This window comes from Pseudoalteromonas sp. M8 (genome assembly GCF_018141365.1).
Taxonomy (GTDB): Bacteria; Pseudomonadota; Gammaproteobacteria; order Enterobacterales; family Alteromonadaceae; genus Pseudoalteromonas.
Genome location: NZ_CP047240.1, coordinates 3,501,399 through 3,559,069, shown reverse-complemented (window position 1 = coordinate 3,559,069; position 57,671 = coordinate 3,501,399). Strand labels below are relative to the sequence as shown.

Here is a 57,671-nt window from a genome sequence, read left to right as displayed (position 1 = left end):
AATGAGCAAAGATATCCACGATTCCCGAATTTTGATCTTAGACTTTGGTTCGCAATACACTCAGCTAATTGCACGTCGTGTACGTGAAATTGGTGTTTACTGTGAACTTTGGGCTTGGGATGTGACAGAAGAGCAAATCCGTGAGTTCAACCCTCAAGGTATCATTCTATCAGGTGGCCCAGAGTCAACGACGCTTGAAGGTAGCCCAAAAGCACCAGATTATGTATTCGAAGCAGGCGTGCCTGTACTGGGTATCTGTTATGGTATGCAGACGATGGCAATGCAGCTTGGTGGTCAGGTACATAGCTCAGATAAAAAAGAATTCGGCTACGCAAAAGTAGAGAAAGTAGGCGACTGTAAGCTATTTGAAGCGATTGAAGATCACATCGAAGATGGTGCTGGTTACCTAGACGTGTGGATGAGCCATGGCGATAAAGTTGCTAAAATTCCAGATACATTCAAAACTTCAGCGAGAACGGATACTTGTCCTCATGCGGCAATGTCTTGGGAAGAAAAGCGCTTCTACGGTGTACAGTTTCACCCAGAAGTAACGCATACTCAGCAAGGTTTGCGTTTACTAGAGCGTTTTGCAATTGATATCTGTGGTTGTGAAAAACTATGGACGCCTGAGCAAATCATTGAAGATGCAATTGAGCGTATCAAAGAGAAAGTAGGGGATGATGAAGTTATCCTTGGGTTATCTGGTGGTGTTGATTCATCAGTGGTTGCAATGCTTATTCACCGTGCGATTGGCGATAAGCTAACCTGTGTATTTGTTGATAATGGCCTACTACGCTTGAATGAAGGCCAGCAAGTAATGGATATGTTCGGTGATAAGTTTGGTCTGAACATCATCAAGGTAGAAGCTGAAGAGCGTTTCCTTAATGCGCTTAACGGCTTAAACGACCCAGAAGACAAACGTAAAGCAATCGGTCACACCTTTATTGATGTATTTGATGAGCAAGCAAGCCAACGTGTGAATGCAAAATGGTTAGCACAAGGTACAATTTACCCTGATGTTATCGAATCGGCAGCATCAAAAACCGGTAAAGCGCACGTGATCAAATCTCACCACAACGTGGGTGGATTACCTGAAGATATGGAGCTTGGTCTGGTTGAGCCACTACGTGAACTATTTAAAGACGAAGTTCGCAAGATTGGTCTAGAGCTTGGCCTACCATATGACATGCTTTATCGTCACCCGTTCCCAGGTCCAGGTCTTGGTGTTCGTGTACTTGGTGAAATCAAGAAAGAATACTGTGACTTACTGCGCCGTGCTGACGCTATCTTCATTGAAGAGCTACATAAAGCGGATCTATACCACAAAGTGTCTCAGGCATTCGCCGTGTTCCTACCAGTACGCTCTGTTGGCGTGATGGGCGATGCACGTAAATACGATTGGGTGATCTCACTACGTTGTGTTGAAACTATCGACTTTATGACAGCACGTTGGTCGCATTTACCATACGAGCTACTAGGCCACGTTTCAAACCGTATCATCAACGAAATTGATGGTATTTCTCGCGTGGTTTACGATGTATCAGGTAAGCCGCCAGCGACAATCGAGTGGGAATAAACTTGGTTGTAAAAACCTAACCTAGCTTTCGTTAGATTAATAAAAGGCCAGCCAGTATTTCTGACTGGCCTTTTTTATGAATTTTTACTTTCCTAAAAAACCTTGCGGAGGTATTTGGTTTCTTCGCAGTGATGTTTATAGTGATGCTGGCCTGCTATTTTTTGGGCTGTGACTAAATAGCACCAGACCGCATTTTCATATACATCAAACCGGTTATGTTGAGGCTGTAACTTGTTTTTGGGCAGAAACAATTAATTAAGAGCCGAAGGATATCTCTGTGTCAGAAGCGGACGGTGGTAACGTCCCGTAGCTTTATTGGCTTGTTATACGTTTAATATATTTGGCTTCCATCCCGATACCTCACTAAATGAAATACCATTAATGTTTTCCTTTTCAACAAAGATTTCATCAGTATTAAAATCATTAATCAGAATTGCGCCATTACCGTTTATATAAATCCGATGCCCAATCAAAGGAATATACAACCCTTTCTCTCCATATTCTTGCACCGTTTTTTCGGTGACTTCTGAGATGACCATTTTCTTTTTATCAGTTGGAGCATGTTTGTCTTCGATACTTTTAAGTAACTCAGACATCAAATCTCTCGCCCCTTTAGCTGTAGATTCTCCCTCACTCTCTTGTAGTTTGATTCTAAATAATTCTAGCCTTTCACTCTTTCCCATAATGAGTCCTCTCTATACGTATAACGCCACCGCTCACAGGCAGAATTGCGAGCGGTAGCGATTAATTATGTCCTTGTGTAGCGGATTGTTAGCAATGGACTTGCCAAATTACTTATTGGTTTTTCCTGAAAACATTTTGCTGATTTCACCAAGTGTTTTTATAGCAATGGTATCTGACGCCTTTCCTGATTTGTCTTCTTCGCTAGCAAAAGCATTATAGATTGTGACACTGTTTTTTGAAGTGTCGTCCGTGGAGCTATTAGCGATAACCTGACTTAAATTGATTATCGTAAGCTTTCTAATAAACAGCAAATCTGTACCGAGTGCTTTTAGAAAATATAAACCAATCGATACTATTAGCATGGTTATCATAACTTTTTGAAGAACCACAGACGCATAAATATATTCATCACTGCGAAGTCTTTTGACAATTTTCAATATTCTATTGTTTAGGTCATTTAACTGCGCATCAAATGAGATGACAGTCTTATCGATTTCAACTAAATCCATGTCCAGCAAGTTGAGATATTTCTTTTCGATTAATGTGCTTATTTCTTTATCTGATTTAACAAATTTTACAATTTCAGATACCACATCCTCATCATCACTAATTAGGTAGAACTCGCCTTTGTTGCGAGCTATTTTTTCAATGACATCGGGTGAAAATACTATATCGCCGGAATATACCAAGGTGTCGGTATCGCGAATATTACTTGAACGGCCAAATCCGTTATATGAGAAGGATATGGGTATACTTTTAAGACCCCCAATCACTTCAAATTCATTTAATCTCCTTGACAGTCTTCTCTCTGACATAATGAGTGAAATATTGTCTGTGCTATCTTTTAGAAGGGAATTTTTGAAATCTTTTGCTCGATTTAGATCGCTCGTTGCCTGTGCTTTATCCGACTTTAGCTGGGCTATTTGGTTGCTAAAATTAACAAGCTCTTTTACGCCTTCATCATCTTCGATGGTCTTGAAACTAAGAGCGCTATGTAAAAAATCTGGATTCGTAATTATCAAATATACAGATCCAATAGTAAGTATGAGAATTATTGCATATGCATATACTCGCTTTGTTGCTAACCGAGAAGCACTGCGAATTGTTTCAAGAATATCAGTGCCACGACTTTGGTTTTCATCAACTGACTTTTTTGTTTCCTCGTCACCAGCCATTATTATCTTCCTCTAAAATATTCTTGCGTTCTTTGTTATTGCTAACGCTCGGCTCAGGCGCAACCAGCCAGAGTGGGATTTATGCTAAAATTGGCGCTTGCGCCATTGGCACAAATGATGCAGCGGTTGGTTGTCGCTTGGAGCCGTTTGTGTACGCCCGACATGGGCATTGACTTATGAGGTGAAAGTCCTCTGTAGGAAGAACACCGTTTAAATAACATACTGTTATTTAACGATTGATGCAAATCGCGCACCCACTGATGCAAATCGTGCAAATCGTGCAAATCGCACAAATCGCAGACGCACAAATCGCAGACGCACAAATCGCAGACGCACAAATCGCAGACGCACAAATCGCAGACGCACAAATCGCAGACGCACAAATCGCAGACGCACAAATCGCAGACGCACAAATCGCAGACGCACAAATCGCAGACGCACAAATCGCAGACGCACAAATCGCAGACACCCATCACTAATTTGCACCTTCCTAAGATACCGCCTACGCTTTAATTCTGCACTCAAAGGATTTGAGGAAACCAAACTATGGCTACTGCTCGTAAAAAACAAATTAGTTTAACCGACACCAAATATTATCACTGTATCTCCCGCTGCGTAAGGCGCGCCTTTCTGTGCGGTGAAGATAAATTTACTGGAAAATCATACGAACACCGCCGGGATTGGGTTGAAGAAAAGCTCCTGATCTTAGGGTCTGTGTTTTGTATTGATGTCTGTGCTTATGCCGTGATGAGTAATCACACCCACATTGTTTTATATGTTGATGATAAAAAGGCTAAGCGCCTGTCTGATGAAGCGATTGTTATTCGATGGCACAAGTTGTTTAAAGGCAATTGGGTAAGCCAAAAATTTACTGAAGGTGAGCCACTCAATGAGTCGGAGCAATTGATACTCGATGAGCATGTCGCCAAATACAGAGAAAGGCTCGCAGATATTAGCTGGTTCATGCGAGTACTCAACGAAGACATCGCCCGCCGAGCAAATAAAGAAGATAATTGTACAGGCCGATTTTGGGAAGGACGATTCAAATCCCAAGCATTACTGGATGAGGCAGCACTGGCTGCTTGTCTAGCCTACGTAGACCTAAACCCCATTAGAGCCAAAATCGCCGTAACGCCTGAAACCTCAGACTACACCAGCATCAAAAAGCGCATCGACCACGCTAAGCTGGGCAAACAACCAAAAAGCCTACTACGCTTTGCTGGTAGCCCGCGAAAACATATGCCCAAAGGCCTACCTTTTGAACTCAAGTCCTATATTGAATTAGTTGAACTCACAGGCCAATGTATTCGCGCCGACAAGCGAGGCTATATTAACGAAGCACAACCCATTCTCACTCGATTAAATATAGAACCAGAGAACTGGATAAAACTCACCACGCAATTTTCACAGGTATTCCACGGTGCAGTTGGTCGAGAGCGAACAATAACCGCTTACTGCGAAACACTGCAAAAACGACGACGGACAAACCTAACAAACTGCGAGCGCTTGTTGGCTTAGCAAAACTCGCATTCTCAATTCTAGAATTTCTTACTGTTGTATTTGCAGCGCATTGTCATGCGCGATATCCCTGTTTTGGTGAAGAGATACGCCTGAGCGCTAAAAATTAGTCTATCGATGAACGTTTTTAACCAAAGTGATTGAAGTAATTTTATACTTCACTTCCTCCGCTTGGAGGTTAATAGTGATGGGGGTCACTTATTTTTACTTCCTTATTTTGTGCTTATTTTGTGTCACTTATTTTTGTGCTCGAATCAAATGCTAGGACTTTGTCAACCATTTGAAATAGGTGGTAGCAGTGACTCAATATCAACTTCTCTGAAGCGTTCAAACAACACTTTTTCTGCTTCTTGCATGGAGTCTGCTAGCGCAGTATTTACAGCTTTTTCAATCAAGCAATTTTGGTATTCATCGGACAAGGCAATAGTAAATAATGTCTTTTCACCTAATAAGTTATAGATATCAAATAGTGTAATCTCGGATAGCTCAGTTGATAACCTCCACCCTCCATGGTGGCCTTTTTCTGAGTTAACATAACCAACTCTCTTCAATAGAGCCATAATTCGCCTTACGACAACGGGATTGGCTCCCAAAACCAGCCCCAACTCTTCAGATGTTATTGCTCGATTAATCAGTTTCATATGTATTAATGCATGAAGAATCCTAGATAACCTGCTGTCCTTTCTCATAATGTGACCATCATTCTTAAAATTTAATTATATTATCATGAAACGATAAAAGTTGCATGAGTTGATTAGCCCCACTCACTCATGTAACATTTATTGTTACTTATGTTGATATCAAATATTATTGGAAATTTTATGCACCAAAATGAAGTGAAAGAGTTATTTGACAAGCAAGCAGAAACTTATGATCAGCAATGGTCTAATACCGCACCAATACGTCATTGCATGCACTTACTGCTTAGATCTGTGTTTGCTGATTTACCTGTAAATGCCAACATTCTCTGTATCGGTGTAGGCACTGGAGATGAGCTACTTTATTTAGCGTCAAATTTCCCTAACTGGCAGTTCACCGCAGTTGAACCCTCAGGACCTATGTTGGATATATGTAAGAAAAGAGCTAAGGAGAGTGGCGTCGACACTCGCTGTATTTTTCATGAGGGGTATCTTCATTCAATGCCATTTGAGCGGGATTATCACGCTGCTACTTGCTTCCTTGTTTCTCAATTTATCTTGCAGGAAGAAAGGCGTTCAGCGTTCTTTGGAGAGATAGCAGAAAGGCTAAAGCCCGAAGGACTAATGGCAAGCGCGGACTTGTCTTCAGATATTGACTCGCCAGACTACGACAAATTACTTGATGCTTGGGTTAAAATGATGTCTATGGCCGATGTTTCGCAAGGTACACTAGAACGTATGCGCGATGCTTATGCAAACGACGTTGGGATACTTTCTCCACCCAAGGTATGTTCAATTATTCAAGCTGGTGGGTTCGAACTCCCGATTCAATTTTTTCAAGCAGGTCTGATTCATGCGTGGATAACTAAACGTGCTTGACCTAATCTGAAACAGCTATCAACTAAAATGATATCCCAAAGCACTTTGGGCATAAATGAGTGAGGTGGATTTCTGTTATTTAGAAATTAAGAAATAACAACAATAATAGCGACCGTCAGTATCGCTCCATGCCGCCCTTAGAGCATTTACGTTAACTCATTTTGGGGCAGAAGCGGGTTTTAGCAACAAGAGTCAGTACCGCTTACACTGACCCGATATTGAGGTAGAGTTACTTGCTCGAGGATTTACTCGGCTTTAGGCCTGGCGTGTTTCCTGGAGTTTTTTTGTTGTCACGTCGACGTTGATCTGGCTTGCCTGTTGATTTGGCTTTTGGTTTTGGTCCTGGTTTCAAACCCATGATTTGATCCTTTTATTTTACGAGGTTATTCCTCGTTGTGTGATCTTTGAGCAGTATTGATGGTTTTCAAGGTGTGTATGAAAAACAATCAAAAAAATATCCTCTAAGTTCTCTGCTGGTAACTCACGTTTTGACGAACCACTTAAAGTGTATGGTGACCGGTTGGAGGCACAAGATGGATAGAATTGCCTCGGGTCCGCGACGGCTGAGTGTTGAAGAGATACAAGAGCTTCGTCGTGATATACAAGAATCTTTGGCCTAGGTTAAAGCTGAACTAAAGCCTCGACGATCAGTAAAAAATCAAAAAAGTTCTGCGCATGGTATAGGTGATGGTATCGAGAACAGCTAGCTTTCTAACTAGCTGCTATGTAGATATATTTTCTTCTGTTGATCTTCAAGTGGGAATAATGACTCTAAAATGAGTTAGCATCCGCTTAAGAAAATGGCGAATATGATAAATATTCGCCATTTTGCTTGTTTTAGAAGCAGTTGAATCAAAAAAGTGATTTTTCACTTTACCTTTCAAAAAAGCGCTTTATAATGCGTCGACATTGCAGGGGCGTAGTTCCAATTGGTAGAACAGCGGTCTCCAAAACCGATGGTTGCGGGTTCGAGTCCTGCCGCCCCTGCCACTTCTTATTTTGCACTTCGCATTTTTTCAAAGTAAACTTCCTTAAAAAATTAAACTGCTTAGCCATGAATCCGATTTACGCAGATATTCTTGATATTGTACCGCTAAAGCTAAATTCTACATTTGCACATCTTGATCCCAACGCTGTCGTTGCTACTGATGTGAATGAGCTTCAGCAAATAGCTTTACCGACTGTTTTGTTGCAGGACTTTGAATTGGTAATGGGTAGAAAGGTTGAGGTTGTCACGGGTAACACGATTGCACTTCAGGATAACCAATTGAGTTTGCCAAGTGCACAACTAAGTACGGCTCAAAAGCGTGAGTTGTGGCAATTAATCTGGAGTCAACAAGATGCAAGTTAAGCAAGGTGGCTTACTACAATTTCCACTTAATGAGATTATGCAAGTAGAACAAGCCTGTCATGCTTTTCCTTGGAGTGAGAAAACCATGCAGTCTTGCCTTCATGGTCGTTACTTTAATACAGCTATTGTTGATGGTAATACGCTAGTGGGTTTCTACGTTGCAGAGCGTGCGGGCCCAGACTTAACCTTGATGGATATTTGTATTCGTCCTAATTACCAAGGTAAGGGCTACGCGAAGCCATTAATGGAAGATTTGTTAGCGCAAGCAGAGACCTTGCAGGCAGAAAATATCTTCCTTGAAGTAAGAGCGTCAAACGCTTCAGCAATCGCGTTATATCATCGCTATGATTTTGTCGAAATGGGCTTGAGAAAAAACTACTACCCGAGCACTCATGGTCGTGAAGACGCAATGCTCATGGCCTTACCATTAGCCTAAGTGACTATTATCCGTGGGCTGGTCTATCGATAGGGTGTAGCGCATAGCCTCAGTGAGCTTAAGCAAATAGTAATGGCGATTACTGTTTTGTGTTTTTTGCAAACTGGTTTCTAGTTCCCCTGCGGCTTCATGAATATTCATAAAGCCAAAGCAACCCGCGCTGCCTTTGATACTATGTGCTAGTGCCCTTAAAGATTCCCATTCCTGTGTATCATAAAGCTTTTGCAGCTCAACTAGCTGTGACGGTAGCTTTTCAACGTAATTTCGGCTTATTTGTAAGAACTTTTCGGTTTGTAACAAGGCATCCCATGAAGAGGACTTGCCATTTTGAAGTTCAAGGTACTCTAGTAGTAATTTACCTAGCAATTCTTTATCTATCGGCTTGCCAAGAGTGGCATCACATCCTGCTTTAATATGGTTGTCTATGTCGTGTTTCATTACGTTGGCAGTAAGTGCGATGATTGGTCCATCATAGGCGGCATGTCTGAGCATTTGCGTTGCTTCTTCACCACCCATGACTGGCATTTGCATATCCATTAAGATCAGTTGATAGTCTTCAACCAGCGCCATTTCAACCGCTTCAGCACCGTTATTAGCAATATCAGGAACTATGCCCCAGTTAGACAGTAGCAGCGTAATAAGCTCTTGGTTATCGGGATTGTCTTCCGCAACAAGCACTTTGGCATCAAGCTCTTTTACTGCTGCAATATGGGTTTTACTGTTATCCGGTTGTCTTGGTCGCTCAAGTGCGTTTAGCCAAGAGTAAGAGCGCTCTTTGAAATTACCCGAGACTTCAACAGAAAATAGACTACCTGCGCCTTGTTGGCTTTGAACATTTACATCACCGCCAAGCAGTTGTGCTAGATTCTTTGATATACAAAGACCTAGCCCTGTGCCACCGAAGCGCCGAGTTGTTGTTGTATCAGCTTGCTCAAAAGGCTTAAATGCGCGCTCTAGCTCATTTTGCGACATGCCAATTCCGGTGTCTTTGATACTAAAAATAAACTTTTCAGATTCCGGTCTAAACTCCACCTTTAAATGAACGCCACCGTACTCAGTAAATTTCACCGCGTTTGTTGCGATGTTAAGCAAGATTTGTTTTAAGCGAGTAATGTCGGTGTAAAGCTTGTCAGGCAACGGTAGAATAAATTCTGTGGAAAAGTTCAGTAGTTTTTCATTCGTCATCGGCTCAATGATGGATTCAATATCATTGATGAGTGGCATTACCAAGACCTCTGATTCCTCCACATCTAGTTTTTCAGCCTCAATTTTAGAGAGGTCTAAGATATTATTGATAAGTTCTAAAAGGTGTTTAGAGTTTCTTAAAATTGTGTCTAGGTGCTGTTTTGAGGCAGGTGAATTAGGATTCTGTATAAGCTGCTCGGTAAACCCCATAATAGCGGTAAGCGGGGTACGTATCTCATGACTCATGTTAGCTAAAAAGCGACTTTTAAGCTGGTTTGCCTGCTCGGCTTCTACAATAGCAACTTCTAGCTTGCTATTAGTTTCTTCTAATTCTTTGGTTCTGTCTTCAACTTTCTCTTCCAAGTGCTCTTTGTAATCCTCAAGCTCTCGCTGAAAGGTCCGAATTTGGCCGATCATATGGTTGAAATCTCTGAAAAGAATGCCAACTTCGTCACTATTATGCTCTGGTAGCGCCACCATTAGATCACCATCTCCGACCCGGTGGCTCGCTTCGCCTAATAACTCTATTGGATTTAACAACAGGTTACGAACCACGATAAAAATCAAGATCGGTAGTGTAATCACAGATAAGATAACGATCAGTGCTGTGATCAGACTAATAGTTTTACCTGAGCGATAGAGTAGTGATTTGGGAATTGTCGAAATATAAAAGTAACCACCGCTTAGTTGCGCGCTGTAGGTCATCCTTTCTACATTATCAATGCTATGAATAACGGTAGAGTCTAATTGCCCAAGATCAGCAATATAGCCTATTTTTTCTATTTCACTGGCGCTTAAATAGTGGCCAATGAGATTTGTATCTGAGCTGAATAATACCTCACCATCAATGCTCACCAAGAGGTTTAGCGTATTATCATACGGAGCTTCAAGTATGCTAGTACTTAAGAGAGAGGGAGAAACTTGTACGACGATATAGCCTTGTTGTCTAGGCTGCTTAAGTTCGTAATCTACACTGTAGATCTGCTGGACAAAATACAGTTGCGTACCTGCACTTGAGGCAACCATAAATTGATGTTGGCGTAAGTTACTTTGCATGATTTGTTTGGCAAAGGGATAAAGGTTCGGTGCTCCCCCTAAGTTACTAGAGTAAAATGCGGAGCTTCTGCCATTGGGAGATAAAAGATTGATACTAATGATATCAGGGTAGGCTTCACTATAACTGGCAAAAACATCCATTAGCGCACCTAAACGCTTAGTCTTTTCCATTCTTTCAAGATGGGCCGAATTAAGAAAGTCACTAAGTACTGGAGAGGTTGAAAGCAGTTTTGTCGTGGACTGGTAGATCTCAATATAATTGAACATCTTCTGCTGTTGTTGTTCAACGAAACGACTAACAATGAGCTTGGCTTGTTTTTGCGTTGAGCTAGTTACATTCGTGAGTGTAAATCCGCCAAGAAACAGCAAGGGTAATATCACAAGCGGGGTGATATACCAAAGGAGTCGAATACTTAACTTGCTTGTTTTCATGGATAACTAGCTGCCTTGCTACACGAAATCTTAATGACAAAAAAATTAACATGAGTATTAAATCATAAGCTGGGGAGGTGAATACTCAAGTTTGCTCAATCGCGGCGAAAATAAGATAAAAGGTGGGGATAACGTAAAAAAGCCTCCAAAAGGAGGCTTATTTTGAATCAAATTCTAAAGAAGATTAGAAGTTATACTTCATACCTACTGAGAATCTACGACCATTAACATCATAGAACTCGCCTGAGTCGAATGTTGCTGGTGTACGAGGAGGTTCTTTATCAAATAGGTTACTTACACCTAGACGAAGTTGTAAATCCTCTAACACGTATGACTTATACATGAAATCCACAGTTGTATATGATGAAACTTCGTTGAAGTTATTAGCTTCAATAGTCCAATCTTTGTCATCAACCGTACTATGGCGGTAATTAACCGTTAACGCGTAAACTGATTCATCTTGCGAGTACACCGCTGTAAAACGGCCTTTCCAGCGTGGTGAATCGTCAGTTAGTCCAGTAAAGCTACGTAAGTCGTCAGCACGGCCTGTTGAGTTTTGAGTGTCTTTTTGAATGTAAGTCGCGGCTAATTTTAAAGCAACCTCACCACTCATGGCATCAAATCGATATGCCGACTCTAGATCGTAACCTTTCTTTACTATTTGTGCAGAGTTAATTGGGCGTTGATAGAAGTGTTCAATATCGCCATTTTCACCGCGAACTAAGTTTTTACAAAATAAGTTGTCAATTGATTCACTTTCATAACAGTATTTGATTATGTCTGCACGACCAAAGTATTGAATTGCGCCGTCAATTTCGAATGACCAATAATCAACAGTAAAATCTAGACCTTCGATAAATTCAGGTGTATAGATAAGACCTACAGTTAAGTCATTAGACACTTCGTTCTTAAGTTCGGTGTTACCAACGATTGAACCTTCAAGACTGCCGCCCGCAAGCCATTCTGAAGAAGGCATCCAACCTTCTGGTAAGCCGTCAGCTTGGCAGTTTCTAATAATGTTTTGTTTGTACTTGTAATCGTCACTTAGCTTTTTAATGCTGTCAGCACGACAGATGTCAGCGCGGCCAGAGCTGTATTGTGTTGATGACGGTGCAAATAGATCACCTAAGCTCGGTGCTCTGACTGATTTTGAACGGTTAACGCGTAGTCTTAACTCTTCAGTTATACCCCAATTAAGTGCTAGCTTCCAAGCATCGTCTCCACCAGTCACTGAATAATCCATATAACGATATGCACCTTCAAATGTTAAGTCTAATGCAAGAAATTCGTCCACGAGTAATGGTACAGATAGCTCCATTGAAAGCTCGTCAACTTCAATTTCACCATGCATTGGTAAGCTAGAGTTACCGAAGATTAAGCCTTTTTCCATATTTTCAGATGGTGTCTTTTCAGCAACTTCGCGACGGTGCTCGGCGGTAAATGCAGCACTCACATAACCAGCAGGAAGCTCAAATAGAATACCATCGACGGTGGCTGCAAAAACAGCTTGATCATGTCTTGCAAAACGGGTCGCTACAGTCGAAATATAACCCATTTGCTCTGCAGTTGCTGATGTTGCACCCATAGGATTAAATGGTACACAGCCTGCGATTTGGCCAATGATCTTACCTTTACTATCACGGTCTACACATACAGTTTGACCATCGATAACGGCTGAGTTAACTGCGTTTAGTAAGTTTTGTTCAAGAACTTCACCTGTCCAAGTTGTATCTTGCTCTACGCGGCCAAATTGGAAATAGGCACTGTAACTCCAATCATCATTGATAATCCCTTCGGCACCAATAGATGAACGGAAGACTTCACGCTCTTGTTCGTAGTTACGGTCACCCCAAAGGTTTGAGTTCGCTTGATATAAAGTTACGCTATCAATACCTTTGACTAAATTACCATCTTTATCTTTGTATTCTACGCTATCCATGATATTGCCCATTTCATCGCTCACAAAGGCATTATCACGATAGATCTTATAGGCGAAGAATGTTGGACCGCTTTCAGTTGTCGAGTCTGTTTTTGACCAAGTTGCGTCAAATGTCAGAGCATGCTCATCATTCAGTTCGTAAGTACCATACGCAGAAGCGATTACTCGCTCTAGAGGTGTTCTAAAATAACTTTTTGATCCTTGAGTAAATACACCATCACCTTTGTTGTATTCATCGTGGAAGTAGCGGCCAGCAGCTAAGTTTGAAATAGCTGAATTTGGATCTGGGATCAAACCTAACCCATAGTTAAATGGTTGTAATGAACCATCTTCTTGAAATGCAAAGTGGTTATTTAAATATACATCACGAGTTTTATCTGCACCCGGAGCGATAGCAAAGAAATCACCTTTTTCAGAATATCTAGCGAGGGCCGTTTGACCGTTTAGTACGATATTCCCAGGAATGCCATCTTTGCTTCCTGTGTCAGAAGGGTTGGCTATCGATCGCATTGAATTTCTGTAGAAATCGCGGTCAAGCTTTGCATAGCTTTCGTTTTTCGTATAATTCAACGAGGTAATGAATGAAAGCTTGTCTAGCTCTTGTCCGCCAGTAATTGAGAAAGAGTAATCTTCACCTCCACTTTGTTCAGGCTTCACGGTGGAGATATCAACTTCTACGCCATCAAATGACTTCTTGGTAATGATGTTTACAACACCAGCGACAGCGTCCGCACCATAGACTGCTGCTGCGCCGCCTGTTGCGATTTCTACACGCTCAATAATAGAAGTAGGGATGTTGTTTAAATCTACCGCAGTGTCACCAACAGATCCTGGTACAAAGCGACGGCCATTAACTAATACCAGTGTACGTTCTGAGCCTAAACCACGCAGATCAGTAGTATTTAAACCTGATGCATAGATGTAGCTGGTGGTATTTTCAGGAGATAGGCCAACACTAGCTTGAGGCATTTCAGCTAAAAGGTCATTTACGTTGGTGATGCCTTGGTTTTCAAGCTCTACACCACCAATTACAGTAACTGGTGTAGGTGAAGTTAGGTTCACACGTTTGATTCGTGAACCGGTAACTTGAATACGCTCTACTGATTTAGCTTCTGTTTGTTCGTTTGCAACAGCTACTGAACTGCTTACGGCACCAGCGACTAAAGCAACTTGGATTCCAGCGGTAACTAGATTTAACTTCTTCAACATTTTGACCCTTATTTACTTTGTTTATAACGATGGCCGACCCTTTCCATACTTTGGAAGGCGGCGTATCGCAATATAGGTGCTGCGTTTTTACCATAAACAATTGTTAAATATGGGTTTTGTCTAAATGTGTATGATGTTTAAAAAAGGTGTAATGTGTGATTTTGTTGTTCCTTATTTGGTTTTCTTTATTATAATCAGTTAGTTATGGTGGCTCTTTGTGTCATCTTTTATTTACGGTTAGTAAGTGTTTACAAATGCTGTTATTGTTTTGAGAACAATAAATTTAAATTTGATAGAAATGATATAAGTTTCAGTTTGAAATTTAAGCTTTTTTGTAGCTGGAATTGTAATTTTTATGTGGGTTTTGCTGTGCTAAAAGTGAGCACTTGATGTTTTGAGGGGAATTCGACAGGGAACTTTTTTAGATAGGCCGAAAATCAACCTATCTCTTTATGGAAAATAGCTAATTTTGCATAGCTTTTAAGCGTCTGAGTTTGAGCTGCTCTTGAATAGCCTTTCCTTGGTAGCCGTCTGCAATGATCTCTTGTACATCGATGTTGCGAGTTGCTAAAAAGTTCTGTGTAAGTTTGTCACAAAGAGCACGTAAATTATCACTTACCTTGCTACAAATATAACAAAAGCGCTCTAGTTTCTCAGGTCTGCGCCATGCGTCTATATTTTGTAAGATAATAAGCCATTCATCAGGGGTTTTACTTTCTTTGCTCAATAAATCGAGATTTGCGATAAGCTCTTTGCTGCTTTCTAAGTAAATATTAGGCACTTTAAATCGTTTTGCTTGCTCTAACTGAATCAAGCAAGTACCCGAAAAGTAACAGGCAAGGCTGAATTGTGCTAATCCATCCAACTCATCATTCTTTTCAAGTCTAGAGAGTGCACTTTGAAATTTTCCATATGCTGCTTGATCCCACTCTGGGATGTATGGAGAAACAAATTCACGTGCACCTAACGCTGAGATCGTATTTAGAAAGTGTCCTAATCCGTTATCTTGTATTGTTTTTTCTATTTCTAGCCAAATACGCTCTTTGGTTAAGGTTTTTAATTCATCGTTAGCGACCATGGTTTGCATAAGGTGCCAAGTTTCAGTTGCAATGGTGAAGTTGTATTCTTTATAGCGAGCTGCAAAACGCGCTACTCGCAGCACTCTAAGTGGATCTTCACTAAAAGCGCTGCTGACATGGCGTAATATTCGGTTTTCTAAATCTTTTTGACCGCCATAGGGGTCAATAAGCGAACCATCATCATCTTTAGCAATTGCATTAACGGTAAGATCTCGGCGAAGTAAATCTTCTTCCAAGCTTATTTCTGGGCCAAAATCACAAATAAACCCAGTGTATCCTTGACCACTTTTACGCTCGGTGCGCGCAAGAGCGTGTTCGTCTTTTGTGATGGGGTGTAAGAATACAGGGAAGTCGCTGCCAACTTGCTGATAGCCCAGCTCACTCATTTGCTCTGGTGTGCTGCCAACGACCACATAATCTCTTTCTTTTATTGGGCGCCTTAGCAGTTCATCTCTAACTGCACCGCCGACGAGATAGATTTTCATTTGCTATATTCCATTTTATGCGATTCAAGGTTTTATCTTGAACCGGATTTTGCCATTATAGAGCGCATCATAACAATAAAGAGACAAGTCGTGTATTTACGCTATTTTGGGTTAACTGAAAAACCCTTCTCGATTGCACCAAATCCTGAATTCTTATTCCTTAGCGAACGTCACAAGGAAGCACTTGCACATTTAACCTATGGGTTGGGTGACGCGGGTGGCTTTGTACTACTGACTGGTGAGGTTGGTACGGGGAAAACCACAGTTACACGGAGTATGCTGGCTCAGTTGCCTGAATCAACGAAGGTTGCTTTTATACTTAACCCATCGCTATCGGAGCTTGAGCTGCTTGCGACGATTTGTGATGAGCTGGAAATTGACTATGACAGCAACAACGCCACGTTAAAATCGCTTACCGATGTGATTAAGCATAGATTGTTAGAGAACCATCATAGTGGTGGTCATACAATGTTGATCATTGATGAAGCTCAGCATTTAGCACCGGAAGTACTTGAACAGCTTAGGCTGCTGACTAACCTTGAAACAGATCATAAAAAATTGCTACAAATAGTATTAGTGGGTCAACCAGAGCTACAGCATTTGTTGCAGCGCAACGAGCTGCGGCAATTAGCACAAAGGATCACGGCGCGTTATCACTTACTGCCACTTAGCGAATCGCAAGTGTTTGCTTATATACAGCATCGTCTGCAAAAAGCCGGTTGTCAGCAAGCTTTGTTCCACCATGATGCGGTAGCCTATGTACATCAAGTGACAGCAGGGATCCCAAGATTAATAAATTTGTTGGCCGACAGGTGTTTATTAGGGGCATACTCGGCATCGCAAACTCAGGTAACGAAAGCAATCGCTGTTCAAGCAGCAAAGGAGGCGCTACCCACTAATTTAGTGCCAGTTGCAAGCCAGGAAAAGAGTCGCGTGCCATTATTTTTTTCGGTTTGGCTTGGTATGTTATTTGTTGCGGGCTTTGGTTTGGCAAAATTGGTGTAGAGGGAAACATGTCGTATTTAACAAGAGCAATGAAACAGTCGCAGCAAGGTGCAGATGCCGAACAGGATTATTTGAGTCAACGCCAAGACGCCCAACTCATTTTCTATAAAAAGCTCGTTACCTATGCCGGTGCGGGTCTCTTGTCTTTGTCTTCACTTGGGGCGGGGTATTATATCGGTAAGATAACGACCCCAGCAGAAGTGCAACCAGCAGTAACGACTAAAGTGGAGCCGAAAAAAGAAGAGCAAGCTGAGCTTTCTACAGATCTTGCGGTGGAGAATAATCAGCAGGTGAAAAAGGCTAGTGTTGCTAGTCAAGAAGTGAGTACACCAGCGGCTACTTCAGCGACAAACAACACTGTTAATTCTAATCTAGAGGCACAAACTGCTGAGCCTGAGCAGCACTTCCAGTGGGTGTCTGTGCAAATTGGCGTTGATAACCAAGGCAAGCCTTTATATCAACAACAATTGGTACCGGTAGACTCTGTTAAAGCTGTACCTGTTGTTTCAATCCCTACATCGGATGTCATTCAACCTAATCAGGTTACTCAAGACTTATCCCCAGGAGAAGTCCAAACGGCTGGGGAGTACGCGGGCTATCGTGTATTTGGCGCTAAGCCAAAACCACAAGATGATGAACTTGCCGGGGTATCAGAAGAACTTAAAAAAGCCTTTGCAGAGGCGGTAAAAGAAACAGCACCGCATGAAGAGCCTGAGGTGCTTGCTACTACTAAGGAGTCTGCTTCAGCTACGCCCATCGCGCTGCTGCCAGCCCAATTGCAAAATAGTATTCCAAGCTTGCGCTATCAAGCACATATTTATGCTACCGACTCCCATGAGCGGTGGATAAAAATAAACAATAGACCTTTATATGAGGGTGATAGTCTAGGGGCTTTGACCGTTGTAGAAATTACACCAGAGCAAACACGTTTTGATTTCGACGGGATTGAATTCAGCCTTGAGGCAATGGAGGACTGGCTGCCTTCATATTAAGGCAGCATTGAATGTTTAAAAAACCGAATAAGATCAAGCTTGAATTCTTCGGGCTTGATCGCTGACTCTAGCTCATCGTTTGCTTTTTTCGCGCTTAAATCGATATCTTGAACTTCAATGTAATGCATGTGCTTAGCGTGATAAAACACTTTAACAACGGGTTTTAGCGGCGTTTTGGGATTGCTTTGGGCAATAACACCGACCTTACCACTAGTGAGTTTTACTAAAGTGCCCACAGGGTATACGCCAATGCAAGCAATAAACCGGCTTAGTAGTTGTTCGTCAAAATGGTGAGGGCAGCCTTCACGCATTAACTTAAACGCTTTAATTGGTGTCATGCCCTCTTTATAGACGCGCTCAGCGGTCAATGCGTCATAAACATCAACGATAGCTGCCATTCTCACATGCTGAGGAAGTTCGTCCGCAGTTTTGCCATAAGGATACCCTGTGCCATCTAGGCGCTCGTGGTGATAGCCTGCTATTTCACAAGCAACTCGTCCAAGACCTGCATTGAGCAAAATATCAAAGCTGTATTTAGCGTGAGACTTCATGATGTGATACTCATCGAGGCTCAATTTTCCAGGCTTATGTAAAATATCGTCGGGAATTTCTATCTTACCAATGTCGTGGAGTAGCGCGCCTGTGGTCATCTCCTCGGTTAACTCTCTCGAATAGCCTAGGTGCTTACAGAAAATAGCCATTAAGATAGAAACATTAATAGAGTGCTCCAATAGATAGGCGTCTTTTTCTCTGATCCGCGCGATACAGGATAGTGCATCTTGATTGCGAAATACGGAGTCAATAAAGCCGCTTGCTGTTGCTTTAAAAGCCTCTATTTCTATCGCTTTACCCGCTTTAATATCCGCGAACGCTTTGCTTTGAATTGCTTTTGCTTCGTCGTAAAGTGTCACTGCGTGTTGCATTTCTGCATCAACACTACACTTGCTCTGCCATGGATCATGCTCTGGTTTATGCGGCTCTTCTATATTTTCATCATGAGGTGGTTCGTCGTGAGGGTCGTGTTCTGAAAGGCGCTTACTGGGATCGACCGTTACCTCTAAAACACCACTCTTTTGTAGCTTTGTAATGCTTGTTTTCGTTCTCACCCAGCCTTTGGTTTTAATCGCAACTGAGCCTGTCTGCTTTGTCACACCGACAACAAACATACCTGGCTCTAAATCACTGATATTAATGTTAATCTCTGGCATGAAGGTTCCTTAAGTTGTGTCTTTAAGCGTAGCAAAACTTGGTAAAATAGAAAGGATTAAAATATAAATATGATTGATTTTCCCCCAATAAACCCGCATCCTGAAAGAAACAAAAAGGAGTCTATCTTATGCGCTTATCTCCCTTGGTATTAGGCCTCATTGTCACTTTGTCTTGGCATGCGAATGCCAATTTGAAACAACAAGTTGCAGAGTCTATGCCTGAACTTGAGTCTTTGTACTTACATTTACATCAAAACCCTGAGCTCTCTTATAAAGAAGAAAAAACAGCAGGGCGTTTGGCGGATGAAATGCGCAGACTTGGTTATGACGTGACTGAAAATGTGGGTGGCTTTGGTGTTGTTGGCATGCTGAAAAATGGTGATGGTCCAACGGTGATGATCCGAGCCGATACCGATGGTTTGCCAATTATTGAAGAAACAGGGAAGTCGTACGCGTCAAAAGTTAAAGTGAAAGATGATGCGGGGAATTTGGTTGGTGTGATGCACGGTTGTGGTCACGACATCCATATGACCAGTTTAATCGGCACGGCAAAACAGCTAATGGCTAACAAGGAAAAGTGGCAAGGTACATTGATGTTAGTTGCTCAACCCGCTGAAGAAGTGGGTGGCGGCGCAAAAGCGATGTTGAAGGAAGGGTTGTATACTCAGTTTGCTAAACCCGATCATGTGCTTGGTTTGCATGTAAGTGCTGCGGTTCCTGCCGGTAAAGTGGCGATCGCACCGGGTTATGCATTGGCGAATGTTGACTCAGTTGACATCATTGTCAAGGGTAAAGGGGGGCATGGAGCCTATCCACATACTACCATCGACCCTGTGGTACTAGCATCTCGAATTGTACTAGGACTACAGACCATTACATCACGAGAGATCTCTCCGTTAGAGCCGTCGGTGATCACTGTAGGCTCTATTCACGGTGGTTCTAAGCACAATATCATTTCAAACGAAGTGAAGCTTCAACTGACGCTACGCTCTTATAATCCGGATGTGCGTGAGCAACAAATTGCGGCGATAAAACGCCTGACTGCAGGCATAGCAAAAAGTGCAGGATTGGAGGACAGTCTTGTGCCTGAGGTTATCGTTCATGAAAGCGAAAGCATTCCATCTACGTATAATAATCCGGAGTTGGCTAAGTTTGTAACTAGCGCTATTAAGCAGGAAATTGGTGCAGAAAATGTTGAGCAATCTCAGCCGGTGATGGCTGGTGAAGATTTCGGTTTATATGGCCGTACTGACGACAATGTACCAATTACAATTTTTTGGCTAGGTGGTGTTAATCAAGCGGTATTCGATGCGGCACAAAAAAGCGGTGAGCCTTTACCTTCATTGCATTCTAGTCACTTTGCGCCAGATTACCCTATCGCCATCGCAACTGGAGTTAGAGCGATGACTAATAGTGCACTTGCTTTGTTTAATCAAAAATAAGCTTTATCTAGCTTTTTTATCTCGCATAGTAAAAAGGTAGCCTCGGCTACCTTTTTAGTTTTTATTCTTTATTTGCTGCTGCAAGCATTAACTCTCTATTGCGCTCTAGTTTTACCTGCATCGCATCTGCAATGGGTTTGAACTTAGCGAGCTCAGACTGAGGTAATGGTTCAGACTTTGGCAGTTTTACCGTTTTAGGATTTCGGTGTACGCCGTTCACCAAAAACTCATAATGAAGGTGAGGACCTGTCACGCGGCCAGTTGAGCCGACAGTACCAATTTTCTGTCCTTGCTTCACTTTTTGACCTGTCTTCACAGCACGTTTATTCAAGTGTAAGTACTTAGTCACATACTTGCTGCCGTGCTGAATAAACACATAGTTACCATTGAGTTTATTGTAACCAGACTTAAGTACCTTACCGTTACCAGAGGAAACCACCGGCGTGCCTACGCGTGCAGCATAGTCTATACCATTGTGAGACGATACTCGGCCAGTCACAGGGTGAAGGCGACGCGGATTGAAGCTGGAGCTGATATATTTGAAGTTAACTGGTGCTCTTAAGAAGGCTTTTTTCATGCTACGGCCTTCAGGGGTATAGAACTCGTCATCAGTATGACGAACCGCGCTGTAACGCTCGCCTTGGTTAATGAATTCTGCGGCAATAATTTTACCATTACCGATTTCTTCACCGTCTACATAGTGCTTTTCAAACACTAAAGCGAAAGAGTCACCCTTACGAATATCGTTTGCAAAGTCGACATCCCAACCAAAAATATCGGCGAAGTTCATTATTTGGCGTTCGCTAAGACCCGCTGAAATACCAGCGCTCCAGAAGCTGGAATTGATCTTGCCACCTGCCGATTTTTCGCGACTTTCGATTTCCTTGCTTTCGATTTTGGTTTCGTAATTACCCTCGTCGTTTAGGGTGACCAATAAGGTATCCGTTTTTGACAAGATGTATTTTAATTGAGCTAATTCACCACCATCATTGCTAGCAAAGCTAAGCACTTCTCCCGGGTGGATTTTAGTCAGCTTGCGGGTTTCTGCGTTGGTATTGACCAGATTGTGTAACGTTTTGGCAGAATAACCTGCGCGTTTAAAAATCACGGCTAGGCTGTCGCCAGACTCCACTTCGTGGTCTTTAAATTCAAATACAGGTTGTTTAGGGGCAGACTCAGGCGTGATGACTGGCGCTGCATCTAATTCAGTAAGTTGCTCTGTTTTTTCTGATATTTTTACTGGCAACTCGTAACGTTTCCCAACTTCTAAAGCTTTTCCGTCATTGTCTTTTGAAGCCGTTGCTTTTTCAGAGGGGATCAGGGCAATTCCGACCATCGCAGATAGGAAGCCGACGATGAGCACTTTGTGCTTTTTGGGGAGCTTATGAACCACATGAACCATAATGCGCCTTTTCTGCTGTCAAGAATTATTGTAGATAATATTGCAGGATATACGTAATAAACCCGTAATACCAGCGTTTTGTGCATTTAAACTCGGATAAATATAGGCTAGAATCGAGCGATTACAAGTTATAGCTGTTGGAGTGAGAATAGTGGATTTAGAAACTGCATTTGCAGAGATTAGCCGTGGTGCAGAAGAAATTCTGTTGCAGGATGAATTAAAAGAAAAGCTGAAGTCAGGTAAAAAACTACGTATTAAAGCGGGTTTCGATCCAACAGCGCCTGATTTGCATTTAGGACACACAGTGCTAATCAATAAAATGAAAACCTTTCAAGACTTAGGCCATGAGGTGATTTTCTTGATTGGTGATTTCACCGGTATGATTGGCGACCCAACGGGCAAAAATGTAACTCGCAAGCCACTCACTCGTGAAGATGTACTGGCAAATGCAGAAACATACAAAGAACAGGTTTTCAAAATCCTTGATCCTGCCAAAACCACAGTTGCATTCAATTCTGAGTGGATGGAAAAGCTTGGCACAGCCGGTATGATCAAGCTTGCTGCACGTCAAACTGTGGCACGTATGCTTGAGCGCGACGACTTTAAAAAGCGTTATGCAAATGGCCAAGCAATCGCAATCCACGAATTCTTATATCCACTGGTTCAAGGTTGGGACTCGGTTGCACTAGAGGCGGATGTTGAGCTCGGTGGTACCGATCAGCGCTTTAACCTATTAATGGGTCGTGAGCTACAAAAAGACGAAGGGCAAAAGCCGCAAACAGTACTGATGATGCCGCTACTTGAAGGCACCGACGGCGTACAGAAAATGTCTAAGTCACTAGGTAACTACATCGGTATTACTGATGCGCCAAACGACATGTTCGGTAAAGTGATGTCGATTTCTGACGATTTAATGTGGCGTTACTACGAATTGTTAAGCGCAAAAACACTGGATGATATCGCTGCACTTAAAGAAGAAGTTGCAGGCGGCCGCAACCCTCGTGACATTAAGATTGAATTTGCAAAAGAAATGATTGCTCGATTCCACAGTGAAGCTGACGCTGAAGCGGCGCATCAAGACTTTATCAAGCGTTTCCAAAAAAATGCCTTACCTGATGAGATCCCTGAAGTCACCGTAACTATTGAGGGTGAAAGCACGTTTATCACTAACTTGCTAAAAGAAGCCGGTTTAGTGGCAAGTACTTCAGAGGCGATGCGCATGATCAAGCAAGGCGCGGTTAAGCTAAATGGCGAAGATAAAGTAACAGACACAAAATTAGAAGTTGCGAAAGGTTCTTGTGAAATCTACCAAGTAGGTAAGCGTAAGTTTGCGAAAGTTACGGTAAACTAAACAAGCTAATCTACTTGTTATAGCCGAAGAGGTCAGTGTTTTACTGGCCTTTTTTGTGGTTGTTACAACATTAAGCTAGCAAAATTTATAATCACAAGCAGTAAGGCGGAAGTAGCAATAAATAGCCAGCGCATTTGATTAAGTAGCCCGAGTAAATGCTGAATATGCTCAGCTGAGGGTTGCGCTTTTGCACCTACCCGCATCACATCATAACGTTCACCAAAATAAAAGCGCGGCCCTGCGAGCTGTGTATGTAAATTTGCGGCAAAGAAGCTCAGTGCCCATCCGGTATTCGTTTGGCTAAAGTGACGGCCGTAGTATTTAATGTAGTGCCAAGTTTGCTTTGGTCTAAGTAGCAATGAAAAGCAGGTAATTAATAATCGAATTGGTACAAACTCAACGAGCCAAATCACGCGGGAAAGGCTTGTCATAAAACGGGCTGAGGGGAGCATTACTTGCCGCCAAGCATGGTCGCATAGCAGTAACAGTTTATAAAATAGCGCGAGATAGGGGCCTGCCATTAGATACAGTAAAGCAATGACAAAAAAATGGCGCAGGGTATTTAATGCGGTGCTATCTATGGTGGCTTTACAAATACCAAGCTCTGTTAGCTTCTCTACATCTCTTGCTACCATTCCTTGCAACACGGCTCTTGCGGTTACTTTTTGCTTTGACTTTATCAGCGCGGAAATACGCTTAGCACGGCTTTCATGGCTAATATCTAAGCATAAAAACAACACCAGCCCACCGAGCCAATTAGGATAAAAAGCAAAGCTAATAATCGCATAAGTTAATACGGTGATGGTTAATATAGGGAGGAGGAATCCCAGTGTGCCTGATAACAGTTGATAACTAGAAGCCGCTTTGGGGCGATAAACTTTTTCGGCAATCGCTTTAAATATAAGGCTAAGAATAAGATTAGGGTGATAAAGTGTTGATAACCTTACCCCTAGGCTGGCAAAAATCGCCAGTAAGAAAATGATCAGGCCCTCATGGGCCTGAAGCAAGCTGTCGAGCACTAAAGCGTAACCTTATCCAGCTTATTAAGTAGTGCCATCACCATTTTAGAAGAGTTAACAGAAGCGACTTCTAGATACTCTTCGAATGATTGCGGTGATTCTTTGCCGGCGATATCAGATAGCGAGCGGATCACGACAAATGGCGTGTTTAAAGAATGACAAGCCTGCGCAATTGCCGCACCTTCCATTTCTACTGCTAACATCGTAGGGAAGTCTGCACGCGCCTTGTCGATGCGTACTGGGTCGCACATAAATGAGTCACCCGTACAGATCAAACCAACCATAGTTTGAATGCCTTCAAGCGCATGTACGCTTTGCTCTGCAGCTTCAACTAATTTTGTGTGCGAAGTAAACGCAGCAGGCATTTGCGGAACTTGACCAATTTCATAGCCAAACGCAGTAACATCTACGTCGTGATGACGTACTTCATTTGAAATCACCACATCGCCGACGTTTAGTGATGGTTCAAAGCCACCTGCAGAACCCGTGTTGATCACGCAATCTGGCGCAAAGTTGTCGATAAGCAAAGTTGTCGCAACCGTCGCTGCCACTTTACCAATGCCAGACTGTACAAGCGTTACGTCAAGACCAGCCAGTTTGCCGGTATAAAAAGTAAAGCCACCTTTGGTCAATGTTTGCGGGTTTTCCATGGTGTTACGCAAAATAGTAACTTCTTGCTCCATTGCGCCGATAATGCCTACTTTCATCAAAAGATTCCTAATTTGTGGTGGGGAAAGCCCCAATGTCAAAATTGCTTTTATTATACGAAAGGGGTTTTGATAGGTAAAACAAAAAACGGGCTGACGCCCGTTTTGCTAGATTTCTGCCAACTGAGTTGACTGTGCTTTTGCCTGTGAAGGAGACAGTACCGCAGGTTTGTAGGTGCGGTTTCTGGTTTTCTTTGGCATCTCCACTTTTTGGCCAAGCTTGAATAGGATTGCCGCACGGACCTCAGCGCTTTGGTAGCCACTTTTGATTTTCATACGAATGTGTGGAATACCCGCAGATTCCAGAGCGCCACTTACAAACCAATCTTTTTGTGCTTTATGGCCGTTTTTATTGGCGTTATTGACCAAGTCAACAGCGGCAACAATTTTCAGTGTCTCTTTGTCTACCAAGACATAATCCAACTGCTTATTTTTAGCTTTAGTTACCGCAGCACGACGTGCTTTTGGAGAGATACCCGGCTTGCACTCAATCACATCAATGAGCTTAATGCGGCTAACGATTTTATATCTATCGCCAACGGCACGTTCTAATAAATGTAGAAACGATGCTTCAACGGTGGTAAAAACAGATTCTTTACGATTAAATGGATAAGGATTGCCACCCACATCGGTGTACTTAGAAGCGACAATGGAAGCAACGACCACTAGAGCCAAAATAGCAAGTAACGCAAATTCCATACAAAACTCCAAATCAAAAAAATGACATCTGTGGTTTTATAAGCAATAGCTGTGCCATAAAATTACTTTACGGCAAGTCATAAGAATTTGTGTGGTTGGCTATGGAGGTGGACTATTTGTCGTATAGGAACGTATCTGACAGTGTTAATCGCCGTGATGTATTTCAGACCTGCGTCGACTAATTAATAGTTTACTATCAATAGGAATAAACTCACTAGCGGCACGGATCAGTGAGGCGGCGGTAAGCTGCGGCACGCCGTAAACTTCGACTCGGGTATGGTATTTATCTCTGAGTTTATTCGCGAGTAAATCAAAATCACCATCGCCAGTTACTAGAATAATTACATCGGATCCTGACGCGCATTCCATGGCATCAATGGTAATGCCAACATCCCAATCACATTTTGCGGAGCCATCGGCACGTTGAATATAAGGCTTTAACTTCACCTCAAAGCCAATCGCTCGCAGGATATTTTGGAACTGCTTTTGTTTGTCGTCACCCCGTTCGCTAGAATAGGCAATGGCTTGATATACCTCGCGATTAGCCGTTGCTTTACGCCAAAATGCGTTATAGTCAAAGCCTGTTTGGTAGGCTTGCTTGGTGGTGTAATAAACATTTTGAGCGTCAACTAAAATGGTGACTTTTTCCATAATGGACTCTTAGCAATAAATTTGCTTTATGATAGCAAGATTAGCGTTTGTTTAGCCATTTACTCATCGCGGCATCATAGGCTTTTTTAATGGCACCGCCATCGCAAGGGCGAGGCGGAGTACGCCAGTTATTACTTAATCCCTCTGGTGTAGGAATACTCGGATCGAGTCTAACCTCAGTATAGCACAAGCCATTTTCACGGTAGACTTTATAATGTGGTGTGGACGCGAGTAGCTCTCTTGGCTTGCTCGCAGCACTGGTTTGATGCGCTTTAGGTACGGTGATCTGCTGCGGCTTTTTTTGGTTTTGGCTGAGTACAACGTCACTGGGAGTGCGCTCTAAAAGTTGCTGACGAAATTGAGAGATTGCTTTGCGATGGTCTAACTTTTTAGGTTGCGTGACGACTGCTGCTTTGGCTATGTGCTTGGTTGTACTTTCAACCGTAGGCTTTTTTGGTTCCGTTTGCGCAGTTTTTAGTACTTCAACCGTATCGTCCTTCAGCGTCGGTTTTAACTCCTTTACTGGCTTATCTTCAGTTATCGCTGGTGTCTCAATATGCTCCACCTTGGGCTTGGCAGGCTCAATAACCAAATAGGTTTTCATTGCCTTAATTTCTAAAGGCTTTGAGGGGATATAAATACTTTGCTGCAAATACCAGCCGAGCAGTAGATGCAGCACAATAGAGCCAATAATGGTGAAACTAATTAGGTTGTTTTGGAGCGGCCGCATTATTCTTATTAATCCTTGAGTTATGCAGAGTTAGAGCTTAATCAACGTGTAAATGTTCCCTCAATAGACGAATTATTCTGTGATTAGTTGCGCCGATATGTGTTTCAGTAAAGTTAATTCACGCAAAATGGACATCCCTTTGTTATTTGCATCAGCAAGTTTAGCTTCATTGTGGGCTATGGCTTGATTTATGTTAATCCACAAAGGTTTCATACCATTAGCAAGTTCGTAATTCTCCATTGTTGGCAGATCAAATTTGCCACAGATCTCACAAACGTAGCAATAAGAAATAATATGTACATTATCATGATCTGGTTTATACCAAGGACGATACTCTTCATAGCGACCAAAAGGAGTGAGACCTGTAATGGATACTGCACCAGTTTCTTCTTTTAGCTCGCGCTCTAATGCTGCTTCTAAGCTTTCCCCCTCGTTAACGCCACCACCTGGTAAGGTGTAATCGTCATAACGTTTGGTGTAAAGCATAAGAATGTCGTTGCCTCTAAGGACTATGGCGCGAGTGGTCTCTCTAGTAAAGCAGCTGCCTTGAAGCGGAATGACTGGGGTGTTGTTTAAGCTTTGCATGGGGGTTTTAACTTCAATTTAGGTAACAAGAATGGGTTTACAAAACGATACGCCTGCGTAAAAGCGGCGTATCGCGAATGAAGATATTAAAACGGAGCAGGGTACGCTTTAAATACAGTATCAATCTCGGCTAAAGACTCTGCACATAGCGGTTGTTCAAACGCTTGAATATTTTCTTTAAGCTGTGCCATGATTGTCGCGCCGATAATAGTTGAAGTCACGCCATCGACTTGGTTGCACCAAGCTAGCGCCAGTTGCGCTGCAGTCATATTAAATTCTTTGGCGATTTCTAAATATTTTGCAACGGCTTCTTGTGCTAGTTGCGTATCTCTAAATAAGCCTTGTCTTTGCACTAAGGTAAAGCGGCTGCCTTCAGGTCTTGCACCCCCTAAATATTTACCGCTCAACATCCCACCAGCCAGCGGCGACCAAGGTAAATAGGCAACATCTTCGTTTACGCAACTCTCAATCAAGTAAGGCCAATCTTTGGCATGTAGCAAGCTAAACTCATTTTGAATTGAAACCGGCTTAGGTAGGTTGTGTTGCATTGCCAAATTAAGGTAAGTGTGAATGCCCCAAGGCGTATCATCAGAAAGGCCCCAATGGCGAATTTTACCCGCTTGAATACAGCTCGCTAAGCCTTCTAAAATATCTAGCATACCAGCGCGTTCTTCCTCGCGGTCAAGCGCACTCAAAGGCACCATGCCAGGCCATTGTTTACCAAAATGCGGTGAAGTACGGTTTGGCCAATGTAGTTGGTAGAGGTCGATATAGTCGGTATTCAGGCGCGCTAAAGAATCGTCCACCGCTTGGATCACAGATTGTCCCGTAATAGCACCGCCTTCACGGATCCAAGGTAATCCGCTGCCTGCAATCTTGGTTGCAAGCACGAGCTTTTCGCGCTTTTCTTGGTGCCGCTTTAGCCAATTGCCAATGATGGCTTCGGTTTTACCATAGGTTTCAGGTGAGGGAGGGACCGCATACATTTCAGCGGTATCAATGAAGTTAATACCACGGCTTAGTGCATAATTGATTTGCTCGTCGGCATCATGCTGGTTGTTTTGTACGCCCCAAGTCATGCTTCCTAAACAAATGCGCGAAACTTCTAATGGGCTACTACCAAGTCGTGAGTACTTCATGCAGGCTCCTGATTGATTGCTGAATGGTTAAATATAGCCAAAGTAACGGATTTAGTACTTTGAACTGTATTGATATTGTTAGCATTATCTCTGTTTTGCAGTGCAACTTGCAACAGACATCAACACAAGTATAGCCCAGAACACTAAGGCCTATGTTCAAGATTGCAACAGTTGGAAAATTAGCACATAATAAACACTGTTTATTTAGACAGTGTTTTAACGTGCGTAAATTTATTCATATTGATATGGACGCGTTCTATGCATCGGTAGAAATGCGCGATAACCCCGAGCTTGCAAAGGTGCCGATGGCGATTGGTGGGCAGAGTCATCGTGGGGTGCTATCCACGGCTAACTATATTGCTCGGCAATATGGCGTGCGATCGGCCATGTCGAATTATCAAGCGAAAAAACTCTGCCCTCAGCTGGTGATTGTACCGGGGAGAATGGAGGTCTATAAGGCAATATCGCAACAAATTCGCGCTATTTTTACCCGCTATACTGAGCTAATTGAGCCACTGTCTTTGGATGAAGCCTATCTAGACGTCACTGAGTGTCAGCAATGTAATGGCAGTGCAACGCTTATCGCCGAGCAGATACGAGCGGATATAGTTGCAGAAACGGGCCTTACAGCTTCGGCGGGAATTGCGCCAATCAAGTTTTTAGCCAAAATTGCCAGCGATGAAAACAAGCCCAATGGTCAGTGTGTGATCCCGCCTCACCAAGTGAGCGCTTTTATTGATGTGTTACCTCTTAAAAAAATTCCAGGTGTAGGTAAAGTGACTCAACAGCGTTTGCTAGCCATGGGACTTGAGTATGGCCGAGATATTAAGGCACTGTCTGAAACTCAGTTACGCCAGTCATTTGGCAAGTTTGGCGCTGTATTATGGCGGCGTTGTCAAGGTATTGATGAGCGCCGAGTTGAGACCGATAGAGTGCGTAAATCGATAGGCGTTGAAACCACATTTGCAGAAGACACGCTCGACCTTGATACCTTAAAACAAGTCATAAAAGAAAAGTTGTTACCTGAATTGACTCGCCGAGCACAGCCTTATTTACAGCGTGGCTTTAATAAGCTTGGTGTTAAAGTGAAGTTTTACGATTTCACCCAAACCACCAAAGAATGCCAATACCAGCATATTGATTTGCCCGTTTTCGAAGAGCTATTGATTGAAGCGATGGCACGGCAAAAGTTTAAACCCGTGCGCCTCGTGGGCTTGCACTTAGGGCTAAATGAAAAATCTAACACACAAGCTCAACTGGGACTTTTTGATGGCTAATTCAGACCTACCTAGACTAAAAGATAACTGCAATTAGTTTATTTTGTGCTAGCTTCGAAGTTGTCGTGCAACAAACTAATCACGCGAACTGCGTGTAATTAAAACAACAACAAGAGGTAAGCATTATGCAATCCATAATGATCGTACTCTTCGGCATCATAGGGATGTTATTTGGATGGTTTGTCTATTCCAAATTTATTGCTGAAAAAATATTTAAAATGGATGACAACTTTGTCACGCCGGCTCATGAGCTTGAGGATGGCGTGGACTATGTTCCCACTAACAAAGTGGTATTGTGGGGGCATCACTTTACTTCAGTCGCAGGTGCTGCACCAATTGTAGGTCCAGCCATCGCTGTTTATTGGGGCTGGGTGCCTGCAGTGCTTTGGGTTGTATTCGGTACCATATTCTTTGCGGGTGTTCACGATATGGGCGCGCTGTGGGCAAGTGCTCGCCATAAAGGCAAGTCGATGGGCGCGTTGTCTGAAAGCGTAATTGGCAAGCGCACACGTTCATTGTTTATGATAGTGGTCTTCCTTGTACTGCTCATGGTAAATGCCGTGTTCGGCGTGGTGATCGCAAACTCCTTCGTGGGTAACCCAAATGCGGTATTCCCCGCTTGGTCTGCTATCGTCGTGGCACTTATCATCGGCCAATTGCTGAAACGAAAAGTGCCGCTAGTACCGCTCTGTATTATCGGGGTTATTGTGCTCTACGCGACCATTTATATGGGCAGTAGTATGCCGATTACCTTACCAACCGAAATGTTTGGTTTAAGCGACAAAGCCAATTGGATCATCATTCTGTTTATCTATGCTGCCGTAGCGTCATTGTTACCGGTTTGGATGCTATTACAACCTCGTGACTTTATTAACGGCATGCAGCTGTTAGTGGGGTTGATCCTGCTTTATGGTGCGGTATTTGTTGTCATGCCAGATATCACTGCGCCTGCGTTTAATACCCAAACGGTAGAAAACACCCCGAGTATTATCCCCTTGCTGTTTGTGACTATTGCTTGTGGTGCGGTATCAGGTTTCCACGGTATTGTTTCGTCGGGAACGAGTTCAAAACAACTAGACAAAGAAAAAGACGGTCGTTTTGTCGGCTACTTAGGTGCAGTTGGTGAAGGCTCACTAGCACTTATCACTTTGGTCGCCGTGAGTGGTGTGATGCTCGCAGTATCACCTGAAGAGTGGCACGAAATTTATAGCCACCTTGGTGCTGGCAGTGTATCAGCCTTTATTAACGGTGGCTCAAATCTTATCAGTACAGGCTGGGGACTACCAGTCGAGATCGCATCAACTTTACTTGCCGTTATGGTTGTACTTTTTGCAGGCACTACCATGGATTCTGGCGTTAGACTTCAGCGTTATATTATTCAAGAGTGGGGTGAGATCTATAACATCAAGTTCCTGAACAACGGTATCATCGCGACTTTGTTGGCCGTTGCATGTTGTTTGCTACTCGCCTTTGGCGCTGGTGGCGCATCGGGTAGTGGTGGTATGGTGATTTGGCCGCTGTTTGGTTCAACCAACCAAATCTTGGCAAGCTTAACCTTGTTGGTTATCTCAGTGTATCTTATCAAACTAGGGCGTCCCGCTAAGTACACCTTGATCCCTATGGTATTTGTGCTGGTGATGGCGTTTTTTGCTGGAGTGATCAAGCTAGGTGAATACTACCAAAAAGGCAATTGGCTGTTGGTTGTGCTTGACGTCATCGTGCTGGTGGTCAGTATTTTGGTGATGTTAGAAGCTTGGTCTGTGATCAGCAAAACCAAAGCGAAACCAGATGAAGCCCGTGATATGTCGTAGTTCCCTTGGAACTTGACCACAAATCACCTATAGTCGGCCCTAATTCTAATATAGAAAAGGGCCGTTTTTATGTCTTTTCCAATCGCATTACCTTGTAACACCCTATTTGAAAGCGATGCAGATGCTATCGTTGTTGTTACTCATGATATTCAAAACCTTGGCAGTGCGGAGCTTGACGAAGTTGCTGCACCATTTTTAGCTGTAGATGCGCGCATTGCGCAAAAGGCAAGCCTGCTTGTTTCAGACAAAGTACCTGGCAAGCGCTTGGTGATTGCGCCAACCGGACCAATCGACAGAGATTACGATGACGTTCGCCGTTACTTTGAAGCGGCAAAGGCTGGTATTTTAGAAGCGAAAGCGGCTGGTGCGGTAAAACCTGTGCTTGCTGTTGTAAATGTGCCTGCCGATGCTCGTTACGAAAATGCGCGTGCAGTCAGCTTTTTAGGTGCTTGCCAAGGCTTATGGCAGCCATTAGAAGCACGTGAGTACCGTGGCGAAGTGATTGAACCAATCGAAGCGATTTATGTTTTTGAAGCGTCATCACAATGCTGCGATCAACTAAGCGCAATCGCTGCAGGCCAATATGCTGCGCGTGATCTGTGTGGCACAGAACCTGAGCGCATGGCACCGCCTCGTTTTGCTGACTACTGTGTTGAGCTATTTCAAGGTTCAGCGGTAAACGTTGAGGTTATCGCTGATCGTAAAATTATGGATGAACAGTATCCACTGTTAAGCACGGTAGCGCGTGCCTCTTACGCCGTTGAACGTCATCATCCTCGAGTTGTAAAAATGGTATACGAGCCTGAAGGTGACGTCGAACGTACTCTTATCTTTGTTGGCAAAGGTCTTGTGTACGATACTGGCGGTGCAGACTTGAAAGTGGGCGGTTTTATGGCCGGCATGAGCCGTGATAAAGGCGGTGCGGCGTCAGTGGTTGGTTTTATGGAAGCGGTTGCTAAGTACCAACCAAAAGGTATTAAGGTAATTGCTTATCTTGCCGTGGTTCGTAACTCGATTGGTTCTGACTGTTTCGTGCCGGATGAAATCATTGAGAGCAGAGAAGGCGTTCGCGTTCGTATTGGTAACACCGATGCGGAAGGTCGCTTGGCGATGGGTGACTTACTCAGCGAAGCGAAAGACTTAGCTCTGGGTGAGAAAAACCCTGAGATCTTTACGGTTGCAACACTGACAGGTCATGCAGCGCGCGCCATGGGCCCTTACAGTGCCTATGTTGAGAATGGTCCTGCACGAGCAGCACAAGTATCTCGCAAGATTGCAGATATGGGCGACCTATGGGCTGACTGCGCGGAAGTATCGCGTAGCCGACGCGAAGACTATGACTTTGTAAAACCACGCACCCTTGCGGATGATGTGCTATCGAGCAACAACGCTCCATCGGCGGTTACCGCTCGTGGTCACCAATTTCCAATGGCATTTTTGGCAATTGTTGGTGGCTTAGACAAGCATGGTTGTAATGCAGAATTGCCAATTCCGTATGTACATATGGATATTGCAGGTAGCGGCGTTGAAGGTGGCGACTGGCAGCATGGCAAACCAACCGCTGCAACCGTTGCAAGCTTGTTTGCTCGGTATTGTATTTAATACCAATTGAATTAATTCTCTAATCAATTTGAAGGGTGAAATAGCGTATTAGCTTCGTTAAAAATTTCTCATTTAGAACAACTAAATAGCAAAATTTTTGCCTTGCTACTAAAGCTATTTTCCCGCTTCAAGATAGATCATTTATTTAATACAACTGGTATAAGATTGATAAAAGGGAAGCAATACAGCTTCCCTTTCTGGTTGGGTCAAATTAAAGAGAAGACTATTTGGAATCTAGCCCTCTGCGTTTTAATAGCGCTTCAGTCGTTGGCTCTTTTCCGCGGAATGCTTTGTAAGAGTCCATTACAGGTCTTGAGTTACCAACCGATAAAATATGTTTACGATATTTTTCGCCATTTTCAAGTTTAAGGCCACCGAGCTTTTGCACGTATGCATAGGCGTCGGCTGCTAATATTTCACTCCACATATAAGCATAGTAACCAGCAGAATAGCCGCCTCCCATAGAGTGCGCAAAAAATGCTGATTTATAACGCGGTGGAACGTAATCGAGGGCGACTCCATGCTTCTTCAGTGCCGCTTGTTCAAATTCATTGATATCAGTGGGTGCATGCTCAGGTGAAATTGTATGCCACTCCATATCTAAGAGCGCAGATGCCATGTACTCCAATGTATCGTAGCCCATATTAAAAGTTCGTGAGCGGATCACTTTATCAAGCAGTGTTTTTGGGATAGGTTCCCCGGTTTGGTAATGCTTTGCATAGTTACTGATAACTTCAGGGTGTGCAGCCCAGTCTTCCTCAAAGGTTGAGGGAAACTCAACAAAATCACGAGAAACAGCGGTTCCAGCAAGACTCGGATATTTTACGTCAGAAAACATCCCATGTAAGCCATGTCCCATTTCGTGAAACATAGTTGTCACTTCACTGTAGCTTACAAAGGTTGGTTCACCATCAGGTGCCTTTGCAATATTCATGACATTGATAACCACAGGCTTTTGGTTTAATAACTTAGATTGCCCTACAAATGAATTCATCCAAGCTCCACCACGTTTACCTTCTCTTGCAAAATAGTCGGCAAAGAATATCGCGAGGCTTTCACCATTGTTATCGATCAGTTCATAAGCCTTAACATCTGGATGATACACAGGTAAGTCAGGGCGAGCTTTGAAACTTACGCCGTACAGCTTATTCATAGTATAAAAAACACCATTTTCTAAGACGTTATTAAATTCGAAGTACTTTTTCACTTCTGTTTCGTCTAAGTCATAACGAGATTGACGAACTTTCTCAGCGTAGTATGCCCAGTCCCAAGGTTTGATGTTGAACGAGTGCCCTTCGCTTTGAATAAGCGTTTTAATATCTGCTGCTTCCTTTTCCACGTTGGAAACAACGGCCGGCACCATGCTGCCAAGCATGTCATAAACTGCTTTAGGGTTTCCAGCCATTTGCTTTTCTAGGCCGTAGTCTGCCCAGCTTTTATACCCTAACAGCGCTGCTTTTTCGGCCCTTAACTGTGCCAGCCGGATGATAATTTGAGTATTGTCATTATCACCTGACTGAGCACGATAAGCAGAAGCTTGCCAAATCTGTTGCCTAAGTGCTCGGTTGGTTAAAGACGCTAAAATAGGTTGACGGGTCGTGTTGGTAATACCGATTAAGTACTTGTCTTTATGTCCTGCAGCTTCAGCCGCACGTTTAGTGGCAAGAATTTGTCTTTCTGTTAAACCGTCCAATGCGGCTTTATCATCAACAATCACTGATATGGCAGACGTTTCTGCTAATAGGTTTTGTGAAAACTGGGTAGTCAGAGATGAATGCTCTTCATTGATTTTGCGAATTTTCTCCTTATCTTCAGCACTTAGTTTTGCGCCAGCTCGCACAAAGTTGGTGTAGTAAACATCCAATAAACGCTTTGATTCTGAGTCTAGTTCGAGTGTGTTGCGATTATCATAAAGCGACTTTATACGATCAAATAATGCGGCGTTCAAATTGATGTTATCGCGGTGTTCTGCGAGCATTGGGGCTAGTTCTTTTTGTAATTGACGACGCTTTACTGAGCTATCAGTGCCTATTAAGTTAAAAAATACGCTACTGGTTCGCTTTAGCAGTGCACCACTTTTTTCCATTGCAACTAAGGTGTTTTCAAACGTAGGCGTTGCAGGGTTAGTTGCAATACGCGCGATTTCTTTGAGGTGCTCTGCCATACCCAACTTAAATGCAGGCATAAAATGTTCATCTTTGATCTGGTCAAACATTGGGGTTTGGTAGATTAAAGTACTGGCGTTGAACAGTGGATTGTGATGGACTGATTCACTTTTCTTAGGCACGCTAGATGCCACCTCCGTTGTATAATTTGAACAACCAGAGACAAAAAGCGTGGAGTAAATCGCAACGGCGATGATGGTCTTTTTCATAAACTTCTCAGTATTTGTTGTAATGTTATAGTATATCTATTGTGTGTTTTTAGTTGTGTTTTATCGCATAATAATGGCGGTATCATGATTCTTGCATCTTAGGCAGATAAGTGTTTATTAAGTCAGTTTTTGAGCCGGAAACTTATTATCAATGGCGACAGCATTGTGAGCATGCAAACTTTCTTGATGTTCAATTTTGAACCAATAATCAACAAATTGTGTGTTTTGCTCTAAAAACTGTTTGACTCGTCGTGCGGCATCTTCACAAAACATTAGGTTTTCTGCATTTAGCTTCGCAAATGCTTGTTCATCTTCACGTTTTACCGCAGTTTGAACTGGCGTGCCAATGGCCTGTTCTAGCGCTTTTATAAGGTTTGGAATGAGTGGCAACGTCCGTTCTGTTAGTTTTACTGTTACGTAAGCGAAAGAGCGCTGGCTATGAGGTGTGGCAATGCTCCCTTTTAGAGAGGTTATCCACGTCATTAGTTCGTGTTTTGAAATCACCTCTTGGGAAAACTGTTCTTCGATCTCTTCACTTAATGCTTGTCTAGAAAGCGCCGCTGAACAAGGGCAGGTACTTGAATAGGCAATAGTAAGTGATAACTCATAGCTAAGCTCTGAGTTTATATACTCACAATTAAGCGTGATAGGGTAACTTTGATAGCCGAATTGATCGCTCAACAATGCTGGTTTATCTATAGTTACTTCAAACTGTAACTCAAGCTTGGCTGCTTTGCTCAACCCTTGTTGAGATTGAACGGACTCCTTTAATAACGCTTCAATCGTTTTAATATTCAAAGGAGTCGAACTTAGTATCTCTCTCAAGCGAATGTATAACCGGGACATATGGATCCCTTTTGCCTCAGGTTTATCAAGGCTAACAAAAATATTTGCAAGAGCGTTAACCCTTTGGTGAGAGGTGCTTGATATTTCCACTTCTAAAGGTATGGCAATTTTTTCCATACCCACCCACTTTAGCGGTAAGGCTGTTGTTGCAAGCTGCCCAGAGGCAACATCAGGTAAAGATACTGTCATATTTATTTCCGACGAGGTTTCTAGGGCCTGTTGATCTTTGCTGTTTGATTTTTGTTCTCCTGAGTGTGTTTTGGTCGCGACGCTCGACTTGCCGCCTAGTAATCTAGGCAAAAGTTGAGCAACAATGAACAAAGCGCACTCAGGTGAACCCAAAGGGCAGCGCTTGATTAGCATTTCTACTGTGTTATCGCCTGACTCACATAGAATAACTATGCTACGCAGGCTCTGCCTTGTACAAATACCAATCAAACTGCTGCAAAAACAAACTTGAAAGGTAAACATGCCCTAGCGATTAAAAATTAGTGGCATAGCGGCTGTGGGTGTATTAAGCGGTTGTTGGCCGTCATAAACGAGACTGCCATTCACCCAAGTTTTTAAAACTTTTGCTGAAAAACGGTGACCGTCGAATGGGGTCCAGCCACAGTGATAGTGTGTTTTCTGATGGCAAGTGGGTGTTTCGTGATGAGGGTTCACGAGCACTAAGTCAGCATAGTATCCTTCGCGAATAAAGCCTCTATCTACAATGTGATACCTTAACGCTGGATTATGTGCAACTTTCTCAACGAGCTGCTCTATAGATAAACGCTGATGATGCACATGGTCGAGCAAGCTTAATAATGCATGTTCAACTAAAGGCAAACCCGCAGGTGCTTGCTGGTAGGGGAGTTGCTTTTCTTGCCAAGTATGAGGCGCGTGATCAGTAGCAATAATATCTATTTGATTATTTCGCACTGCTGCTAACAAAGCATCACGATCGCTTTTCGCTTTAATCGCTGGATTGCATTTTATTAGGTTACCCTGCAGTGCGTAATCTTCTTGACTGAACCACAAATGATGAACACATGCCTCTGCCGTAATATGTTTGTCGCGAATATCGCCTGAAGGGAATAAGCTCAATTCTTTTTCTGTTGTGATATGCAGTACATGTAAATCGCTACGATATTGTTTCGCTAAAGATACAGCGTACGAAGAGGATGAATAACACGCTTCGGCGTCACGAATGATGGGGTGATCTTGAATTGTTAAACTGCCACTGCGTCCTATGCACATGGATAAGTTCTTTTCAATCACTCTTCCATCTTCACAATGGGTGACAATTAGGGTTGGACTTTCTCTGAAAATTGCGTCGAGTGCTTGTGGATGCTCAACGAGTAGATCGCCTGTTGATGCCCCCATAAAAACTTTAACACCGCAGTACTTCTTCGCATCTAAACGTTTTATTTGTTCTAAATTATCTTCGGTTGCCCCTAAGTAGAAACCATAGTTTGCCAGCGAGCTTCTAGACGCAATCGCGTATTTCTGTTCAAGAGCTTCAATGGTTGTAGTCGCAGGGCTTACGTTTGGCATTTCCATATAGCTGGTGATACCACCTGCCACAGCAGCTCTGGATTCTGAGGCTATATTACCCTTCTGTGTTAAGCCGGGCTCACGGAAATGTACTTGGTCGTCTATCATTCCAGGGAGTAGAAAATAACCTGTCGCATCCACAATATAGTCATTTGGCTGCGCAGTTATTGAGCTTGCAATTTTATTTATTCTGTTTTCAACGATAAGTACATCACATACTTGTGATTGATTCTCGTTGACCACAATTGCATTTTTTATCAGTGTGTTTTTCATATTATAGGGACCTATTTGTCAAGTTTGGCTTTGCAAAGGTTACATAAGCCAGGCAACTCTAAGCGTGCATTTGCAGCTGAAAATCCAGTGCTTTCTACCGCTTTAAATAGATGCTTAGCAGCCTCTTGAACAGAATCTATTTCTTCTATTTGATGGCAGGATCTGCAGACCAAGATCACGGATAGATGGTGATGGCACGCACCATCTAGACTCTTACAGGCTATATATTTATTTGCAGAATGGATCCGGTGTGCCAGATTGACTGATTCTAAGAATTCAAGAATGCGGTACACGGACATTGCTAGAATAGGAGAGTTGGTGCTTTTATTGTATTTGTCAGTAAGTTCATACGCTGATAGCGGCTCGACTGTTTGCAATAATATTTCTAGCACGCCCTGTCGTTTTTCAGTTAAACGCAGCCCTAACGATTGGCATTTTGCTTGAGCCTGTTTGAGAATAAAGTTTCGTTGAGTTTTGTTCACGGCAATGACGACATAATTCACCTAGATATTGATACAATATAACATATCAAGCATAATTGATACAATATAACATTTATTGGAGTCGTTATGTCTAAACTATCAACAATATCCTTGCTCGTTGCTGCACTGTTACCACCAAGTCTTGTAGCAAAGTCTATAGAAGGTACAGTCGTCAATAAAGTTGGTAAAGGGATTGCAAATGCATCAATTGAGGTCGAAGGAACTGATATTCGCGTAGTCACAGATAACAATGGTCATTTTCAAATTTCGGGCGTTGGGCTTGGAAATCAACAAATCCATGTAAGAGCACCTGGTTTTGCTCATCTGCATAAGGCGCTCACTCTGGATCAAGGTGGCGTTAAAAACGCAATGCTAATGTTAAATCGTTCTCCAATAGAAGTTATAGATATTGTAGCTACCCCTGTACATATGTCGGCGATGGAATCTGCGGTTCCAGTTAGTGTTTTGTCAGGTGAAACATTGCGTCGACAGCAAACCGCTACGCTAGGGATAGCTTAGAAAAATTGCCTGGCGTCAACACAAATTTCCACGCCAAAGTAGCGAGTACACCAATTATTCGAGGTTTGAGTGGCCCGCGGGTGTTGGTGACGCAAAATGGATTAGATGTCAGTGATGTATCTAGAGTTGGTCCTGATCACTCAGTCGCCTCCGAAGCCTCAACGGCTCAACAAATTGAGGTATTGCGGGGACCTGCAACTCTTTTTTATGGTAGCGGTGCGATTGGGGGAGTGGTTAATGTCGTCGATACAAGAGTTCCAACCGATAATGCAACTCGCGGAGAATGGAATCTGGAAAGTAACTCTGTTGATGACCAAAATACAGCCTCGTTTAATGCGACATCGGGTATTGGTTCTGTGGCTTTATATGTTGATGCATTCTGGCGAGAATCTAATGATTACGAAGTACCTGTTCCTGCTGAAATTCATGAGCATAGTGAAAGGAATAACAGTGGTGAACTTCACTATAAAGTAGCAAATAGTGCTGAAGAGTCTGATGGTTTTACGGTTGGCTCAAGTTACTTATTTGACCAAGGTTATGTCGGTGTGGCTGTTGAGAAATTTAACCGCAAATACGGCATTCCGGGACATACGCATGGCGATGAAGAAGCACATCATGAGGCTGAAGAGCAGGTTTTTGCGGACTTAGCACAAACAAAAGTGCAACTATTAAGCGAGTACAAGTTTAACAAAGGTTGGCTTGATAAAGTGAATGTGCGTGCTGGTTTTACAGAGTATGAACATGCTGAAGTTGAGCACGGCATGGTTGGAACAACATTTAAGAATGATACCAATGAGTTAAAAGTTGATTTACTACATCAGCCTCTGTCCGCTTGGACTGGTGGCGTAAGCTTACATTACAAACATAGTGATGTTGAGGCTCAAGGTAGTGAGGCGTTTACGCCGCCATCTGATACCCAAACACTTGCGATAGGGGTAATGGAGGAAAGGCGGTTTGGTGATTTTTTAGTGCAGTTAGGTGGTCGTATTGAGCAAGTGGAGATCACCGCAAGTAATGTGCCTTTACCAAGTATTGATGCCCACTCGCATGATACTGAAATGCATGACCACATCGGTCACGATTCAGAAGCAACAAAGGTATATGCGGTTGAGCATCAGTTTACCCCTGTCAGTTTATCTTCGGGTCTTGTATGGGACTTTGCGCAAAATTATAACCTTGGGTTATCTGTTTCACACTCTGAACGAGCTCCTTCTTCATCGGAGTTATTTTCCTTTGGTCCTCACATAGGAACCGGCACTTACGAGGTAGGAGCGTTGTTCAAAATGGATGAGCACGGTCATTTTGAACTCGATGAGCAAGGCATAGCGCTAGAAAAGTCGCACAATATTGATATTACACTGCGAAAAACCCAAGGCGATATAGGCTTTATTTTTAATGCTTTTTACAACCAAGTAGATAACTACTACTATCAAATAGAAACTGGGTTGTACGCCGAGAGCGGCGATAGTCACGACCACAATCATGAACATGAGCACGATCATGCTTCCGAATTACCTATTTATTTATTCAAGACAGATGATGTGGTTTTGCACGGTTTTGAAGCGCAAGTTGCTTGGCAATTGACCGACGAGTTGAAAGTTGATGTTTTCTCTGACTTTGTGCGCGCCAGATTAGAAGAAGGCGGCGATTTACCTCGTACACCACCTCTGCGCTTTGGGTCGCAGTTAAGCTATCAGACGGATAATCTCAGTGCACATATCCACATTACTCGATATCAAGAGCAGGACCGGATTGCACCAGAAGAAACCGCGACCGACGGATATACCTTAGTTGATGCTAGCATCTCTTATGATCTTTCTGTGTTAAATCAAGATCTCTCTATTTATCTTAGAGGGAGCAATCTGACGGATACAGAAGCACGAGTACATAGTTCATTCTTAAAAGATATAGGCCCTCGTCCGGGACGCAGTTTCGCGCTTGGTATTCGCGGCTATTTTTAGTTTTAGCAGGTTAAACCATTGTGTACCTGTTAGTTAAAGCCACACAGGTACACAAGTAACTGAGTTTTACAACAACATAAATCTTATCTATATGTAGCACGAGATTATTACTGACACGACTACGATCAGCAGGAGAAATTATGGTTTCACGTCGAGGGTTTTTAAGGGGGGCTGGCACCCTCGCATTTATCGGCCTTTCTAAAAGCGCATTTGGCAGAGTGTCACTATTAGACTTTAACACAATGATAGCTGGGTATGGACCGTTGATCACCGACCCCAATGGTTTACTCGATTTGCCCCAAGGTTTCAGTTATCAAATAGTATCAAGCCTTGGAGATAAAATGTCCGATGGTTTTACTGTACCTGACAAAGCCGATGGTATGGGTTGTATTGCTTTAGATGAAGAACGGGTTGCATTGATCCGCAATCATGAATTGAAACCAACAGATTTAGCAAAAGCCGAGGACAGTATTCGTCACCATAAAAGTGAGCTTGCTTTTGATACAAATGGCTCAGGCATCGCGCTTCCTGGTGGCACAAGTCATATTGTGTATAACCTAAAAACACGCCAAAAAGAACAAGAATATTTATCCTTGGTTGGCACTATTCGTAACTGTTCTGGTGGAATAACGCCTTGGGGGAGTTGGCTTACTTGTGAAGAAACAACTGCAACTAAAAATGATGGTTTTACACAAGATCACGGATATATTTTTGAAGTACCAGCGACTGCAAAGGGTTTAATTAAGCCACAACCTCTAAAAGCAATGGGGCGGTTTAATCATGAAGCCGCTGCTGTTGATCCCAAAACAGGTATTGTTTATCTCACGGAAGACAGGGGAGACAGCGTTTTTTACCGCTTTATTCCAAACGAAACGGCAAAGCTCCACAAAGGAGGGAAATTACAAGCGATGGTAGTGAAAGAAAGCCCGCAATTTGATAGTCGAAATTGGAATAAAAAAGCGATGCCACTTCATCAGGAGTTTACTGTTGAGTGGATAGATTTGGACGACCCACAAAGTGCTAAAGACGATTTACGGATCCGTGCTTATCGAAGTGGAGCTGCGCTATTTGCTCGAGGTGAAGGGATCCATTGGGGTGAAAAAGAGCTGTACTTTTGCTGTACCAATGGCGGAAAAAAGCAGCTAGGGCAAATCATGAAGTATCAGCCATCTGAGTTTGAGGGAACAGAAAAAGAACGCCTCAATCCAGGAAAGTTGTCTTTATTTGTCGAAAGCACTAGCCAGTCTCTCTATAACTTTGGTGACAATCTTACCGTGTCGCCACAAGGACATTTAATTGTTTGTGAGGATCAGTATTCCGATGTTGTAAATAACTACCTAAGAGGTGTAACACCAGAGGGAGAACTCTATAATTTTGCGCGGCTAGCTAAGCAAACTGAGCTCGCCGGCGCTTGTTTTTCACCAGACGGCAAGACTTTATTTGTTAATGTGTACTCACCAACGACAACATTGGCGATTGTGGGACCATGGGAGCACTTTAATCAAGCAAAAATAAATAGCCTCTCTAATTTTAATTTGTTGAATTAGGGCTTGTTGACCTTTTCGCTATTTGGTTTATGTTCTCATAAGTGTATTTTGGTCGCGAAGCTCAACTTGCTGCTGAGTAATCTAAGCAAAATTTAAATCGTGAAAGTGAGCTATTAATATTGATGCTATTATCAATGAGGCTCCTTTTCTTTACGTTGTCTTGTCGTTAAATTATCAGCCACAAATGCACCTCGTTGCCCTCTGGTTTTTGCTGGTCCAACGGTACTATCTTTTAAAGTTTGTAGCTCAGTACTGGCATTTAGTGCAGCACCAAAAATAATGATATATGCGCTCAAATATAACCACATCATCATAATGACGACGCCTCTCAATGAACCATAAGTTTCATTGTAAGAAGCGAACTGCGCGACATAATATGAAAACCCCAATGACGCCAAGATCCATAAACCGGTTGCAGTAAACGAGCCGAGTGTTATCCAGCGCCATTTTGCGGCTCTGCGATGTGGCGCATAACGATAAACAAACGCTAAGGAAAAGTGAAATAGTACCGCTAAAATAGACCAAGTAATTAGCTGTATTACAGAGTCCAGTGCTGTGGTAAATCCTACGAGGTTAAGCACAATCGGTAAAATTCCGATAATAGACAACGCCACAATCGCGACGAAAATCGCCCCCACAGAAAACAAAAAGCGTACCACTAGGGCTTGTAAAAACCGCCTTTTATTATGCTCATGATACGTAATGTTGCAGGCTGTGATCAACGCTTGGCAGCCTTTACTGCTACTCCATATTGTTAAAAAGAGGGTAAAAATAGCACCTAAACTTAGGCTTGCCTGCGATTTTTGAGTGAGCGCTTTGAGTTGTTGCAACATAATTTCTTGACTGGATGGTGGTAAGAGTTCAATAAGCGGCAGTAGCTGGTCAACCATTTCTGCAGGAGAAGAAAAATAGGCATAGATAGAAACAACGGCCGCTAACGCAGGAAATATTGCCAGCAGGGCATAAAATGCCACTCCAGCGGCAACCAGAGATAAATTATCTTGGGATAAGCTGTGGTATAGCCGTTTACTGACATCCCACCAACCGAGTGCTGGAATATCGCTTGGCCTGTCTGCATTAAAGCCATGTTTATGAGCTGCCATTGGTCTTTCCTAAATCAATTCTGGGCCTGTTGATCTGAAGTGATATACAGCAAAAGGTCTGCCAATCTCGTTTGGCGTTATATTTGCTACTAGTCAACTCGTGATCTTATGAATAAAAACCCAAAGAGTGCAATATGGAAATCAATAATCTTATTAAAAATCAAATGACTAATATGATTCAGGCGGCAGCTTCTCGCGAAGTGACTGAGGCCGTGAGCACATCAGATACGCTAAGTTTAAGCGCACAGGTTGTGCACTTTTTACAAACCGCATGGCAATTGTTACCTGCTTTGGCGCTGGGAATTGTGGTTATTGTGCTTTGTTATTATTTAGCACGGCCAATCTCTTATCTTTTGATTAAACCCATAGGTTATGTCAGTAAAAGTCGATTATTACATCTCGTCACTCGCCGTTTTATCAGTGTGTTAGTCATATTTTTTGGTATTTATATCTTTTTGCGCTTGGCCGGGTTGAGTGAGTTTGCCGTCGCAGTAATGAGTGGTACTGGGCTTGTCGGTCTTATTCTTGGGTTTGCGTTTCGTGATATCGCCGAGAACTTTATTTCGAGTATGCTAATTAGTGTCCAACGCCCGTTTAGAATTGATGACGTTATTGAAGTGGATAACCGTTTGGGGATCGTTAAAAAAGTCACCGCCCGCGCAACCACCTTAGTTGATTACGATGGTAATCACATTCAAATACCCAATGCTACCGTCTACAAGAATGTAATTAAAAACTTTACTGCCAACCCCAAAACACGTGGACACTTTAAGATTGGTATTGGCTATGACAACGATATTCGCCTGACGCAGCAAATTGCAATTGACTTACTTAAAGAGCAAAGTGCGGTTTTAAACGACCCGCCACCTCAGGTTCTACTTGAAGCCTTAGGCTCCGCGACTATCAATCTTACCATTTATTTTTGGGTCAATAGCGAACAACATAGCCCGATCAAAGTGGCGTCTCAACTCATGCGAGAAACCGTTAATTGCTTTACAGAACACGGTATAAGCATGCCTGATGATGCTAGAGAGCGGATAATCATAGCTGCGAATACTGAAACACAAGGAGTAAACAAAGAAGCGACCAGTAATTCGAGTAGCAGAACGCCTGTGAAACAAAAGAACAAAACCACAGCAAGTGCAGTAGATGCGGATATTGACGATGTGAGTAGCGATGCGGATGAGATCAGAGAGCAAGCAGAGCGCGCTCGAAGCCCAGAAGAAGGTGACAATATTATTTAGCAGTAATTAGGTTAAGTGTTGAAATGTGTCATGGCTGATTTAGTTTATTTCGGACAATCGATTCACTTACCCTAATCTAAGCGCTATCGAGCTTTACGTACTCGATAGCAAAATACTGGTTTCACTATTTAAAATGCCATCAATCTCTCGAACTTGCCTCAGTACACCATCGAATTCACTGAGGTTAGCGGCTTGTACTTCAGCGATTAAATCCCATGCCCCGTTCGTGGTATGAATTTTACTGAGTTCGGGGATCCCACGCAGTGCATTGATCACTTGAGTAGTGGATTTACCGATCACTTCTATCATCATGATAGCGCGCACCAGCTCGGACTCGATATATTCATGAACCCGCACTGTAAAGCCTAGAATTGCACCACTGGAAATGAGTCTATCTAAACGGTTTTGTACGGTTCCGCGAGACACATCGAGCGTAGTGGCTAAAGTTGAAATGGCTGCTCGGCCATCTTTGCGCAATTCAGCAATCAAGGCTTTGTCAAGCGCATCATATAAGTAAGGAGTCATAGTACAGCTTTGTGGTTTTTGTCATGATTAGTCTATTTGTATAATTCAACTTAGCAAAGTGATAGAAAATTGCACTAATTGTATAAGATTTTGGCATTTAAATCGTCTTATGGTGTGGTTACACTGATATTGTGTAAGACAACGCCCAAATCAAATAATGAGTGCAGTATGACAACGATATTTCAAGCACCACGAGCGGTGGTGATGATCCGCCCACACCATTTCACTTCGAACCCGCAAACCATGCAAGATAACGCCTTTCAGCAAGCATGCAGTGAAAACAACCCTAACAACAGAGCCTATGTTGAGGTCAGCAACGCCGTGCAAGCGTTAGAATTGGCTGGCGTGAAAGTACACTTATTTGAAGATACCTCCACAGACACGCCTGACTCGGTCTTTCCAAATAACTGGTTTTCGACCCATAGCGATGGTCAGTTGACGATTTACCCTATGTACGCCTTGAATCGACGATTGGAGATCCGTCGCGATATTATCGATTTTCTGAGTGCTCACTATCAGGTGACAAACATCAACGATTATAGTCACCTAACTGCTGAAGAAATATTCCTTGAAGGCACCGGCTCTATGGTTATCGATCATCAAGCTAAAGTGGCCTATGCGGTAGAATCCAAGCGCACCAACGCCGTGTTAGTTAATCAAGTTTGCGAGCAGTTGGGACTACAGGCAGAGATATTTAATGCCTATGATAAGAATGAAGTGCCTGTTTATCACACTAATGTCTTAATGTGTGTCGCCACCGATTTCGCCATGATATGCCTAGATATGGTGCCAGAATATCAGCGGGCACAGCTTATTAACCGTTTTACGCAAAGCGGCCACACCCTGATTGCGCTATCTTATCAGCAGATCCAACATTTTTGCGGCAACGCGATTGAGCTACAAGGAAGCATGGGACACATACTTGCGCTTTCCACAACGGCTTATCAGGCGTTGTTGCCTGAGCAAATTGCTGTCATTGAAAAGTCAGCTAAGCTAGTTGCTATTGATATACCGACAATTGAAGCCGCAGGTGGCTCAGTACGTTGTATGATTGCTGGAGTCCATTTAAATAACCGTTAAATAATACTAGGGCCTGTTTATCCGTCAAGAAGGTCAACAGGCCCTAGATAAACGGCAAATAATAATAAAACAGGAATCGCCTATGTTTGAAAGTGCAGTTAAGAGTATTAATGGGCTTTTATGGGGAGAAGGCCAGATACTTATTTATATCCTGCTATTTGCAGGGTTTTGGTTCACTATTCTTTTGCGAGGGATACAAATTGTAAAGTTTCGCCATATGTTTAGCCTGTTACGGGGCAGCAGTCAGGGTGATGACAATACCATCAGTTCTTTTCAAGCGTTATGCACGGGGCTATCAGCTCGAGTTGGAACCGGTAACCTTGCAGGTGTTGCGGTTGCTATTTCTCTTGGTGGCAGTGGTGCGATATTTTGGATGTGGATGATAGCCATTTTGGGGATGGCAACAGGCTTTGCCGAAAGTGTACTTGGGCAAGTCTATAAAGTGCGAGATAGCCAAGGTGAGTTTAGAGGTGGTCCTGCTTATTATATTCACATGGGATTGGGAAGTCGGGCGTTTGCAGTATGCTTCGCCTTTTGCTTGTTTTTGGGATATGGATTTACCTTTAGCGCGATGCAAACCAATACCATCACCGATGCGCTCAATAATGCGTTTGATATTCCAACCTTATATTCAGGTATTGTGATCACAGTCCTTGCCGGCTCTATTATTCTTGGTGGCTTCAAAGCGATTGCGCGATTTGCTGAAAAGGTAGTGCCAGTAATGGGATTAGTCTTTGTCCTTGCGGCCATTATTATTACCGTGATTAATTACTCGCAAGTCCCTGCCATGATCAAAGATATTTTGCTTTCAGCTTTTGGTTTGCAAGAAGCGGGCGCTGGCGCACTTGGCGCAGCTATCAAAAATGGTATTCAGCGTGGGCTCTATTCTAACGAGGCGGGAGCGGGTAGTGTGCCGCACGCATCGGCCAGTGCGTCACCAATTCCCAATCACCCCGTGACCCAAGGTTATATCCAAATGCTAGGCGTATTCTTTGATACCATCGTGTTGTGTAGTTGTACTGCTGTCATAATTCTATTGGCAGATATAGATATTGGCAGTGAGATGGAAGGCATACGGCTGACGCAATCTGCGATGACCGCGCATTTAGCAACTGGGGGCGTGTACTTTGTCGCGGCGGCGATCACTTTGTTTGCTTTCACCTCTGTAGTGGCTAATTACGCCTATGCTGAAAGTAACTTACACTTATTCCATCTGGACAATAAAGTTGGCCGTTCAATTTATACCGCATGCTACTTGTCTATGATGTTGTGGGGCGCTTCGGCAACGCTAAAACAGGTATGGGATCTTGCCGACATCGCATTGGGTTTAATGACGGTGGTGAATGTTATTGCCATCGTGCGCCTTACACCCACTATCTTGGCGGTTACGGCCGATTATCATCTGCAAAGAGCAAAAGGGAAAGAACCTGTATTCGAAGTCGATAAGGTCAAAGTGCAAGGAGTTACTGAGTCTGGCATTTGGGGTAATATTAATGCGAAGAGTTCAGCCTAATACGTTTTAGATGGAATAAATAAAGGCCGAATTTTCCGGCCTTTATTTATTTTTGATATTTTTAAGTTAAAAAGTATCTCCAAACTTTCAATCATACGCCTTGTTTAAATTTTTTATATTCTGTGTATACTTCCTCCCGCTTTTCTCTTCAATATTTCAAACTAAATATTGCTTCCTTTTTAATCTTTAAACACTGATGTGATAATGAAAAAACAATTATTTGGACTGGCAGTACTATCGTTGCCTATGTACGCGAAGGCTGATATTGCCATATTTTCAGAAGTACTTTTTGGTAAAGCCAATAATGAATTTTATGCCGAGCAAGAATCTGATTTAGGATATAGGCGTGCGTCATCCGCTAATTCTGATTCATGGGGGCTGAGGCTCGGTGTTGGGCTTACAGATCATTTAGCTCTTGAAATCGCACAGCATTTTCATGGTGAGTCACTAGCTGAATATTCCGTTCACGTTTCTAACACACTCTCTGGAATCTATCAAAACCCATATGACTACTCATATCGAGTCAGGTTTCCTATTGATACCGAATCTCTGAGGTTGGGGATTAAGGGAGAGATTGAGGTGTCTACCAATATTAATGCAAATATAAGAGTTGGAATGGCACATTGGCAATACAAAGATGTGATCCCTGCACAATTGGTTCCTACAGGCAGCACTAGTTCAGGTGATAGCGGTAATGATATTTATACCTCGATAGGTGTTGAGTATCGACTAACAGATAATCTCTATGTTGGTTTGGAATACTCTCTTTTGAATATTAAAGAATCAAAAGAATATGACTACACAGGTGTAGTTCAATATGAGCATAATTTGCACGATATATCCATGTTACTTGGTTGGGCTTTTTAATACGCTGATATTCATAGTAGAGAAAGGTTATTTTCAGAACTGTATTTAGAGTGGGGCGAATTGAGCAATTCACCCCATCAATTTTGACAATAGAGTTTAGATGAACCGTCAGTGACGAAGTTATCTAACCTCAATAGGTATATAACCACTTACCAGCCGTCGTAACGCTTTCTACGAGATAAAAATAGCGTCAGGATCACACCGATAATAATGCCACTGATCCCGATGATGCCACCGTAAGTGAGCAACTGGTGTTGCTCTTTTTGGACTTTTTGCTGCTGTGCTAAACGCTCATCTTGTAGTTGCTTTTCAAGCCCTGAAATAGTGTCTTGAAGTGAAGCATTTTCAGCTAGCAAATTGGTATTGTTTTGCTGCAGCATTGGAAGCTGCTGCTGGGCGTCGTTCAGCGCCTCTTGGGTTTCCACCAAGGTTTGGTTAACCGCCTCTAATTGTTGCTTTAAACCTGGCTCCGTGGTGACAAATTTACTTTCTACCCAACCTTCTCTTGCTTTGTCGTCTTTAATTTGGACAAACTCGTCATTAGCGCCACTCAAAATAGTGATTGGCGTACCAGCATCAACAGAACCTAAAATTCGATAATTTTTACTTGGACCTGTATGCATGAAAATAAAAAGATTGTCACTAATATAGCCGTTTGGTGTTGCCGTGTTTACTGTGCTATTTTCGTCTGGCTCTTCGGCAAAGCTTATAAAGCTGGTGAAGAGCAGGCTCGCAATGATAAATTGCTTAAAGTTGAACATGCGTGGGCCTTTTATTCTTTGGGTCGTAAAGTTTACAAAATAGTAGGGATTTCGCGGCCTAATAGCAAGGCTTTGTTTATTTTGAATGGCGCGAAATAATTGATTACATAATGAAAATTGCAGCATTTAACGCAATGATTCGGTGTTATTAATCCGCTGACGTTCAGCGAAATTAGCCCGACTATCTATTGATTTAGCGCATATTTGGTGCACTTCTCATCGGATAAAAAGATTGCAAACTTAGCCTCCTTTGTATATTTTGATCCTCCCTTAGACAAATAGGTAAAACACTGCCCTAATGGACACTGAAATAGAACTGAAATTTTTGGTTTCAGATAATGAAGTTCCGCTGATCCCTGCACTCATCACACAGTTTGCAAAAACGGTCACTAACAAGCCTGCTAAAAACTTAACTAACGCCTACTTTGACACGCCAAATCGTGAATTGCGTGCGCTAGATATCGGTCTAAGAACGCGTTGTTGCAATGATGAATGCGAGCAAACGATTAAGCTTGCGGGAGAAGTTGTAGGAGGGTTACATCAACGACCTGAGTACAATTTACCTATTCAATCAGGACGTCCTGACTTGTTAGCGTTTGACGCGAATATTTGGCCTCACGGCATGCAACTTGAGTCTATCGCAGAAAACATATTCCCGATCTTCAGTACGAATTTCATTCGTCGAACTTGGTTAATCGAAACGGATTCAGGAACCAAAATCGAAGTCGTGTTGGATAAAGGGGAAATAGCAGCCCAAGGGAAGATGGAGCCAATCAATGAGCTTGAAATAGAGCTCATTGAGGGAAACAAAGAAGATCTTTTCTTATTAGCCGATCACCTAATTAAACAGGCTGGTATGCGTTTGGGACTATACTCAAAGGCCGCCAGAGGGTATCGAATTGCCGATGATAAGCCTCTAAAACCAAATAAGTTTATAGGGTTTGTACCGCTCAAATCTCAGGTAACGCAAGAACAAGCGCTAATTGCGACAGTCAGTTATGGTATTCAGTTCGTCCAGAAGCATGAGCAGTGTTATTTTAATAAACCAAGTCTCAAGACATTAAAACGTGTTATTGATGGAGTCTCGCTTATCCGCCACGCGTTTTGGTTGTTCGATGACATCGTTGATAAAAGCTCGACTGAGAGTATTCGTAACGAATTAAAATGGTTGTTGTCAGAACTTGCCTGGGTCGAAAATGCAATTCATTTAAAAACCTATACCTCAAAGCGTCATGCTTATCATAAGAAACTTAATCAGTTTCCCGAGTTGGCGCAGGTCATTACCGATTTGCAAGATGTTCAGCCGACACCGACGGACATTGAAGATTTATTTCATTGCACCCGCTATAACCGTTTGATCCTTTCACTTACTCGCTGGCTGGTTGATAGAGCGTGGCGTAAAAACTGGGATCAAAAAGCACTGAGTGCAGCAGAGCTACCTGTCACAGAAATCGCAAGCCAATTATTTGATAAAGACTGGCAAGAGCTGAAAAACTTGCTTCCACAGGATAAATCGCTTTCTGAAAGAGATTATTTACATGTGAGAATAAAGTTAGAAAACACGCTACTAAGCGGTAACTGTCTGGGCAAGCTTTACGATAAAGAAGCGCGCAAAGTGTTTAGAACGCCTTGGATTGATATCGTTTATGGTATTTATGAGCTAGAAACACTGGCGTATTTATATCAACTTTGCCAAAGCCAAAACGCAGACGAGCTGCAAGAAGTGCAGGCATGGCTTAAGCAAAAATCTGACTTTTTGATAAGTGCTATGGAGCAAAGTCGACAATCTTCCATGCATAGCGAACCATATTGGTTCTAACCAGATTAAGCGGGGTTTTATCCCGCTTTTTTGTATCACTTCATTACAATCAATACTGCAAATATCAGGCGATGAACTAAACTTGGGTGTATCAATTCTGAGGTAGCCCAATGATCGATATAGACGATAAAGTGCTGAATGATTTGCGCGGCGGATTTAACTTACCTGCTAAGCCTGAAATATTACAAGCCTTACAAAATGAACTATCACAACCAGAGCCTGAGTTATTTACCGTGGCGGATATTATTGCGGCAGATGTTGGTGCGTCTGCAGCGGTATTAAAGGTAATTAATTCACCGGCTTATGGTCTTGCCCGTACAATCACAGATATAAAACAAGCTGTGATGTTTTTGGGCGTGAACTGTATTACACAGCTAGTGACTGGGTATTTGCTTAAAAATGCGTTTGAGCAGTCAAAGTGCTGTATTTCACTGCAGCAGTTTTGGGATAATGCTGCGGATATCTCAAAAGCAGCAATGGTGGTTGGACATCATTTGAAGGCATCATTACCGATGGAGAATTTGCAGCTGCTCGGACTGTTTCATGATGCCGGGATCCCAGCAATGGCCGTAAAATATCCTGACTACGCTGAGGTAATAAAGCAGTCTATAGAGCGACCTGAGCAAACGCTTATTTACTACGAGCAGCAAAAGTATCCAGTGCCTCACACTGTGATAGGCTACTTTCTTGCGACGTCTTGGCACTTACCTAAAGAAATATGCCAGATGATTTTGCGCCACCATGACGTTAGCTATCTTGAAGAGCAAAAAGATGCGCAGCATGTGCAAACCTTTGCGGCACTTAAACTGGCTGAAAACCTCTGTTTTGAAGCAAAACACTTTAGAAGCGCAGCAGATTGGTATCTATTTAAAGATAAGGTGATGATTGAGCTTAATTTGCATGAAGATGAGTATCAAAACTTAAAAGATGATGTCGATGAAGTATTTATCGGATAGGGGATTATCCACAGGCATTAAAAAAGGCGCACTTGGCGCCTTTTTTACTTTTTGCTGCAGGGGATTATAGGCCTGCAGCCGCACGTAGTGCGTCAGCTTTATCTGTTGCTTCCCAAGGGAACTCTTCACGACCAAAGTGGCCGTAAGCAGCAGTAGGCTGATAAATTGGACGCTCAAGGTCTAGCATAGTGATTAGACCGTAAGGGCGTAAGTCGAAGTGCTCGCGGATAAGTTCGATCAAACGCGACTCATCAAGCTTAGCTGTACCGAAAGTTTCTACGCTGATAGAAGTAGGCTCAGCAACACCGATTGCGTAAGACACTTGGATCTCACACTTGTCAGCAAGGCCAGCGGCAACAATGTTCTTTGCAACGTAACGCGCTGCGTAAGCTGCAGAACGGTCAACTTTTGATGGATCTTTACCTGAGAATGCACCACCACCGTGACGTGCCATACCGCCGTATGTATCTACAATGATTTTACGACCAGTTAGACCACAGTCACCCATAGGACCACCGATAACGAAACGGCCAGTTGGGTTGATGAAGAACTTAGTTGCTTCAGTGATAAGCTCTGCAGGTAGTGTAGGCTTGATGATAGTTTCCATCACTGCTTCTACAAGGTCAGCTTGTGATACCGAATCACAGTGCTGTGTAGATAATACGACCGCGTCGATACCTACTGCTTTACCGTTTTCGTACGCGAATGTTACCTGAGACTTAGCGTCTGGACGTAACCAAGGTAGCGTGCCGTCTTTACGAACTTGCGCTTGGCGCTGAACTAGACGGTGTGAGTAAGTGATAGGCGCAGGCATAAGTACGTCAGTTTCGTTACACGCGTAACCAAACATTAGGCCTTGGTCACCAGCACCTTGCTCTTCTGGACGAGTACGGTCAACACCTTGGTTGATATCAGGTGATTGTTTACCAATCGTGTTAAGGATTGCACATGAATCAGCGTCAAAGCCCATGTCTGAATGTGTGTAACCAATTTCACGCACGGTCTTACGAGTTAATTCCTCGATATCAACCCAAGCGCTAGTCGTGATTTCACCACCAACCATAACCATACCGGTTTTAACGTAAGTTTCACACGCAACACGTGCTTTTGGATCTTGCTCAAGGATGGCATCTAGAACCGCATCAGAGATCTGATCGGCGATTTTATCCGGATGACCCTCAGAAACAGATTCAGAAGTAAATAAATGTTTAGCCATTGTATTTATGCTCACAAATATTGCGCTTCACAAACATCAGGAACAGCGCGAAAAATTAAGGGGCGTATTCTAACCAAAAAACCTAGGCATTGACTAGTTATTTTACGCCTAGACGTCCAAAATTGTGCAAACTTTTTTAATGGTCGGAAAAAGTCCGTCTGTACCCGTTTTTTTATGGCCTTTGCCGTTGCAGTTAGCCATATAAATAAGTAAGAATGGGCTCAAACCCCCGCGAAACACATTTAAAGGTAGGAGAATTCATGCCATCTCGCAAAGAACTTGCTAATGCAATTCGCGTTCTTTCCATGGACGCTGTACAAAAGGCCAAGTCTGGCCACCCTGGAGCCCCTATGGGCATGGCGGACATCGCAGAAGTACTTTGGCGCGATTTTTTAAAGCACAACCCAAGTAATCCTGAGTGGTTCGACAGAGATCGCTTTGTATTATCAAACGGTCACGGCTCGATGTTAATTTATTCATTGTTGCATTTGTCGGGTTATGACTTATCAATTGATGACATCAAAAACTTCCGTCAGCTACACTCCAAAACACCAGGCCACCCAGAATATGGTTATGCGCCAGGTATTGAAACGACTACAGGCCCATTAGGCCAGGGTATTACCAATGCGGTAGGTATGGCGATTGCTGAAAAAGCATTGGCTGCACAGTTTAACCGTGAAGATTACGACATCGTTAATCACTATACCTATGCATTTTTAGGTGATGGCTGTTTGATGGAAGGTATCTCACACGAAGCTTGTTCACTTGCGGGTACCCTTGGTCTTGGCAAACTGATTGCATTTTGGGATGACAACGGTATTTCAATCGACGGTGAAGTTGAAGGTTGGTTTAGCGACGATACACCAAAACGCTTTGAGTCTTATGGCTGGCATGTTATCGCCGGTGTTGATGGTCACGATAGCGATGCGATTAAAGCGGCAATCGAAGCGGCGCAAGCAGAGTCTGACAAACCAACCCTTATCTGTTGTAAAACGGTTATCGGTTATGGTTCACCAAACAAGTCAGGTAGCCATGATTGTCACGGTGCACCGCTAGGTGATGATGAAATCAAAGCAGCACGTGAATTCCTTGGTTGGGAGCACGGCGCATTTGAAGTACCGGAAGATGTGTACGCGAAATGGGACGCAACAGCGCGTGGTCAAAATCAACAAAGTGACTGGCTGATTAAGTTCACTGAATACCAAATGCATTATCCTGAGCTTGCTGCTGAGTTTGAGCGTCGCATGAAAGGCGAGCTTCCAGCAAACTGGTCTGAGAAAACAGAAGCCTATATCGCAGAGCTTCAAGCGAATCCTGCAAACCCAGCAACTCGTAAAGCATCACAAAATGCATTGAATGCTTTTGGTCCAATTCTACCTGAGTTTATGGGTGGCTCTGCTGACCTTGCGGGTTCTAACTTAACACTTTGGGATCAATCTAAAGGCTTAACGGCAGAAGATGCTGCGGGTAACTATATCTTCTACGGTGTGCGTGAATTTGGTATGTCTGCCATTATGAATGGTATTGCGCTACATAGAGGCTTTATCCCTTATGGTGCGACATTCCTAATGTTTATGGAATACGCGCGTAATGCGGTACGTATGGCTGCATTGATGAAACAAAGAAGCATCTTTGTGTATACTCATGATTCAATCGGTCTTGGTGAAGATGGTCCAACACACCAACCAGTAGAACAAATGGCGAACTTACGTACTACGCCAAACCTTGCGAGCTGGCGTCCATGTGACCAAGTTGAGTCAGCAGTTGCTTGGCAGCAAGCGGTTGAACGCGCTGATGGCCCATCTGCACTTGTATTTACCCGTCAGGGCCTTGCGCAGCAGCCTCGTACCGCTGAGCAGGTTGCAGCGATTAAGCAAGGTGGTTATGTACTATCTTGTGATGGTGAGCCTGAAATCATCCTTATTGCAACCGGTTCTGAAGTGCAACTTGCAGTTGAGTCTGCGGATAAGCTTCGTGCAGAAGGTAAAAAGGTACGTGTTGTGTCTATGCCTTCAACGGACATTTTTGATGCGCAATCTCCAGCATACAAAGAAAGCGTACTACCAAGCTCAGTAACGCGTCGCGTCGCTATCGAAGCGGGTATTGAGGACTTCTGGTACAAATATGTAGGCCTAAATGGTGCTATAGTTGGTATGACAACGTTTGGTGAGTCAGCGCCTGCTGATGAGCTATTCAAGCTATTTGGCTTTACGGTAGAAAATATCGTTGAGAAGGCAAACGCATTGTTTGCATAATCAAAGAAAAGAAACAAAAAACCCATGCCATGCATGGGTTTTTTTATGCTTAGGGGTTTTGCTAAACCCCTTAAAGTTTTGAGACTGTTTCCTGCTCAAAGCTCAGGTTAGATAGCTAAACCTTAAACTGTTCTACCGATAAGCGTAACTCTTCGGCGAGTTTAGCAACCTCAGAACTAGAGATTGAGGTTTGGCTTGCGCCTTCAGCTGTTTGCTCTGCGATTGTTACAATCGATTCCAAACGTTCACTAATTTCCTGTGCTACTTGTTGTTGCTCATTCGCCGCGTTTGCAATCTCTTCACTCACATCATGAGCCTGAGAAACGGCTGCAGTGATAGAGTTTAGTGCTTCATTAGCAAGGTCGCTCTGAGTTACGCACGACTCCGCCTGCTGTTTGCCTTTCGACATCGCGCCTACCGCTTCTTCGGCACCGGCTTGTAAGGATTCAATCATTGCTTGAATTTCTTGAGTCGACTCTTGAGTTTTACTTGCAAGCGAGCGTACTTCGTCTGCCACTACAGCGAAGCCACGACCTTGTTCACCCGCACGCGCAGCTTCGATTGCAGCGTTTAGTGCAAGGAGGTTAGTTTGCTCGGCAATGCCACGGATAACATCCAAAATACTGCCTATCGAAGCGCTGTCTTGGTGTAGTTTGTTAATCACGCGAGAGGCTTCATCCACTTCCCTTGCGAGTTGCTCAATAGTGTGTTTGTTCTCATGTGAGATGCCTTTAACACGCTCAGCTTCTTTATCAGCATTTTTAATTTCCTGTAGTGCTTGATGTGCGCTGTTGCTTACACCGTGAGACGTGCTACTCATCTCAGTTGTAGCGGTAGCTGCTTGCTCTACCTGTGCCTGCTGATTCTTAATTGCTTGGCTGGATTCCGTAGTGATAGTCGATGTTTCTTCGGACGCTGCAGCAAGCTGCGTCGAACGAGAAATAATGCCAGTGATAAGTTCACGTAAGCTAGAGATTAGGGTGTTACAGCTTCTAGATAATTCACCAAACTCATCTTTTGCTGTGTCATCTAAGCGCTGTGTCATATCGCCACTGGCGACAATGTTTAAGACTCGATTTACTTCCGATAGCGGTTTTGTGATACGACTAACGGTAATGTAGGCAACACCGACGGCCATTAACGTTGCTACTATCATACCAATCCAAGTCCATAGGTTTGCTGTGCCTACATCGGCACGTACGCCTTGTTGTAAGTTAAAGGCGACTTGGCTCGCTTCAGAGAGTAAATCATCTAGCTGAGATAGGGCTGCTTTTGTGGTTTTTTCTGCATTGGTTAGTTCTTTACGTGTCTCGGCTATCGCATTGATCAAGCGTTTTTGATTTTCCGCGATGCTGTTGCTGCCGGTAACTGCATCTTTCAAATTAGTGTAATAGCCTTCGAGATCAGCAAACAAACTACTATCAAGCGCGCTAACGGGGCCACGCATCAAATCAATATTGCGACCTAGCTCTTCAACGAGGTAGCTTTGATCCCTACTTACGATTTCCAGTGTATTGATGTCTTCAACAGTA

The 57,671-nt window shown here is 43.1% G+C and carries 46 protein-coding genes, 1 tRNA gene and 1 pseudogene (1 of these 48 only partly in view); 23 read left to right on the top strand and 25 right to left on the bottom strand.

Going from position 1 to position 57,671, the window contains the following annotated elements; all coding sequences use genetic code 11:
- Position 1 precedes the first annotated feature (1 nt).
- On the top strand, positions 2–1,576 hold the full coding sequence (gene guaA, locus GSF13_RS20800; RefSeq protein WP_211866979.1) for a glutamine-hydrolyzing GMP synthase: 1,575 nt from the start codon (positions 2–4) through the stop codon (positions 1,574–1,576).
- A 323-nt stretch (positions 1,577–1,899) separates the two neighbouring features.
- On the opposite strand, the gene GSF13_RS20795 is transcribed toward guaA, so the two are convergent.
- Entirely contained in the window at positions 1,900–2,259 is a 360-nt protein-coding gene (locus tag GSF13_RS20795; protein WP_211866977.1) for a hypothetical protein, read from the bottom strand.
- Between the two features lie 108 nt (positions 2,260–2,367).
- Positions 2,368–3,435, bottom strand: coding sequence for a hypothetical protein (locus GSF13_RS20790; protein WP_010605965.1), 1,068 nt, complete (start codon positions 3,433–3,435; stop codon positions 2,368–2,370).
- 260 nt (positions 3,436–3,695) lie between these two features.
- Here GSF13_RS20790 and GSF13_RS20785 point away from each other — a divergent pair, with 260 nt between their 5' ends.
- Both GSF13_RS20785 and GSF13_RS20780 read left to right on the top strand, forming a co-directional pair.
- Positions 3,696–3,914, top strand: coding sequence for a hypothetical protein (locus GSF13_RS20785; RefSeq protein ID WP_211866975.1), 219 nt, complete (start codon positions 3,696–3,698; stop codon positions 3,912–3,914).
- A 67-nt stretch (positions 3,915–3,981) separates the two neighbouring features.
- Complete coding sequence (locus GSF13_RS20780) at positions 3,982–4,953, top strand: transposase (protein ID WP_211866973.1); 972 nt, start codon at positions 3,982–3,984, stop codon at positions 4,951–4,953.
- A 272-nt stretch (positions 4,954–5,225) separates the two neighbouring features.
- Here the strand turns inward: GSF13_RS20780 and GSF13_RS20775 are convergent, their stop codons facing one another.
- Positions 5,226–5,594 (bottom strand): Rrf2 family transcriptional regulator, encoded by a 369-nt coding sequence (locus GSF13_RS20775; RefSeq protein ID WP_233525181.1) that lies wholly within the window; start codon positions 5,592–5,594, stop codon positions 5,226–5,228.
- A gap of 180 nt (positions 5,595–5,774) precedes the next feature.
- Between GSF13_RS20775 and GSF13_RS20770 the strand changes: the two genes are divergently transcribed.
- On the top strand, positions 5,775–6,470 hold the full coding sequence (locus tag GSF13_RS20770; protein ID WP_211866971.1) for a class I SAM-dependent methyltransferase: 696 nt from the start codon (positions 5,775–5,777) through the stop codon (positions 6,468–6,470).
- Positions 6,471–6,699: 229 nt separating this feature from the next.
- Here GSF13_RS20770 and GSF13_RS24950 read toward each other — a convergent pair whose 3' ends face one another.
- On the bottom strand, positions 6,700–6,828 hold the full coding sequence (locus GSF13_RS24950) for a hypothetical protein (RefSeq protein ID WP_010374643.1): 129 nt from the start codon (positions 6,826–6,828) through the stop codon (positions 6,700–6,702).
- 555 nt (positions 6,829–7,383) lie between these two features.
- On the opposite strand from GSF13_RS24950, the gene GSF13_RS20765 reads away from it, so the two are divergent.
- The 3 genes from GSF13_RS20765 to rimI all read left to right on the top strand — a co-directional run bounded on the left by GSF13_RS20765 (position 7,384) and on the right by rimI (position 8,257).
- Positions 7,384–7,460: transfer RNA gene (locus GSF13_RS20765), tRNA-Trp, on the top strand.
- A 64-nt stretch (positions 7,461–7,524) separates the two neighbouring features.
- Positions 7,525–7,821 carry a hypothetical protein gene (locus GSF13_RS20760; RefSeq protein ID WP_211866969.1) on the top strand — a complete coding sequence of 99 codons (297 nt, stop codon included), beginning with the start codon at positions 7,525–7,527 and terminating at the stop codon, positions 7,819–7,821.
- Positions 7,811–8,257 (top strand): ribosomal protein S18-alanine N-acetyltransferase, encoded by a 447-nt coding sequence (gene rimI / locus GSF13_RS20755; protein WP_010605967.1) that lies wholly within the window; start codon positions 7,811–7,813, stop codon positions 8,255–8,257. Before GSF13_RS20760 ends, rimI begins: the two co-directional genes overlap by 11 nt.
- Here rimI and GSF13_RS20750 read toward each other — a convergent pair.
- The 3 genes from GSF13_RS20750 to GSF13_RS20740 form a co-directional block, all read right to left on the bottom strand.
- Complete coding sequence (locus GSF13_RS20750) at positions 8,249–10,930, bottom strand: ATP-binding protein (RefSeq protein WP_211866967.1); 2,682 nt, start codon at positions 10,928–10,930, stop codon at positions 8,249–8,251. The genes rimI and GSF13_RS20750 overlap by 9 nt on opposite strands.
- Positions 10,931–11,114: 184 nt before the next feature.
- Positions 11,115–14,078, bottom strand: a complete 2,964-nt coding sequence (locus GSF13_RS20745) for a TonB-dependent receptor (protein WP_174169759.1) — start codon at positions 14,076–14,078, stop codon at positions 11,115–11,117.
- A gap of 463 nt (positions 14,079–14,541) precedes the next feature.
- A complete protein-coding gene (locus GSF13_RS20740; protein WP_211866965.1) occupies positions 14,542–15,642 on the bottom strand; it encodes a tRNA nucleotidyltransferase in 1,101 nt (366 codons plus the stop codon).
- A 90-nt stretch (positions 15,643–15,732) separates the two neighbouring features.
- Here GSF13_RS20740 and GSF13_RS20735 point away from each other — a divergent pair, with 90 nt between their 5' ends.
- Both GSF13_RS20735 and GSF13_RS20730 read left to right on the top strand, forming a co-directional pair.
- On the top strand, positions 15,733–16,647 hold the full coding sequence (locus tag GSF13_RS20735; RefSeq protein ID WP_174169761.1) for an AAA family ATPase: 915 nt from the start codon (positions 15,733–15,735) through the stop codon (positions 16,645–16,647).
- A gap of 8 nt (positions 16,648–16,655) precedes the next feature.
- Positions 16,656–17,639: a general secretion pathway protein GspB gene (locus tag GSF13_RS20730; RefSeq protein WP_010605972.1), complete on the top strand. Its 984-nt coding sequence runs from the start codon at positions 16,656–16,658 to the stop codon at positions 17,637–17,639.
- Here the strand turns inward: GSF13_RS20730 and GSF13_RS20725 are convergent.
- On the bottom strand, positions 17,636–18,847 hold the full coding sequence (locus GSF13_RS20725) for an HD-GYP domain-containing protein (RefSeq protein WP_010605973.1): 1,212 nt from the start codon (positions 18,845–18,847) through the stop codon (positions 17,636–17,638). The genes GSF13_RS20730 and GSF13_RS20725 overlap by 4 nt on opposite strands.
- A 128-nt stretch (positions 18,848–18,975) precedes the next feature.
- On the opposite strand from GSF13_RS20725, the gene GSF13_RS20720 reads away from it, so the two are divergent.
- Positions 18,976–20,289: an amidohydrolase gene (locus tag GSF13_RS20720; protein WP_211866963.1), complete on the top strand. Its 1,314-nt coding sequence runs from the start codon at positions 18,976–18,978 to the stop codon at positions 20,287–20,289.
- Positions 20,290–20,350: 61 nt separating this feature from the next.
- On the opposite strand, the gene GSF13_RS20715 is transcribed toward GSF13_RS20720, so the two are convergent.
- Positions 20,351–21,691, bottom strand: a complete 1,341-nt coding sequence (locus GSF13_RS20715) for a peptidoglycan DD-metalloendopeptidase family protein (RefSeq protein WP_211866961.1) — start codon at positions 21,689–21,691, stop codon at positions 20,351–20,353.
- A 151-nt stretch (positions 21,692–21,842) separates the two neighbouring features.
- Between GSF13_RS20715 and tyrS the strand changes: the two genes are divergently transcribed.
- Positions 21,843–23,042, top strand: coding sequence for a tyrosine--tRNA ligase (gene tyrS / locus GSF13_RS20710; RefSeq protein ID WP_102057449.1), 1,200 nt, complete (start codon positions 21,843–21,845; stop codon positions 23,040–23,042).
- A gap of 62 nt (positions 23,043–23,104) precedes the next feature.
- Here tyrS and GSF13_RS20705 read toward each other — a convergent pair whose 3' ends face one another.
- From GSF13_RS20705 to GSF13_RS20675, 7 genes are all read right to left on the bottom strand, one after another.
- The gene (locus GSF13_RS20705) at positions 23,105–24,061 is read right to left on the bottom strand and encodes a cobalamin biosynthesis protein (protein WP_174169764.1); all 957 of its coding nucleotides are present in this window, start codon (positions 24,059–24,061) and stop codon (positions 23,105–23,107) included.
- A complete protein-coding gene (gene mtnN, locus GSF13_RS20700) occupies positions 24,061–24,768 on the bottom strand; it encodes a 5'-methylthioadenosine/S-adenosylhomocysteine nucleosidase (RefSeq protein ID WP_010605978.1) in 708 nt (235 codons plus the stop codon). Before mtnN ends, GSF13_RS20705 begins: the two co-directional genes overlap by 1 nt.
- Before the next feature lie 108 nt (positions 24,769–24,876).
- A complete protein-coding gene (locus GSF13_RS20695) occupies positions 24,877–25,467 on the bottom strand; it encodes a DUF2726 domain-containing protein (RefSeq protein ID WP_010605979.1) in 591 nt (196 codons plus the stop codon).
- A gap of 144 nt (positions 25,468–25,611) precedes the next feature.
- Positions 25,612–26,118 carry an NYN domain-containing protein gene (locus tag GSF13_RS20690; RefSeq protein WP_010605980.1) on the bottom strand — a complete coding sequence of 169 codons (507 nt, stop codon included), beginning with the start codon at positions 26,116–26,118 and terminating at the stop codon, positions 25,612–25,614.
- Positions 26,119–26,158: 40 nt separating this feature from the next.
- Positions 26,159–26,848 carry a hypothetical protein gene (locus GSF13_RS20685; protein WP_174169765.1) on the bottom strand — a complete coding sequence of 230 codons (690 nt, stop codon included), beginning with the start codon at positions 26,846–26,848 and terminating at the stop codon, positions 26,159–26,161.
- Between the two features lie 72 nt (positions 26,849–26,920).
- Positions 26,921–27,433 (bottom strand): NUDIX domain-containing protein, encoded by a 513-nt coding sequence (locus tag GSF13_RS20680; RefSeq protein ID WP_010605982.1) that lies wholly within the window; start codon positions 27,431–27,433, stop codon positions 26,921–26,923.
- 86 nt (positions 27,434–27,519) lie between these two features.
- Positions 27,520–28,572, bottom strand: a complete 1,053-nt coding sequence (locus GSF13_RS20675) for an aldo/keto reductase (RefSeq protein ID WP_206472138.1) — start codon at positions 28,570–28,572, stop codon at positions 27,520–27,522.
- A gap of 152 nt (positions 28,573–28,724) precedes the next feature.
- Here GSF13_RS20675 and dinB point away from each other — a divergent pair, with 152 nt between their 5' ends.
- The 3 genes from dinB to GSF13_RS20660 all read left to right on the top strand — a co-directional run bounded on the left by dinB (position 28,725) and on the right by GSF13_RS20660 (position 33,262).
- Complete coding sequence (gene dinB, locus GSF13_RS20670) at positions 28,725–29,849, top strand: DNA polymerase IV (protein ID WP_174169767.1); 1,125 nt, start codon at positions 28,725–28,727, stop codon at positions 29,847–29,849.
- 125 nt (positions 29,850–29,974) lie between these two features.
- A complete protein-coding gene (locus tag GSF13_RS20665; RefSeq protein WP_010374688.1) occupies positions 29,975–31,660 on the top strand; it encodes a carbon starvation protein A in 1,686 nt (561 codons plus the stop codon).
- 69 nt (positions 31,661–31,729) lie between these two features.
- Positions 31,730–33,262 (top strand): leucyl aminopeptidase family protein, encoded by a 1,533-nt coding sequence (locus tag GSF13_RS20660; protein ID WP_206472142.1) that lies wholly within the window; start codon positions 31,730–31,732, stop codon positions 33,260–33,262.
- Positions 33,263–33,485: 223 nt separating this feature from the next.
- On the opposite strand, the gene GSF13_RS20655 is transcribed toward GSF13_RS20660, so the two are convergent.
- The 4 genes from GSF13_RS20655 to GSF13_RS20640 all read right to left on the bottom strand — a co-directional run bounded on the left by GSF13_RS20655 (position 33,486) and on the right by GSF13_RS20640 (position 38,794).
- The gene (locus GSF13_RS20655; protein WP_211866959.1) at positions 33,486–35,636 is read right to left on the bottom strand and encodes a M3 family metallopeptidase; all 2,151 of its coding nucleotides are present in this window, start codon (positions 35,634–35,636) and stop codon (positions 33,486–33,488) included.
- 117 nt (positions 35,637–35,753) lie between these two features.
- Positions 35,754–36,671, bottom strand: a complete 918-nt coding sequence (folE2, locus tag GSF13_RS20650) for a GTP cyclohydrolase FolE2 (RefSeq protein ID WP_211866957.1) — start codon at positions 36,669–36,671, stop codon at positions 35,754–35,756.
- Between the two features lie 285 nt (positions 36,672–36,956).
- Positions 36,957–38,291, bottom strand: a complete 1,335-nt coding sequence (locus GSF13_RS20645) for a dihydroorotase (protein WP_206472146.1) — start codon at positions 38,289–38,291, stop codon at positions 36,957–36,959.
- A gap of 11 nt (positions 38,292–38,302) precedes the next feature.
- Positions 38,303–38,794, bottom strand: a complete 492-nt coding sequence (locus GSF13_RS20640; protein ID WP_227386879.1) for a Fur family transcriptional regulator — start codon at positions 38,792–38,794, stop codon at positions 38,303–38,305.
- 66 nt (positions 38,795–38,860) lie between these two features.
- Between GSF13_RS20640 and GSF13_RS20635 the strand changes: the two are divergent.
- Positions 38,861–41,253 (top strand): annotated as a pseudogene (locus GSF13_RS20635) (TonB-dependent receptor).
- A 140-nt stretch (positions 41,254–41,393) separates the two neighbouring features.
- The gene (locus GSF13_RS20630) at positions 41,394–42,800 is read left to right on the top strand and encodes an alkaline phosphatase PhoX (RefSeq protein ID WP_211866955.1); all 1,407 of its coding nucleotides are present in this window, start codon (positions 41,394–41,396) and stop codon (positions 42,798–42,800) included.
- 131 nt (positions 42,801–42,931) lie between these two features.
- Here the strand turns inward: GSF13_RS20630 and GSF13_RS20625 are convergent, their stop codons facing one another.
- On the bottom strand, positions 42,932–43,903 hold the full coding sequence (locus GSF13_RS20625) for a YihY/virulence factor BrkB family protein (protein ID WP_211866953.1): 972 nt from the start codon (positions 43,901–43,903) through the stop codon (positions 42,932–42,934).
- A gap of 134 nt (positions 43,904–44,037) precedes the next feature.
- On the opposite strand from GSF13_RS20625, the gene GSF13_RS20620 reads away from it, so the two are divergent.
- A complete protein-coding gene (locus GSF13_RS20620; protein WP_045962697.1) occupies positions 44,038–45,147 on the top strand; it encodes a mechanosensitive ion channel family protein in 1,110 nt (369 codons plus the stop codon).
- Between the two features lie 93 nt (positions 45,148–45,240).
- Here GSF13_RS20620 and GSF13_RS20615 read toward each other — a convergent pair whose 3' ends face one another.
- Entirely contained in the window at positions 45,241–45,672 is a 432-nt protein-coding gene (locus tag GSF13_RS20615) for an Lrp/AsnC family transcriptional regulator (RefSeq protein WP_128725236.1), read from the bottom strand.
- A 168-nt stretch (positions 45,673–45,840) separates the two neighbouring features.
- Here GSF13_RS20615 and GSF13_RS20610 point away from each other — a divergent pair, with 168 nt between their 5' ends.
- From GSF13_RS20610 to GSF13_RS20600, 3 genes are all read left to right on the top strand, one after another.
- Positions 45,841–46,752 carry an arginine deiminase-related protein gene (locus GSF13_RS20610; protein ID WP_211866952.1) on the top strand — a complete coding sequence of 304 codons (912 nt, stop codon included), beginning with the start codon at positions 45,841–45,843 and terminating at the stop codon, positions 46,750–46,752.
- A gap of 82 nt (positions 46,753–46,834) precedes the next feature.
- Positions 46,835–48,265, top strand: a complete 1,431-nt coding sequence (locus tag GSF13_RS20605) for an alanine/glycine:cation symporter family protein (protein WP_211866950.1) — start codon at positions 46,835–46,837, stop codon at positions 48,263–48,265.
- Positions 48,266–48,469: 204 nt separating this feature from the next.
- Positions 48,470–49,132 carry an outer membrane beta-barrel protein gene (locus GSF13_RS20600; protein WP_102057433.1) on the top strand — a complete coding sequence of 221 codons (663 nt, stop codon included), beginning with the start codon at positions 48,470–48,472 and terminating at the stop codon, positions 49,130–49,132.
- A gap of 149 nt (positions 49,133–49,281) precedes the next feature.
- Here the strand turns inward: GSF13_RS20600 and GSF13_RS20595 are convergent, their stop codons facing one another.
- Entirely contained in the window at positions 49,282–49,893 is a 612-nt protein-coding gene (locus GSF13_RS20595) for a TIGR04211 family SH3 domain-containing protein (RefSeq protein ID WP_227386883.1), read from the bottom strand.
- A gap of 298 nt (positions 49,894–50,191) precedes the next feature.
- On the opposite strand from GSF13_RS20595, the gene GSF13_RS20590 reads away from it, so the two are divergent.
- Positions 50,192–51,712, top strand: coding sequence for a CYTH domain-containing protein (locus tag GSF13_RS20590; RefSeq protein ID WP_174169778.1), 1,521 nt, complete (start codon positions 50,192–50,194; stop codon positions 51,710–51,712).
- A gap of 110 nt (positions 51,713–51,822) precedes the next feature.
- A complete protein-coding gene (locus tag GSF13_RS20585; protein WP_174169779.1) occupies positions 51,823–52,668 on the top strand; it encodes an HDOD domain-containing protein in 846 nt (281 codons plus the stop codon).
- A 64-nt stretch (positions 52,669–52,732) separates the two neighbouring features.
- On the opposite strand, the gene metK is transcribed toward GSF13_RS20585, so the two are convergent.
- Entirely contained in the window at positions 52,733–53,884 is a 1,152-nt protein-coding gene (metK, locus tag GSF13_RS20580; RefSeq protein ID WP_010606001.1) for a methionine adenosyltransferase, read from the bottom strand.
- A gap of 260 nt (positions 53,885–54,144) precedes the next feature.
- Between metK and tkt the strand changes: the two genes are divergently transcribed.
- Entirely contained in the window at positions 54,145–56,139 is a 1,995-nt protein-coding gene (gene tkt, locus GSF13_RS20575; protein ID WP_102057429.1) for a transketolase, read from the top strand.
- A gap of 115 nt (positions 56,140–56,254) precedes the next feature.
- Here the strand turns inward: tkt and GSF13_RS20570 are convergent, their stop codons facing one another.
- On the bottom strand, positions 56,255–57,671 hold the 3' portion of the coding sequence (locus GSF13_RS20570; protein WP_211866947.1) for a methyl-accepting chemotaxis protein. 599 nt of this gene lie beyond the right edge of the window; only the last 1,417 of its 2,016 coding nucleotides appear in the window; its start codon lies beyond the right edge, outside the window — the gene reads right to left on this strand; the stop codon is at positions 56,255–56,257.

What these genes read in the sequence shown, in the direction of transcription:
- guaA (WP_211866979.1), top strand. Translation starts at nt 2, where the DNA reads ATGAGCAAAGATATCCACGATTCCCGAATTTTGATCTTAGACTTTGGT.
- GSF13_RS20795 (WP_211866977.1), bottom strand. Translation starts at nt 2,259, where the DNA reads ATGGGAAAGAGTGAAAGGCTAGAATTATTTAGAATCAAACTACAAGAG.
- GSF13_RS20790 (WP_010605965.1), bottom strand. Translation starts at nt 3,435, where the DNA reads ATGGCTGGTGACGAGGAAACAAAAAAGTCAGTTGATGAAAACCAAAGT.
- GSF13_RS20785 (WP_211866975.1), top strand. Translation starts at nt 3,696, where the DNA reads ATGCAAATCGTGCAAATCGTGCAAATCGCACAAATCGCAGACGCACAA.
- GSF13_RS20780 (WP_211866973.1), top strand. Translation starts at nt 3,982, where the DNA reads ATGGCTACTGCTCGTAAAAAACAAATTAGTTTAACCGACACCAAATAT.
- GSF13_RS20775 (WP_233525181.1), bottom strand. Translation starts at nt 5,594, where the DNA reads ATGAAACTGATTAATCGAGCAATAACATCTGAAGAGTTGGGGCTGGTT.
- GSF13_RS20770 (WP_211866971.1), top strand. Translation starts at nt 5,775, where the DNA reads ATGCACCAAAATGAAGTGAAAGAGTTATTTGACAAGCAAGCAGAAACT.
- GSF13_RS24950 (WP_010374643.1), bottom strand. Translation starts at nt 6,828, where the DNA reads ATGGGTTTGAAACCAGGACCAAAACCAAAAGCCAAATCAACAGGCAAG.
- GSF13_RS20760 (WP_211866969.1), top strand. Translation starts at nt 7,525, where the DNA reads ATGAATCCGATTTACGCAGATATTCTTGATATTGTACCGCTAAAGCTA.
- rimI (WP_010605967.1), top strand. Translation starts at nt 7,811, where the DNA reads ATGCAAGTTAAGCAAGGTGGCTTACTACAATTTCCACTTAATGAGATT.
- GSF13_RS20750 (WP_211866967.1), bottom strand. Translation starts at nt 10,930, where the DNA reads ATGAAAACAAGCAAGTTAAGTATTCGACTCCTTTGGTATATCACCCCG.
- GSF13_RS20745 (WP_174169759.1), bottom strand. Translation starts at nt 14,078, where the DNA reads ATGTTGAAGAAGTTAAATCTAGTTACCGCTGGAATCCAAGTTGCTTTA.
- GSF13_RS20740 (WP_211866965.1), bottom strand. Translation starts at nt 15,642, where the DNA reads ATGAAAATCTATCTCGTCGGCGGTGCAGTTAGAGATGAACTGCTAAGG.
- GSF13_RS20730 (WP_010605972.1), top strand. Translation starts at nt 16,656, where the DNA reads ATGTCGTATTTAACAAGAGCAATGAAACAGTCGCAGCAAGGTGCAGAT.
- GSF13_RS20725 (WP_010605973.1), bottom strand. Translation starts at nt 18,847, where the DNA reads ATGCCAGAGATTAACATTAATATCAGTGATTTAGAGCCAGGTATGTTT.
- GSF13_RS20720 (WP_211866963.1), top strand. Translation starts at nt 18,976, where the DNA reads ATGCGCTTATCTCCCTTGGTATTAGGCCTCATTGTCACTTTGTCTTGG.
- GSF13_RS20715 (WP_211866961.1), bottom strand. Translation starts at nt 21,691, where the DNA reads ATGGTTCATGTGGTTCATAAGCTCCCCAAAAAGCACAAAGTGCTCATC.
- mtnN (WP_010605978.1), bottom strand. Translation starts at nt 24,768, where the DNA reads ATGAAAGTAGGCATTATCGGCGCAATGGAGCAAGAAGTTACTATTTTG.
- GSF13_RS20695 (WP_010605979.1), bottom strand. Translation starts at nt 25,467, where the DNA reads ATGGAATTTGCGTTACTTGCTATTTTGGCTCTAGTGGTCGTTGCTTCC.
- GSF13_RS20690 (WP_010605980.1), bottom strand. Translation starts at nt 26,118, where the DNA reads ATGGAAAAAGTCACCATTTTAGTTGACGCTCAAAATGTTTATTACACC.
- GSF13_RS20685 (WP_174169765.1), bottom strand. Translation starts at nt 26,848, where the DNA reads ATGCGGCCGCTCCAAAACAACCTAATTAGTTTCACCATTATTGGCTCT.
- GSF13_RS20680 (WP_010605982.1), bottom strand. Translation starts at nt 27,433, where the DNA reads ATGCAAAGCTTAAACAACACCCCAGTCATTCCGCTTCAAGGCAGCTGC.
- GSF13_RS20675 (WP_206472138.1), bottom strand. Translation starts at nt 28,572, where the DNA reads ATGAAGTACTCACGACTTGGTAGTAGCCCATTAGAAGTTTCGCGCATT.
- dinB (WP_174169767.1), top strand. Translation starts at nt 28,725, where the DNA reads ATGTTCAAGATTGCAACAGTTGGAAAATTAGCACATAATAAACACTGT.
- GSF13_RS20665 (WP_010374688.1), top strand. Translation starts at nt 29,975, where the DNA reads ATGCAATCCATAATGATCGTACTCTTCGGCATCATAGGGATGTTATTT.
- GSF13_RS20660 (WP_206472142.1), top strand. Translation starts at nt 31,730, where the DNA reads ATGTCTTTTCCAATCGCATTACCTTGTAACACCCTATTTGAAAGCGAT.
- GSF13_RS20655 (WP_211866959.1), bottom strand. Translation starts at nt 35,636, where the DNA reads ATGAAAAAGACCATCATCGCCGTTGCGATTTACTCCACGCTTTTTGTC.
- folE2 (WP_211866957.1), bottom strand. Translation starts at nt 36,671, where the DNA reads ATGACAGTATCTTTACCTGATGTTGCCTCTGGGCAGCTTGCAACAACA.
- GSF13_RS20645 (WP_206472146.1), bottom strand. Translation starts at nt 38,291, where the DNA reads ATGAAAAACACACTGATAAAAAATGCAATTGTGGTCAACGAGAATCAA.
- GSF13_RS20630 (WP_211866955.1), top strand. Translation starts at nt 41,394, where the DNA reads ATGGTTTCACGTCGAGGGTTTTTAAGGGGGGCTGGCACCCTCGCATTT.
- GSF13_RS20625 (WP_211866953.1), bottom strand. Translation starts at nt 43,903, where the DNA reads ATGGCAGCTCATAAACATGGCTTTAATGCAGACAGGCCAAGCGATATT.
- GSF13_RS20620 (WP_045962697.1), top strand. Translation starts at nt 44,038, where the DNA reads ATGGAAATCAATAATCTTATTAAAAATCAAATGACTAATATGATTCAG.
- GSF13_RS20615 (WP_128725236.1), bottom strand. Translation starts at nt 45,672, where the DNA reads ATGACTCCTTACTTATATGATGCGCTTGACAAAGCCTTGATTGCTGAA.
- GSF13_RS20610 (WP_211866952.1), top strand. Translation starts at nt 45,841, where the DNA reads ATGACAACGATATTTCAAGCACCACGAGCGGTGGTGATGATCCGCCCA.
- GSF13_RS20605 (WP_211866950.1), top strand. Translation starts at nt 46,835, where the DNA reads ATGTTTGAAAGTGCAGTTAAGAGTATTAATGGGCTTTTATGGGGAGAA.
- GSF13_RS20600 (WP_102057433.1), top strand. Translation starts at nt 48,470, where the DNA reads ATGAAAAAACAATTATTTGGACTGGCAGTACTATCGTTGCCTATGTAC.
- GSF13_RS20595 (WP_227386883.1), bottom strand. Translation starts at nt 49,893, where the DNA reads ATGTTCAACTTTAAGCAATTTATCATTGCGAGCCTGCTCTTCACCAGC.
- GSF13_RS20590 (WP_174169778.1), top strand. Translation starts at nt 50,192, where the DNA reads ATGGACACTGAAATAGAACTGAAATTTTTGGTTTCAGATAATGAAGTT.
- GSF13_RS20585 (WP_174169779.1), top strand. Translation starts at nt 51,823, where the DNA reads ATGATCGATATAGACGATAAAGTGCTGAATGATTTGCGCGGCGGATTT.
- metK (WP_010606001.1), bottom strand. Translation starts at nt 53,884, where the DNA reads ATGGCTAAACATTTATTTACTTCTGAATCTGTTTCTGAGGGTCATCCG.
- tkt (WP_102057429.1), top strand. Translation starts at nt 54,145, where the DNA reads ATGCCATCTCGCAAAGAACTTGCTAATGCAATTCGCGTTCTTTCCATG.